We start from the raw sequence: 55,170 nt of genomic DNA, 5'->3' as shown, positions 1-55,170 counted from the left end.
CGACCGGAATGGTCTCGTCGAGAACGTCGCCATCCGTCTCCAGTGTCGCGTCGGTCGGAATGAGATAGTTGGCTCCATCGAGCTCGATGCCGTGGCCGGCGTAATAGATCACCGCCATGTCCGCATCGCGCGACCTGCCGGCAAACTCGCGCAGCATGCGCCGCATCTCGCTGGCACTGAGATCCAGCCTGACGTCGACGGAATCAAAGCCCGCCTTCTTGAACATGCCGCCGACCAGCGTGGCATCGTTCACGGGATTGCTGAGCTTGGGCGCGCTCTTGTAAGCGGAATTGCCGATCACGAGCGCGACCCGCCGGTCGGCATGCGCCGGTCCGCAGGCAAGGCCAATCGCGAATATCAACAAGACAAACAGCCGAAACGGAATCACTTGCGTCCCCCCGGATGCAATTCCCTGAGACTATTCGCTAGCGTCGCCGATTGCTAATTCTTCCTATGTGATTTCCGTCACACAAGCCGATCTAACGGGGGTAAGGATAATGCGGCGAAGCGTCACCCTGGTCTTTCCAGGTGACGCCGCCGCCTGTCGAGGCCGCTATATTTGCACCACCTCGTGGCGCATCACGAAGGGTGCAAGCAGCGCGTGTACCTCGCTCGCAACCGCCTCGCGCTGGTCCGACGGCAGGCCGGCAAGGGTCACGGTGGCGATCGATCCGTGACTGCCATGGGCACCGACTTTGACCCTGCAATCGATGCCGCGCTCGACCAGCGGCGTGAGCACCTTGGTGAACACGCGCTCAGCCGCGTCCCAGCGCAACTGCGGCTTGAACACCTTGCCGACACCCGTGACCGGCATCGGGTCGATCGGAATCACCTGCACCGGGACGGCGGCCCGCTCCGGCGTGCGCTCGCGAACCCAGGATTCCAGTTCGCCGGGCTCCACGGTCGCGCCGGGCTTCAGCTGCACGTATCCCACCGGTAGTTCGCCGGCATAGGCGTCGGGCTGGCCGACGACGGCTGCGAAGCCGACCGCGGGGTGCCGGAACATGATCTCCTCGACCGGCGCGGGATCGATGTTATGGCCGCCACGGATCACGAGATCCTTGGCGCGACCGGTGATCCAGAGATAGCCGTCGGCGTCGAGCCGGCCGAGATCGCCGGAATTGACCCAGACCTCGTCGACGAACGCGGCCTTGTTGTGCTCGTCATTGAGATAGCCGCCGAACACGCCGGGCCCTGCCATGATGACGACGCCGATCTCATCAGGCGCGCAGTCGCGGATCAGGCGGCCATCGGCATCGAGTTGCACTATGCGCACGCGCGCATAAGGCATGGGAAGGCCGACCGACCCGAGCCGGATCGGCCGTGATGGATAGGCCAGCGTGTGCACGCTCGAGGTCTCGGTCATGCCGTAGACCTCGACCACGGGCAGCTTCAGCTTGTCCTGGATCGCCGAGCCGACCGCGACGGGGATCGCCGAGCCGCCGCCGGCGGCATATTTGAGGCTGGAGATGTCGGCATGATCAGGCGGCACCGCGAGCGTTGCGGCGAGCACCGTCGGCACGCTCGACAGCGCTTCCGGCTTGAAGCGCTCGACCAGGCGCCAGATGTTCTTCACCGCACTCGGATTGCGCCAGCCGCTCGGCGACAGCACGACCAGCGAGCCGCCGCTCGACAGCATCGTCAGCACCTGTGTCAGCGATCCCCCAACGTGAAACAGCGGCATGCCGAACAGCAAATTGGCGCCGGGCTTCGCTCTCAGCAGCAGGTTGAGCGCCCATGCCTGATAGACTTGGTTGGTATGCGTGTGCCGCACCAGCTTGGGCGTGCCGGTGGTGCCGCCGGTGTGAAAATAGGCCGCGATGTCGGCACCCGAAATCTTGCGCCCGCTGACAAGCCGATCCGACGGCTGCTGCTTGATCAGGTCGCTGAAAGCAAAGATGCCATTCGCCGGATCGCCGCCGCCGAACACTTGCACGATCGCCTTGAGGTGCTTGAGTTGCGGGCGGATCTGCTCGACCTTCTGCCAGATGTCGGTGCCCGGCATCGGCCCGAGCGCCACCAGGATTTTGGTGTTCGCAGCTTCCAGGATCTCCGCAATCTGGTGCGGCTCCAAGAGCGGATTGACGGGATTGGCGATGCCGGCGGCCTCCGCGCCGAACAGCGTCACGAAGGCATCCGGCACCAGCGGCAGCATGAAGCTGATGACGTCGTCTTTCTCCGCGCCGAGCGCGTGAAACATGTTGGCAGCCTGCGTGACGCGCGCAATGAAATCGCGATAGGTGACCACTAGCGGCGTGTCGGCGGGATCAGCGTTTTGCAGAAACTGGATCGCCGCACCGTCGGGATTGCGCGCCGCGCCCAATTTGATGGCGTCAAACGTGCTCTCGGCAGCGATGCGGTCCGCATAGGGGACCCGCTCGAACGCCCGGACCTCCTCGTCGGTCAAAAGATCCGGATAGTCATTGCCAATGAGCCGATCGAGCGCGTGGATGCCCGCCATGGAATTCCGTCCTCCCTCAGATACATGTCCCCGCCCCCTGTCTTTTGACATTTTGGGTCGGCGCGGCCCCGACCGATGGCCGGCCCGGCGCGGACAGAATGATGGATGATTTGGCGTTCGTCCATGGCCGGCTGCAACAGGCTCACACGGCGAGACGCCGGCGTGGATCTATGGACGATCCGGCGACCAGCCCACCGCGTTGAAATCGGCTGGCGCAGGCATCACTTCGGGCTCGGCGGTTGCCTTACGCAGAATTGCGTCCGCACGATTTAGGTCCGACATTTCGGTCGGCACGCCCTCTTTGTCCACGGCGAGTATTCCCGTCATCTCGGGCGGTGCGGTCATCACGTAGCGGTCCGCAGCTTCGATCAGACGAAGGACCTCGTCGCGAATGAAAGCCGCTGACCATTCGGATGGCAGGCCTTTCACAGCGGCGAACTCCTCGGCCGGGATCGACAACGCGTGCCGGCGAATTTCGTCGGTGGTTCGACGCGGAGAGAAATTGGGCGGCTTGCCAGCCGCGGCAAGCACGAGCGGCCCGAGCGGGCAATAGTCGTGGCCGATGGCGACGAGATCGGCGATGTCGCGCGCCTTGGAGCGACCTGCGGCAGCGAGCACCTTGTTGACGGCAAGATCTGCCTGATGGAGCCGCGCCCCCCAGTGCTTGTCCTTTACGAGAGGAAAGAAGCGAAGTCGCGTCTCCGCGAACCACTGGATGACGGTCGTTTCGGAAGCGCGCGAGATGGTCGCATCCACGCAGCCATAGATGATGAAGTCGCGATGCGTCTTGAAGCCGGCAGTATCGAGGACGGCAAGATCGGCCCTTGCGCTCTCGGTCACCTCTTCATCCGTATCGTGGAAGATGTCGATGTCGTCGGATCGTCGGTCCCAGTCCTTGTTGAGCATCAGGCCGCCGGCAAGATAGCTGCTGTCCGAGCGATTCTTGGCGAGAAGCCGCAAAATGTCGCTCTGCAGTTTGCTGAGAGCCATCTCAGTTCTCCCTGGCGTTGACGCGGTCGAGTATCTTCCTGCCCATCGCAAAAGCGCGCGCATCGCCGCGCTCGATCATGGCACGCGCGGCGACGGCGGCGCGGGACCGCAGATCGGGAAGCCGATCGAGATCGACATTGTCGAGAATGCGCGGTCCGTAGAGACGGAGCGCATTGTCGAGCAGCGACTGCAGTTCTTTGGTCAGCCGATGCTCCGCCCGCATGCGCGAGGCGAGCGCCAGGACTTCATCGCGTGCCGCCGGCGGAATCAGGACTTCGACGCGCACGAGGTCGGCCGCACCACCCTGGCTGCGATATTTTCTGACGCGTTTATTCGCAGGGATCATCGGCCACTCGCTTTGCGAAACATCAAGCTACCATACGTATCCCGGTTACGCAAATTTGTATCCCGGTTACGAGCGCAACCAATTGGTATGTTTCGTTTTTATTTAACCTTACTCGAAAGGTGAACTTCCTCGCGCCGTAGGCGGACCAACAGGCAGTAGCGGCTTCGCCGGACGGCGCGCCGCGAGACGCGAGGACGCCATGACCACGCCCCTGCGAGATCGCATCACTCCGCTGCTCCTCGCGCTTGCCGTAACATCGGGGATCATCGCATCGACGATCGCGCTGCCCCGCGCGGCGCTCGCCGCGGACGGCCAGTTCGACAAGATGCGCGCCAAGATCGCGGCATTCATCACCGACAAGATGGAGAAGCTGGGCGGATCGCGCATCATCTACAAGGTGGACAGTGATGCCTTGCGGGAGGCGGTCACCACGGATCTGCGCGACGACGTCTACAAGACCCTGCGCGAGGGTCGGATCGCCTTCTCCGGCCTTGCGATTCGTGACGGCGGCGTCGATGTCAAGATCGCGGACGCCAAGGGCCGCGAACTGCTCACGCGCAAGCTCGCCTCGGCGGCAGAGGGATTGCCCACGCACGCGCTCGCCGTGACCGACGCCGGAGACGGGCTGACCAGGCTTGCGCCGACCGATGCCGCATCCGCCGCACGGCTGCGCGATCTCGTCGAGGATTCCATCGCCATGATCGAGCAGCGCCTCAAGGACGCCGGCGTCACACTTGCCAGCGTCCAGCCTGAGGGAACCGACCGCATCCGCATCTTCCTGCCAGGTACGATGGAGCCCGAGCGCATCACCGCGATCTTCGCCAGGAAGGTCAAGGTCAGCTTCCGCCTGATCGATGTCACAATGTCGGCGGAGCAGGCGCAATCCGGCACGCCTCCGGCGGGCACGGAAGTCATGTTCGGCTTCAAGGACAAGCGTCCCTATCTCGTCAAGGCCAGCGCGCTCGACGGTGACGACATCAGCTACGCGGGACCGGGATTCACGAGCGACACGAAGGAGCCGATCGCCTCGTTCCGCTTCAACGGCCGCGGTACGCGGCGCTTCGCTCACATCACCGCAGAGAATGTTGGAATGCCCTTCGCCATCGCGCTCGACGACAAGGTGATCTCCGCCCCCGTGATCCGCGAGCCCATCACCGGCGGCTCAGGCCAGATTTCCGGCAACTTCACTCTGGAAGAGGCGAACAGCGTCGCCATGCTGCTGCGCGCCGGCTCGCTGCCCGGACGTCTTGGCCTCGTCGAGCAGCAGGTCATCCAACCCGCCGCCAAGCCATAAGGCGAAGATCGTCAGACGCGCCCCACCCGGGGCATCCGGCCGTTCCGCGACGCCGAAGCCCGCCCCGAATCACGGCCGCGTTGCGGCCGGACGCACAACCAACGGGCAATTGCCGAAACGCCCGATCAGGCTAAAATTTGCCTCTTGCGGCGTGACGGCCAAAGGCTTCATTTCAGGCGGCCGTCATTCGATTTCGGCTATACGTGTCGAGCATACCGACCAGGACTGAAAGCCTTACGCGGGGTTAGTACCATGCCGTCCGGCAGCGCAGACATTTCCTCGATCCTCGACCGCATTCTTGAGGCGGCGACGGATAATCTCAGAATCGCGAAAATCCTGGTGCAGATGGGCCTCGATCCCAACGACGTCACCTACGACGCGATCTTTAACCGGCTGCTGGAGATCTTCGTCCACAGCATCACGTTCGCCAATCTGTTCGCCGTGGTCGGGGCCGGCTTCTTCGTCGCCACCCTCTTGATGCGAACGATGGTGCCGCTGCGCGTCGCCAACATGATCGGCTGCGTATTCTTCGCCGTCTTCGGCGCGCTCTCCGCCAACGTCGCGACGTTCCTGCTCTATCTGCTGATGCTTCCGATCAACGCCCTTCGGCTGCGGCAGATGCTCAAGCTGGTCAAGAAGGCGCGCCATGCCGCCGAAGGCGACATGTCGATCGAATGGCTCAAGCCATTCATGACCGAGCGCAAATATCGAAGCGGCGATACGCTGTTCAAACTGGGCGATCCCGCCAAGGAGATGCTCCTCACGGTCACCGGCAAGTTCCTGGTCAAGGAGATCAATGTCGAGATCGGGCCCGGAGCTCTCATGGGCGAGCTCGGCTTCCTGACGCCCGACAACCGGCGCACCGGAACGATCGAATGCATCGAGGACGGCCAGGTGCTGACGATCACCTACGACCGGCTGCTCGAGATCTACTTCCAGGACCCGCAGTTCGGCTATTACTTCCTGGTGCTGACCAGCCAGCGCCTGCTGCAGAACATCGATCGTTTGCAGAAGCAGCTCGCTACGGAGCGGGCGGCCACGACGAACAGGATCGCGTGATCGCCGCTGCTCAGCCTAGCAACAGCGCCATGCCGGGATCGCCCTTCTCCATCGCGCGCCGGTAGGCCGGGCGTGCACTGACGCGGCCGAGATATTTGACCACGTTCGGGCAGCGTTGGACATCGTAGGGCTGGAAGTAGCGCATCGTCGTCAGCGAAAAGCCCATCATGATGTCGGCGGCGGTGAAGGCGTTGCCCGCCAGATATTCGGCGTCGCGAAGGCGCGCGTCGAGGAGATCGTAGGAGCGATCGAGCCGTCCCTTCATGGCAAGGAGGGTCGGGTTGTCCTGTGCAAGTTCGAGCCGGTTCAGAATCATCATCCGCCCCATGCCGGGTTGCAAGGTGCCATTGGCGAAGTGAAGCCAGTACAGGAACTGCGGGAAGGCGGGATCATTGGGGCCGAGCACCAGACGGCCGTTGCCGTACTTTGCGACGATGTAGTCGACGATGGCGCCGGACTCCGCGAGCACGAGATCGCCGTCGGTCACGACCGGCGCGGCCCCTCTCGGGTGCAGCGCCTTGTACTCCGGCGGCGCCAGCATGGTGACGGGATCGCGGGCATAGCGCTTCAGCTCGTAGTGAAGCCCCAATTCCTCGCACAGCCAGACGATGCGCTCGGACTGAGACTTGCCGAGGTGATGGACGGTGAGCATGAGGCCTCCTGCAGCGGTAAGTTGGGCACGTCGTGACGACGCATATAGCAGCCATTGCCAGGGGTGGGATCTCGGTCTTGTGCCCAGGACGCAGCGCAGCGCCCTCGGCGACGGCGCGCTGCAGAGCCGGGCCCATCCAGCCGGGTTTTTCCTGTCCGCAGCGCGTCCAGCCTCCCCCAAACGGCACCGCCGCAAAATCGCCCTAAAAACCGAATGGTAACCATGGCGGGCTAGGGTAATGACGTGACCAATTCTCCGACGATCCTGGTGTTCGATTCCGGCCTTGGCGGGCTTACGGTGCTCCGCGAGGTCGTGGCCGCGCGTCCGGACGCCCATTTTGCCTACGTCGCCGACGACGCCTTCTTCCCCTACGGCCACCACAGCGAGGACGAGATCATCGCCCGCGTCGTGCCGCTGATGGGTGAACTGATCGGCACGCATGACCCTGATATCGTCGTCATCGCCTGCAACACGGCGTCCACCCTGGTCCTGTCCCACTTGCGCGCCGCTTATTCGGTGCCCTTCGTCGGCACGGTGCCGGCGATCAAGCCGGCCTGCGCGCAATCGAGGACCCGTCGCGTCTCGGTGCTCGGCACCAAGGGCACGGTGAAGCGCGAATACACCAAGGCCCTGATCCGCGATTTCGCGCAGGGCTGCGAGGTGACGCTGGTCGGCTCGCCCGAGCTTGCCTCGCTGGCTGAAGCTGAGCTCAGCGGCACTTCCGTCAGCGACGGCGACATCCTGGCCGAACTCGCTCCCTGCTTCGTCGGCGAAGACGCGACCTCGCGCACCGACACCGTCGTGCTCGCCTGCACACATTATCCGCTGCTGCTCGACCGGCTGAAGCGGCTGGCGCCCTGGCCGGTCGACTGGATCGATCCCGCGCCGGCGATCGCCCGCCGCGTCTCGGATCTGCTCGGCCCGCGCATCGGCGGCATCGCACAGGCCGGCGCCGAGATGATCTTCACCTCGAACCGCGTGCACGGCCTTTCGGCCACGCTGACGCCGTTCTTCGGCGGCCGCGCGCTGGCCTGACTTTGCGCATCGGCGCCGCGCTGCTAGGTTTTGCCGTCGTCACCTCACCGCAGGCCTTTCCATGTCGGTCCAGACCCCGCCGCTCAACCGCCTCCGCCAATTGTGGCGCGATGGCCGCCCCGCTTTCGGCGCGATAGCGACCATCCCGAGCGTGCAGATGGTGCAGATCATGGCGCGCTCGCTCGACTGGATCATCGTCGATCTCGAGCATGGTCCCATCGGGCTGACCGAAGCGCACGCAATGATCGCGGCAACGACCGGCACGCCGTGCACGCCCCTGGTTCGGATCGCGGCGAATGAGCCGTGGCTTGCGAAAGCCCCGATGGACATCGGCGCCTTCGGCATCAACTTTCCGATGATCACGAACCGCAGTGATGCCGAGAAGGCGGTCCGCAGCGTGCGCTACCCGCCGCGCGGCGACCGGCTCTGGGGCCCGTTCCACGCCCCGTTCCGCTGGGGCCAGTCGATGCCGGACTACATGGCAAGCGCCGACGACGAGATGATCTGCATGATCACCATCGAGCATGTCGATGCCGTCAACCGCATCGACGAGATCATGGCAACGCCGGGCATCGACGTCGCGGTGATCGGCCCTGGCGATCTCGCCACCTCCATCAACAAGCGCGGACAGATGGACGATCCGGAACTGCTGGAGCTGGTCGCGCGCGCCGAGGCCGGCATCCTCAGAAGCGGCGTGCCGATCGGCGGCGTGGCCCGCACCGCGGACCAGGCCAACGCCCTGGTCGACCGCGGCTACCGCGCCATCGCGCTCGGCTTCGACTGGTCGCTGCTCCAGCGCGGCATCCTGGCGGCGTTCGAGGGCATCAGGCGCTGAGCAGGCTGATTGCCACCTTGCCGGGAACTGCGGCCCTGCTAGGGTCGGCCGCATCGGGAGGAAAAACCATGCTTAAGAAGACTTTGCTCGCTCTGACCTTTACCGGCCTTGCCTTCGCGGCCTTCGCCCAGCAGCCCGGCATCAAGCGCACCCCGCTCCAGAAGGTCGAATTTCCGGACGGCTACAATACCATCACCGCCATCGCGGAAGTCCCGGCGGGAGGCTCGGCCGGACGCCATACCCATCCGGGAATCGAGACCGGCTACGTGCTCGAAGGCGAGTTGAACCTCCTGATCGACGGTCAGCCGGAGAAAACCCTGAAAGCCGGTGATTCCTACCAGATCCCGGCAGGCGTCGTGCACGACGCCAAGGCTCATGGCGATAAGGCCATGAAAGTGCTGGGAGTTTACGTCGTCGACAAGACCAAGCCGCTGGCTTCGCCGGCTCCCTGACTGGTCGAACCGTTCAACCCCTGGCGGGTTGGTTCGTGCTAAAGGAACGGCGAGCGGGAGCCCGCTCGCTGCACATTTTTTCATCTATGGGAACCGAAGACCGATGCGGGGGACGCCAAAGCCCATTTCGCTGCCGCGCCGCTTGATTTGCGACCTCATGCGCGCGTCGATGGACGTGCCGTTCGTTTCGCTTTCCCGTTCACTCAATATCCGCCCCTTGCTTGAGGCACGCGCCGCAGCTGCCGCGCCAGCGGGCTGGGCTGCGACCTTCGTCAAGGCGTTCGCCCTGGTCGCCAGGGACGAGCCGATCCTGCGCACTGTCTACGCCAAATGGCCGTGGCCGACGTTCTACGAATTGCCGAACAGCGTGGCGTCGGTGGCGATCGCCCGGGTCGAGGATGGCGAGGAATGCGTGATGCCGCAGCGAATCGCGGCCCCCGAGGCCATGGCGCTGGCGGCGGTCGATGCCGAGATCCGGCGCGGCAAGACGGCGCCGATCGACGACGTCCCGATGTTCCGGAAGATCATGCGGGCAACCCGGCTGCCGCTACCGCTGCGGCGCCTGTCCTGGGCGATCGGCCTCAATTTCGGCCGCCAGCGCGGCAACTGGTTCGGCAGCTTTGCGGTGAGCTCGGTGGCCGCCTATGGCGGCGGCGAGCTCCACCCGATCACACCGGGCCCCTTCATCGTCAGCTACGGCCTGGTTGAGCCCGACCAGACCATTCATGTCGTGATCCGCTGGGACCACCGGGTTACCGATGCGGCCCCGATCGCCCGGGTCCTGACCCGGCTGGAACAAGTCCTGAACACTGAAATCGCTGCCGAATTGCGGGCGGCCGGCGCGAAGCCGATAAGAGTGGTCGGGACATGATTCCGGGCCCATTCGCATTGACAGAACGGCCCAAACTCCCCTAAAAGCCGCCTGCTCGCGGGCCGATTTCGGCCCGCGAAGCGTTTCGCGACCCGTGGTCCTCTCCCTTGAAGCTTTGGGGATCGGACCTGTCAGTGCCGGGCTAACCCGTCACACAGGAGGGCGCGTTTCCTCAAACCATGTACCTGAAGAGGACGCGATGACTAAGCGCAGTGAGGCGAAGTACAAACTCGATCGCCGTATGGGCCAGAACATCTGGGGCCGCCCGAAGAGCCCCGTGAATCGCCGCGAATACGGCCCCGGCCAGCATGGCCAGCGCCGCAAGGGCAAGCTCTCGGACTTCGGCGTGCAGCTGCGCGCCAAGCAGAAGCTGAAGGGCTACTACGCCAACATCTCCGAGCGTCAGTTCCACGGCATCTATGTCGAGGCGAGCCGCCTCAAGGGTGACACCGGCGAGAACCTGATCGGCCTGCTGGAGCGTCGTCTCGACGCGGTCGTGTACCGTGCCAAGTTCGTCTCGACGATCTTCGCCGCGCGTCAGTTCATCAACCACGGCCACATCAAGGTGAACGGCCGCAAGGTCAACATCTCGAGCTATCAGCTCAAGGTCGGCGACGTGATCGAGGTCAAGGAAGCCTCCAAGCAGCTCGCCCATGTGCTCGAAGCCAGCCAGCTCCCCGAGCGCGACACTCCCGACTATCTCGAAGTCGACCACGGCAAGATGACCGCGAAGTACGTGCGCATCCCCGGCCTCTCCGACGTGCCGTTCCCGGTGCAGATGGAGCCGCATCTGGTCGTCGAATTCTATTCGCGCTAAGATCTGAATATCGAAGGCCCCGGTTCGCCGGGGCCTTTTTGCTTAAGAGCCACACTTCAGTGGCCGTCATGCCTGCAGGAGGCGTCGCATGCTCTACACCCCTCCCCCCATCGATCCCAAGGCGCCGCCGGTGCGCATCAATCTGCTCTCGGACACGCAGACGAAGCCGACGGCCGCGATGCGCGACGCCATGGCGCGGGCAGAGGTCGGCGACGAGCAGGTCGGTGACGATCCGACTGTGAATGCGCTGTGCGAGCGCGTCGCCGCGCTGATGGGCAAGGAAGCCGCGGTCTATATGCCCTCGGGCACGATGTGCAACGTGACCGCGACGCTGGTGCATTGCCGTCCCGGCGACGAGATTTTGGCGCATGAGACCGCGCACATCATCGCCCGCGAAGGCGGCGCACATGCCGCGATCGGCGGCTTCCAGGTCACCCAGTTGAAGGGCCCCGACGGCCAGTTCACGCCGGAGACGTTCCGGAAAGCCCTGCATCCCCGCACGCGCTACCAGCCGCCGCAGACCGTCGTCAGCGTCGAGCAGACCGCCAATATCGGCGGCGGCACGATCTGGAAGAAGGCCGTGCTCGACGAGATCGTCGCGATCGCCAAGCAGCACGGGCTCGTCACCCACATGGACGGCGCGCGCCTGCTCAACGCCACCGTCGCCAGCGGCATCTCTCCGCGCGACATGACCGCCGGCTGGGACTCGGCCTGGATCGACTTCTCCAAAGGTCTGGGTGCGCCGATCGGTGGGGTGCTCGCGGGCTCGCGCGCCTTCATCGATGCGGTCTGGCAATGGAAGCAGCGCCTCGGCGGATCGATGCGGCAGGCCGGCATCTGCGCCGCCGCCTGCATCTACGCGCTCGACCATCACGTCGACCGCCTCGCCGACGACCACGCCAATGCGCGCGCGCTCGCCCGCGGGCTGTCGCAGATCCCCGGCGTCGAGGTGCAGGAGCCCGAGACCAATCTCGTGTTTTTCAAGCCCGACGGCGCCGGCATTGCCGGCGACAAGATGGTTGCAGCGCTGCGCCAGCGCGGCGTGACGCTTGCGATGATGGACGGCCGCATCCGCGCCTGCACCCATCTCGACGTCAATGCGGCCCAGATCGAGGAGACGATCGGGTACGTCAGAGAGATCGTGCGCGGGGCGTGATCACCGCCCCATCGCCTGATAGATCAGCGTCTTCAACGCCAGCTGGATCCGGCCGCGTTGCGACGGGGTCTGCACCATGAAGATTCCGAACAGATCGTCTTCGGGATCGATGAAGAAGAAGGTGCCGCCGACGCCGTCCCAGCGATATTCGCCAAGCGGCCATGACGTCCCCGGCGGCACCGAAGTGCGCACCGCAAAGCCGAGGCCGAAGCCGGAGCTGCCGCCCGGATAATAGTTCTGATCGCGCGCGATCTTCATTTCCGGCCCGATGTGATCCGACGCCATCAGCGCGATGGTCTCGGGCTTGAGATAGCGCCGGCCTTCATAGCTGCCGCCATTCAGCAGCATCTGCGCGAAGCGGGCGTAGTCGCCGACTGTGCCGACCATCCCCCCGCCGCCCGATTCCCACTTCACCGGTCGCCTGATATCGCGAACCTGCGTCGTCGGATTGATGTTGCGATCCTCCGGCATCGGCTCGGCAATGCGCGGGAATTTAGCGGGATCGGCGACGAAGAATGCCGTCTCGGTCATGCCGAGCGGATCGAGCAGTCGTTCCCTCTCGAACTGGAGCAGCGTCTTTCCTGAGATCACCTCGACGACGCGGCCGAGCACGTCGGTGGAGAAGCCGTAGTCCCACACCGTGCCCGGCTGCTCGACCAGCGGCAGCGTGGCGATTTTCGCGGCGAAGTCGGCATTGCTGAGATTACTGTTGAAGAGATTGGCTTCGGCATAGAGCTCGCGCACTGCGCCGCCGTCATGATAGCCGTAAGGCAGCCCCGAGGTGTGGCGCAAGAGGTCCTTGATCGTGACGGGACGCTCCAGCGGCTCCAGCGCCAGAGCGACCTTGCTATCCTCGGCCTTCTTCTCCACGCCGACCTTCATGCCGGCGAAAGCAGGAATGTATTTCGAGACCGGATCGTCGAGCGCGAGCTTGCCCTCCTCGACCAGCATCATCGCCATGACTGATGTGATCGGCTTCGACATCGAATAGAGACGGAAGATCGTGTCCGCGCTCATCGAACTCTCGGTCGCGACATCGCGAACGCCGAAATTCTCGTAATAGACCGGCTTCCCATGCTGCTGGAGCAGCAGAATGGCGCCGGGAATCTTGCCGGTGGCGATCTCGTTCCGGATGTAGTCGGAAACCTTTGCCAGGCCCTCGGGCGAGAGGTTGCGCGCGGCGCGCTCGGAGCTCGCCTGCGCACTCACGACACCGAACAGAAAGGCGAGCGCCGCGATCAGCGCGCGGCGCCCGAACATGTCACTTCTCCATGGCTTCATAGACCAGCTGCTTCAATGTCCGCTGCACGCGCTGGCGCTCGGTCGGGGTCTGCTCCAGCAGCACGAAAAACATGTCCTGCTTGGGATCGATCACGAAATAGCAGCCGGAGGCGCCGTCCCATTTCAACTCGCCGAGATTGCCGGGCGGCGGCGGCTTGGCGTTGCCGGGATCGGTGCGCACCGCGAGCCCGAGGCCGAAGCCGAAACCGTCGCCGGGGAAATAGAAATAGTCGCGGTCGACGCCTGATTTGGGGCCGAGCTGATCGGTCGTCATCAGCTTGAACGTCTCGGGCTTGAGAATGGTCTTGCCGTCGAGGCTGCCGCCGTTGAGCAGCATCTGCGCGAAGCGCTCATAATCGGCCATGGTCGTCACCATGCCACCGCTGGCGAACTGCATCTTCTTGACCACGGTCGGATCGTTGATCCGGCCAACGCGGAAGTCGCTGTCGTTCGGCACCGGCTGCGCCAGAAGCTTCTGCTTCTCGGGAGCGGTGACGAAGAAGCCGGTGTCGACCATGCCGAGCGGATCGAGCAGCTTCTCCCGCATGATGTCGATCAGCGGCTTGCCGGCCGCGATCTCCATCACGCGTGCCAGCACGTCGGTGGAATGGCCGTATTGCCAGAGCGCGCCCGGCTGGTTGTGCAGTGGCAGCTTGGCAATACGCTCGGCGAACTCGGCGAGGTCGAAATCGCCCGCGTAGATGTTGGCATCGCGATAGGCCTTGCGGACCAGGCTGTCGCCATAGAAGCCGTAGGTGATGCCGGAGGTGTGCGTCATCAAATCGTGCACCGTCATCGGCCGGTTCGGCGGCACCAGCTCGAGCGACTTGGTGCCGTCCTCCGCCTTCTTCTCGACGCCGACCTTCACGTTGGCGAAGGACGGAATGTACTTCGAGACGGGATCATCCAACTTGATCTTGCCGTCCTCGACCAATTGCATCGCGACCACCGAAGTGATTGCCTTGGACATCGAGAACAGGCGGAAGATGGTCTTGTCCGTGATCGGCGCCTTGCTGACCACGTCCTGCACGCCGAAGGCTTCGTGATAGACCGGCTTGCCATGCTGCCGGATCAGCACGGTCGCGCCGGCGATCTTGCCGGTCGCAACCTCGTTCTTGAAGAATTCGCTGACCTTGCCGAGCTTGTCCTGATTGAAATGCGCACCGGCCGGAATCTCGTAGGTGCCCTCCGCTCGCGCCAGCGACATCGCACCGAGCGACACCAGCGCGCCGCAGACCAGCGCACGCAGTCCAGACTGTGAAATCATATCCCCTCCCCGGAACATGGTCCGGCGGAGTGTACCGACCGCGTCATCAGGCACAAGGGCCGGCGTGTCGCGCAAGTGCCTCGGCATGGAGCTTGGCGCTCGGCTCGGCGAAGCAGCAGAACACCACGCGGGCCACGGACGGCGCCACGGCGAGGCCTTCGATTGTGGTACGAACGGCGATATCGGCCGCCCGGCCGGCGGGGAAGCGGAAAATGCCGGTCGAAATCGCGGGGAATGCCACCGAGGTCAGCTTGTGCTTCCCGCACAGCTCCATCGAGCGGCGATAACAGGACGCGAGCAGATCGTCCTCTCCGAGCGTGCCGCCATTCCAGACCGGTCCGACGGTGTGGATCACATGGGCCGCCTTGAGCCGGTAGCCTTTGGTGATCTTGGCATCACCCGTCTTGCAGCCGTGGAGCATGCGGCATTCGGCGACCAGATCGGACCCTGCGGCCCGATGGATCGCACCATCCACGCCGCCCCCACCAAGGAGCGACGTGTTGGCCGCGTTGACGATGGCGTCAACGCTCAGTGTGGTGATGTCAGCGACAATGACCTCGAGCTCGGCGCCGCCGATCCGGCGCGTCAGCTGGGTCACCTATCAGGCCGCGACGACGACGCCCTTTTCGGTGAAAAGCTGCTGCAATTCACCGGCCTGGAACATCTCGCGGACGATGTCGCAGCCGCCGACGAACTCGCCCTTTACATAGAGCTGCGGGATGGTCGGCCAGTTGGAGAAGGTCTTGATGCCGTTGCGCAGTTCGGCGGATTCGAGAACGTTGAGGCCCTTATAGCCGACGCCGATATGGTCGAGGATCTGGACGACCTGGCCGGAGAAACCGCACTGCGGAAATTGCGGCGTGCCCTTCATGAACAGAACCACGTCGTTCGACTTCACTTCGTTGGCGATGAATTCCTCGATGCTCATTTCCGTTTCCTTCTGGGGCGGAGCCCTCACCAATCAATTCGGGCTGGCTCCGCCGATCTAACCCGATACCTGCCTATATATGTAGCCCAAACCGTTGTGCATCCAAAGTAAAATGGCGGCGACACGCCCCGCTGGCCGGTTTGCCCCCCAACCGGATCCATAGGCTGATGACATCAATATCATCGCCGGGGAGGACTTTCATACCGTAACGGAGCCCCTATCTAGGACGAACCCAGGTTTTGGAACCGGGCAACGCCAACAACGTTCTCTTGTCCTGTCTGGAGAAAAACGTGACGAAACAAGCCTCCGCTACGGCCGCCACCTCGCTTTCGTCACTGTCCTCCGCCGGTAACCTCGCCCAGCGGCTGGAAGATGCTTTTCTCGCCGTCCGCAACGAGACCGAACGCCGGGCTGCGCCGCTGTCGCCGGAGGACCAGCAGATCCAGTCCATGCCCGATGCGAGCCCGACGAAATGGCACCGGGCCCATACCACCTGGTTCTGGGAGCAATTTTTGCTCGGCGAGCACGCGGCCGGCTACCGGCCCTTCCACCCCGATTTCGCATTCCTGTTCAATTCCTATTACGTCAGCGCCGGCCCGCGTCATGCCCGCAATCATCGCGGTGATATCACCCGTCCCAGCGCAAACGAGGTCGGCGTCTATCGCAACTATGTCGATGCGGCCGTCGTCAAATTCTTCCGCGAGGCCGGGGAAGACAAGCTTCGCGCGATCGCAGCGCTGGTCGAGGTCGGGCTCAACCACGAGCAGCAACACCAGGAATTGATGTTCACCGACATCCTGCACGCCTTCGCGCAGAACCCGGTCTATCCGGCCTACGACCCGGACTGGCGCTTTCCGGCCGCGACGCGCGCCGGCGATGACTGGCTGACGCTGAACGAGGGCATCCACACCGTCGGCCATGTCGACGACAGCTTTCATTTCGACAATGAGAAGCCGGCGCATCGCGCCCTGGTCGGCCCGGTCCGGGTCGCGCGCAATCTCGTCACCAATGCCGAGTGGCTGGCCTTCATGCGGGACGGCGGATACCGGACCGCAACGCTGTGGCTGATGGACGGCTTTGCCGCGGCCAGCCAGGAAGACTGGCAGGCCCCGGGTCACTGGCGCGAGATCGATGGCCAGTGGCACGTGATGACGCTGGCCGGTGTGAAGCCGGTCGATCCCACCGCGTCGGTCTGTCATATCAGCTACTACGAGGCCGACGCCTTCGCGCGCTGGGCCGGCAAGCATCTGCCGACCGAGATGGAGTGGGAGGTCGCGGCCCGCGCCGGCCAGCTCAACGATGCCTTCGGCATCGTCTGGCAGTGGACCCGCAGCTCGTACGCACCCTACCCCGGCTACCGCGCCGTCGAAGGCGCGCTCGGCGAGTACAACGGCAAGTTCATGGTCAACCAACTGGTGCTGCGGGGCTCTTCGCTTGCAACTCCGGAAGGCCACAGCCGTATCACCTATCGCAACTTCTTTTATCCGCACCACCGCTGGCAGTTCACGGGACTGCGGCTCGCCGATTACGACTAGTTCTCATCCGACGACAAATGCGCGCCGGACAGCGCGTTCAGGAGAGTATCATGAATGTGCACGCCAGCGCTTTGGCCGAAGCCCATCTTCCCGACGAGCAGACCACCGCCTTCGCCCGCGAGGCCATCAAGGACCTCTCGCAGCAGCCCAAAACACTGTCGCCGAAATATTTCTACGACGCGACCGGATCGGAGCTGTTCGAGGCAATCACGCGCCTGCCGGAATACTATCCGACGCGGACCGAGCTCTCGATCCTGAAGGATCGTGGCAGCGAGATCGCAAAGATCATTCCCGAGCATGCCGCGCTGGTCGAGTTCGGCGCCGGCGCGACGACGAAGGTCCGCCTGCTGCTCAACCATTGCAGGTTTGCGGCCTATGTCCCCGTCGACATCTCCGGTGACTTCCTCAAGGCGCAGGCGAACGGCCTGAAGCGCGATTTCCCCTCGCTCGGCATCTATCCGGTGGCTGCCGACTTCACCACGCCGTTCGAGTTGCCTAGGGCGGTCGCGTCGATGCCCAAGGTCGGCTTCTTCCCCGGCTCGACCATCGGCAATTTCGAGCCGCATGAAGCCCAGGCTTTCCTGAAGAGCGCACGCCAGATCCTGGGCCGGGGCGCGCAGATGATCATCGGCGCCGACCTCGAAAAGGATGAGCGGGTGCTGCACGATGCCTATAACGATGCCGCCGGCATCACCGCGCGCTTCAACCTCAATGTTCTGGTGCGGATCAACCGCGAGCTTGGCGGCAATTTCGACCTCTCCGCCTTCACCCACCGCGCGATCTACAATCGCGAGCGGCACCGCATCGAGATGCATCTGATCAGCAGGAAGAGCCAGACCGTGCGCCTGCTCGGCACCAGCTTCTCGTTCCGCCCCGGCGAGAGCATCCACACCGAGAACAGCTACAAATACAGCATCGAGCGTTTTGCTGCGCTGGCACAGGGCGCCGGCTGGCGGGTGCGCGAGAGCTGGACGGATGCGGCGAAGATGTTCTCGGTGCATGCGCTGGAGGTGGCGGAGTAAACGCTCCGGCGGTTATCCGCGAGAGCGCTTTCCCCGCAGCGCATCCTTCGAGACGCCCGCTTAGGCGGGCTCCTCAGGATGAGGACGGAGTGCGTGGCAGGCAGTTTCAACGAGCGCCGACGCCAAATAGCCTCATCCTGAGGAGACCGCGCAGCGGTCGTCTCGAAGGACGAGGCGCTTGCTCAGGCCGCTCGCAGTTCAATGTTCCTTGGCCTCTTCTCTGTCCGCCCCCAGCGAAACCGATTCCCACACCGCGACGACGATCATGATCACCGTCGACGCGATCGACAGCCAGAGCGGCGGGAGGTCGGCTGCGAACCACCACAGCACCAGCAGCAGCATGATGCCGATGCCGTGCGAGAGCTGGAGGAAGCCGCGGATCGCGTGCTTGAACAGGATGGTGCCGATCAGAAACACCAGCGGCCCGCCGATCGTGCTCAGAACCGTCCTCATATCGGAATGGCCGGTCGGGTGCTTCAGCACCAGCTCGTCCGAGACCGCGGTCAGGATGATGCCGGCGATGATCGGCGTGTGCAGATAGGTATAGGCGAGCCGCGCCAGGCGGCCGGATTCGGCGGACTTCGAGATCCGCTCCGAGCCGGCCTCGGCGCCCTTGTGGAAATAGACCCACCACATTGCGATGGCGCCGACCAATGCGGAGACGAAGGCCATGATATTGTCCGCGGTCCACTCCAGTTCGGCAAAGGTCGCCCCGTTGACGACGACGGCTTCGCCGAGCGCGATGATGACGAAGAGAGAGCAACGCTCGGCCATGTGGCCGCCCTCGACGGCCCAGGCTTCGACCGACGAGAAGCCGAGTTTGGGAACCCAGAAGCGCGCCGCCGGCGAGACGTATTCCCACGTGACCGCCGCAATCCACAGCCATAGCCGCGTCTCGCCTTCGGACAGGCCGCCCGCGATCCACAGCACCGCGGAGATCGAGAGCCAGCTCAGAATGCGGATCGCGTTGTGGCGGACCGCGGTCCGATGCCGCGGCGTTGCGAACAGCCAGAAGGCGGTGCGCCCGAGCTGCATCGCCGCGTAGGCGATCGCAAACCACAGGCCCCGCCCCTCGAAAGCGGTCGGAATCGTCGTCGACAGCACCAGCCCGCCCAGCATCATCAGGAAGAGCATGACGCGGACCGGGGTCAGCTCCGGATTGAGCCAATTGGTGACCCAGGCGGTGTAGACCCACACCCACCACACCGCGAGAAACAGCACCGTGACGTGCACCGCGCCGAGCGGCGTGAAATGGTGCAGCAGCGTATGCGACACCTGCGTGACGGCGAAGACGAAGACGAGGTCGAAGAACAGCTCGACATTGGTGACGCGGCTGTGCTGGTTCGGCACGATGACGCGAAACATCGCGCCGCGAGAATTGTCCGCAGCCATCGTCGTCTCCCGTCGCGCGATCAGGTCAGGCGCCCGGCACGCCGGTTTGCAGCGCCAGCGCGTGCAGCACGCCGCCCATCTGGCCGCGCAGGGACTGATAGACGATCTGGTGCTGCTGGACGCGGGATTTGCCGCGGAAGGATTCCGAGATCACGGTCGCGGCATAGTGATCGCCGTCGCCGGCGAGGTCACGGATGGTCACCTCGGCATCGGGGATCGCCGCCTTGATCATCGCCTCGATATCGTGGGCGTCCATGGGCATTCGGGTCTCGCTCCTTCTGGTCTCGAATCGCTGCCGGGGTCCCCTCGCCGGCAGCGCCAAACTTAGCGTGAACGGACTTCTGCGTCACGCTTTCCGGCACTATATCCATGATCCCATCAGGATAAAGGCACGACAAAGTGCCGCGCGCGGCAGATTGATCGAAAAGGCGTGAAATCATGAAGCTTCCAGGGCCCGACCATCCCATCACCATCACCCAAAATCCCCGGCGCGTCCGTGTGACCGCCGGCGACATCGTGATCGCCGAGACCGGCAAGGCGCTGACGCTGAAGGAGGCCAAATATCCGGCGGTGCAATATGTGCCGCGGGAGGACACCAACATGGCCTTGCTGGCGCGTACCGACCGCGTCACCCACTGCCCCTACAAGGGGGATGCGAGCTATTACAGCGTAAAGGCCGACGGCAAGGTGCTCGATAATGCGATCTGGACCTACGAGACGCCCTTTCCCGCGATGAGCGAGATTTCCGGCCATCTCGCCTTCTATCCGGACAAGGTGAAGATCGAGGAAGTGGGGTAGGCTCGCGGCGCTGTGACGCCGGGGCGATCCTGGATCGCCTCCTTCCAGTCGACACAAGGCACGAGATGCCGCGCCGGGCCGCAAGACTGATTGGGGTCTCGTTGCTGGGATTGTCCGGCATCCTTGTTGTGCTCGCTGCTGCCGGGCTGGGTTTTCGTGCCTATCGACAGCACCTTGCTGCCCAAACTCTCGCGATCCGCTCTCCTGCCGGCGTGCAGGAGGGCGAGTTCATAGAGATCGGCGGCATCAAGCAATGGATTCAAATCCGCGGTGAGGATCGGGATAACCCGGTTCTCCTGTTCGTCCACGGCGGCCCCGGCGGATCCACCCTGCCGATCTCGTCGGGCTGGCGCCCCTGGGAAGAGCATTTCACCGTTGTCCAATGGGACCAGCGCGGCACCGGCCGCACCTTTGGCGCAGCTGGAGACGCGCTCGCCCCCACGATGACACTGGAGCGGATGACGCAAGACGGCATCGAACTGGCCGAGTACCTGCGCACGCATTTGCACAAGGACAAGATCGTCCTGGTCGGGCATTCCTGGGGCTCATTCCTGGGAATTCGAATGGCGAAGCAACGTCCGGATCTGTTCTCGGCCTATGTCGGCACAGGCCAGGTGGTCGGCAAGGCGACCTTCGAGAAGGCCTTCGAACTCACGATCGCGCGTTTGCAACGGCTTGCGGCAGCGGCCACCAACAGGGAGGCCCTGGCCGAATTGGCGCCGATCGCTTCACAACCGGTCCTCACCCCGGAAAATCGCCTGATTGCGGACAAATGGAGCAATGTGCTGGGTCTGCCGCTCGCCGACGGCTTCCAGCTCGCCGGTCCCATCCCACCGCTCTTCATGCCGGATGTCTCGCTGCTTGATCTGTACAATTGGCGGAGGGGCGCCGCCTTCTCAGCAAAGTACCTGACGGGACGGAACGGGCCGATGTTTCAGAGCGATATGGCCTCGCTCGGGTTCGAATTTTCGATCCCGATGTTCTTCATCGAGGGCGATGCGGATGGCGTCACGCCGAGCGAACCCGCCGAGCAATATTTCAAGGAGGTCACCGCCCCGCACAAGGAGTTTGCTCGGATTCGCGGCGGCGACCATTTCATTCCGTTCGATCGTCCTGATGAATTCTTGGCCGAGCTGATGGCCCGCGTCATGCCGTTCGCAGCCCACTGAGGACTGGTGCAGCCGCCCGGCTACGCCCTGAAGATCGTGAGCCCAAGTATCAGCAACACCAGGAAGATCACGACGAAGACATAAAACAGGAAGCGGGCGATATCGGCGGAGACGGCCGAAATGCCGCTGAAGCCGAGCACGCCGGCCACGATCGAGACAAGTAGGAAGATCAACGCCCATTTCAGGATCGTCATTGCCAGCTCCGAATTGTGCCGCTCCTCGCGGCCGTCAGCCCTTCCCTTCGGCGGACGCTAACTTCGCTGTTCGGAACTGGTTCCTACGGGTGTCAGGACCCAGGTTGGGGCTCAAGTGGGGCCTCAACTACGGCGCAAACGAGCCTTGCTGAATCGGGCTCGCGGCGGCACAGTCCGGCCCGGGGCAGGCGCGCGGGGGACCATGATGACGATGGCGGATTCAGCGACGATCGGCGCGGAGGCACACGCCGCGCCGAAAACCAAAGCGCGCAATTTGTCGCTCGATCGTGCCCGCACCTTCCTGACCCTCGTGGTGCTGCTGCATCATGCAGTGATCCCCTACACGCATTTCGGTCACACCGATCCGGCCTCCTTTGCCGGTTTCGACATGATCGTGCTCGCCACCGACAGCTTCTTCATGGCGATGTTCTTCTTCCTGTCGGGCCTGTTCACCTGGCCGGGCATCGCGCGCAAGGCGCCGTCGGTCTTTTTGCGTGACCGCCTGCTGCGGCTCGGGCTGCCGTTCGCGATCGCGGCCTTCACCATCATCCCGCTCGCCTATTACGCCATCGCGCTACGGGCCGAGCCCGAGCTGACCTTCGCAGCGTTCTGGTGGAAGACGGTGACGTCGGGCCCATGGCCGAGCGGCCCGATCTGGTTCGTATGGGTGCTGCTCGCCTTCGACCTGACCGCGAGCCTGCTCTACCGGGTCTCGGCGCATCTGGTCGATCCCGGCAACCGCGTCTCGTTGCTCGGATTTCAGCAGCCGGCCGTGTTCTGGCTGATGCTCGTCGCCGTAAGCGTCATCGTCTATCTGCCTGCGCTGCTCTATTTCGGTACCAACAAATGGTTCGAGTTCGGACCGTTCTCGGTGCAGGCGAGCCGGATCCTGCTCTACTTCAGCTACTTCTTCATCGGCGCCAGCGTCGGTTCGGCGAATTTCGATCGCGGCATCCTCAGCGCCGACGGTCAGTTGCCGAAGCAGCGCTGGCTATGGGTGATCGTCACGCTGATCCCCTACTGCCTGATGTGGTGCATGATCTACATCAAGCGCGAGATCCTCGGGAATCCCGATCACCTGCCGCACTGGTACCACGTGTTCTACGGCACGTTCTTCGTGCTGTTCTCGGCCTCGATCCTGCTCGCGATCCTCGCCTTCTTCCTGCATTCGAAGGCGCCGGGGCCGACCCTGCTCGACCGCATGCAGGCGGATGCCTATGGCATCTTCCTGGTGCACTACCCGATCGCGCTGTGGATCCAGTACGCGCTGTTCGACTATGCGTGGCCTGCGATCGTGAAGGCCACGATCGGCCTCGTGCTCACGGTGATCCTGAGCTGGGGCCTGACGGCGGCATTGCGGAAGATTCCGGGGGCGTCCCACGTGTTGTGAGGCACGAGGTCCCTCCACGCGTCACTGCGAGCGCAGCGAAGCGATCCAAAGTCCCCCGGCGGAGGTAGTCTGGATTGCTTCGTCGCTTCGCTCATCGCAATGACGGAGTGCGTGGCAGCAGCTCAGGCCGCCTTCCCGCCCATATATTCCGGCAGCCAGCGCTCGAACGATTTGCGCAAGCTGTCGATCGCCACGGGCGCTTCGCCCGCGATCGCGATCGCATCGCCGCCGGTGGTGCCGATTCGCACGCAGGGCACTTCGCAGCCGCGCATCTTGGCCAGCACGCGGCCGGCTTCGGTTTCCGGCACGGTGACGAGATAGCGCGCCTGGTCCTCGCCGAACCAATAGGCCTGCGAGACCAGTGAAGTCGGCGCCGCCAGCAGCTTGGCCCCGATGCCGCCCGCCATCGCCATCTCGGCCAGTGCGATCAGGAGGCCGCCGTCGGAGAGGTCGTGCACGGCGGTCGCGGTGCCGCCATGGATCATGCCGCGCACGCAATCGCCATTGCGCTTCTCGGCGGCGAGATCGACCGGCGGCGGCGCGCCCTCCTCGCGGCCGCAGATGTCGCGCAGGTAAACGGACTGGCCGAGCCAGCCATGGGTCTCGCCGACCAGGAGGATCGCTTCGCCCTCGGCCTTGAAGGCGAGCGAGGCGGATTTGGTGAAATCGTCGAGCAGGCCGACGCCGCCGATGGACGGTGTGGGGAGGATCGCGCGGCCGTTGGTCTCGTTGTAGAGCGAGACGTTGCCGGAGACGACCGGGAAGTCGAGCGTGCGGCAGGCTTCCGAGATGCCCTTCAGGCAGCCGACGAACTGGCCCATGATCTCGGGCCTTTCAGGATTGCCGAAGTTGAGGTTGTCGGTGATCGCGAGCGGCTTGCCGCCGACCGCGGTGATGTTGCGCCAGGCTTCGGCCACCGCCTGCTTGCCGCCTTCGAACGGGTCCGCCTCGCAATAGCGCGGCGTGACGTCAACGGTCAGCGCCAGCCCCTTCGGCCCGTCCTCGATGCGCACCACGGCGGCATCGCCGCCGGGACGCTGCATGGTGTTGCCGAGAATGACGTGGTCGTACTGCTCCCAGACCCAGCGCTTGCTGCACATGTCCGGCGTGCCGATCAGCTTCTCCAGCGCGCCACCTACGCCCATCGGCGCCGGCACATCACGCGCATGCACGACCGGCAACGCGGCGGAAGGGACATGCGGACGGTCGTAGAGCGGCGCCTCGTCGCCGAGCTCCTTGATCGGCAGGTCGGCCATGACGTCGCCGCCATGCTTGACCACGAAACGCTTGCTCGGCGTGGTGTAGCCGACCACGGCGAAGTCCAGGCCCCACTTCTTGAAGATCGCCTCGGCTTCCTTTTCCTTCTCGGGCTTGAGCACCATGAGCATGCGCTCCTGGCTCTCCGAGAGCATCATCTCGTAGGCGCTCATCCCGGTCTCGCGGGTCGGCACCGCATCGAGATCGAGATCGACGCCGAGGTCGCCCTTGGCGCCCATCTCGACCGCCGAGCAGGTCAGGCCCGCCGCGCCCATGTCCTGGATCGCGATGACGCAGCCCCTCTCCATGATCTCGAGGCAGGCTTCCAACAGCAGCTTCTCGGCGAAGGGATCGCCGACCTGCACGGTCGGGCGCTTCTCCTCGGACTTGTCGTCGAACTCGGCCGAGGCCATCGAGGCGCCGTGAATGCCGTCGCGCCCCGTCTTGGAGCCGAGATAGACGATCGGCATGTTCACGCCGGACGCCGCCGCATAGAAGATCTTGTCGGCATCGGCGAGGCCGACAGCCATCGCGTTGACGAGGATGTTGCCGTCATAGCGGGTGTGGAAGCGCACCTGGCCGCCCACCGTCGGCACGCCGAAGGAATTGCCGTACCCCCCGACGCCGGCGACGACGCCGGAGACCAGATGCCGTGTCCGGGCATGTTCGGGCGCGCCGAAGCTGAGCGCATTGAGGCAGGCGATGGGACGCGCGCCCATGGTGAAGACGTCGCGCAAAATGCCGCCGACTCCCGTGGTGGCGCCCTGGTAGGGCTCGATGTAGCTCGGGTGGTTGTGGCTTTCCATCTTGAAGACCACGGCCTGGCCGTCGCCGATGTCGATCACGCCGGCATTCTCGCCGGGGCCCTGGATCACCCAGGGCGCCTTGGTCGGCAGGCCCTTGAGATGGATGCGCGAGGATTTGTACGAGCAGTGCTCGTTCCACATCGCCGAGAAGATGCCGAGCTCGGTGAAGGTCGGCTCCCGCCCGATCAGCTTCAGGATGCGCTCATATTCGTCGGGCTTGAGCCCATGGGCGGCAACCAGTTCGGGGGTGATCTTGGGTTCGTTCTTCATGGATTCCAGGCTTTCGGCGGCGGTTTGGCCGTTCTTAGGAACATCCAGGGCTCGCGAAAAGCCCTTTATGGCGCATTTTCCCGCTGTCCCACGTTTTGCAGGCGGGGACGGCGGGAACAGGAATTGCACGGCGCGGACGGATCGGATTTAAGGGCTGAAGACCCGCAATTGAAGGCCCATTTCCTTGCACGAATTGACCAAAGCGCCCCTACCCCGCCGCCCTGACCTCCACGTCGCCACCGAGGGCGAATTTGTGGGCTGGCGGACCTGGATTCGCGACAGTTTTGAGTCCCATGTCGGCCCCTTCTGGCACCGGATCGAGGCGGATGGCAACGTCCGCAGCGCCTTCCGGGTCGAGAAAAAGCACCTCAACGGCTCCGGGAACGTCCACGGCGGCTGCTACATGGCCTTTGCCGACTACTCCCTGTTTGCGATCGCCACCCATGTCCTGGACAGCCGGGCGGTGACGACCAATTTTGCCTGTGAATTTCTCGACGCGGCACGCGAGGGCGAGCTGATCGAATGCACCGGCGAGGTCACCCGCGCCGGCGGCTCGCTGATCTTCCTGCGCGGCAAGATGACGTCCGGGACGCGGGTGCTGCTCACCTTTTCCGGCACGATCAAGCGGATGAAGCGGAAGGCGCTACCTCAGCCAAACGCATAGCTCGGCGCCTTCCCTTTTCGCGCCCCCTCGCCCAGACTTCCCGGCAAGCGCTGTCGCGCCGGGGAGCAGGAACAAGGTGCCGCAGAGCACATCGGAGGCGGGGCGCTCAGCGGCCTCCGTTTCATCGCCGTTGCCGGCCATGGCCGCCACCGGCGCGCGCAACTGGCGCGACTATGCGCTGCTGCTCGCGCTCGCCTGCTGCTGGAGCTCGACCTACCCGCTGGCCAAGCTGGCGCTTCCTACCGTCCCGCCCATCACCTTCATCTCGGCACGCTCGCTGATCGCGGCTGCCTTCCTGTTCGCGATCCTGTGGATGCGCGGCATCAGCGTCCCGACCGACGCGAAGGCGTGGAAGCTGTTCGCGACCCAGCAGCTGATCAACTCGACCTTTCCGTTCCTGATCATCACCTGGTCGCAGCTCTATGTGCCGGCGTCGAACACCGTGGTGCTGGCCTCGACCACGCCGATCTTCGCGTTCCTGATCACCTCGCTGATCACCCGGCATGAGCCGGCAACGCTGCTCAAGCTCGCCGGCGCGATCCTCGGCCTCGCCGGCACCATTCTCATCGTCGGCCTCGATGCACTGCGCGGCTTCGGGACCGAGATCGTGGCGGAGATCGCGATCCTGCTCGCCACCATCTCCTTTGCCTGCGCCACGATCTTCGGCCTTCGCCTCTCCGAATACGACCCGATGGTGGTGGCGGCCGGCTCGCTATTGTTCGGCGGTCTCATCCTGCTGCCGCCATCGCTGATCATCGACCAGCCCTGGACGCTGCAGCCGACGCCGACCGCGATCGTCGCCACCATCGTCATGGGCATCGTCTCGAGCGCGCTGGGCTTGATGCTGTTCTACGTCTGCCTCGGCCGCCTCGGTACGCTAACCACGAATGCGCAAGGGTATCTGCGCATTCCGATCGGCGTCGGCCTCTCCGTGCTGCTGCTCGGCGAGAGCGTGCCGTCGAACCTGGCGCTGGGGCTAGTGCTGGTGATGGCGGGCGTGGCGGCGATGACGGTGCCGGCAGAGAAGTTCAAGCTGCGCTAGGCCGATTGCGCGGGCTTTGAGCGCCAGCGCGGGCATAGCTCGATTGTCACACGCTGGACGAATATGAGGTAGTCGGGCGCAAGCCTGTCGTGACGCATCCCTCCCTCAGGGCCCAGCATGGAAAGTCGTTCACCGGACGCCATTGGCGATTCAAAGGCCGATCGCGCGCCCAGCCTCTGGTGGTTTGCGCTCGCGCTCTTCCCGCTCGTTGCATCCCAAGTGATGCGACTGCATCAGCATAGTGCCGCGGGCTGGCTCGTCTGGGACTATGCCGGCCGAGTCGCCGCTCTGGTCATCCTTGCGGCGATTCCGGCAGCACGCGCTATCGCCTATCGCAGGGAGAAACGCCGGATCTCTCTACTTGAAATCGGGGTCTGGATTGCTGGGTCAGTGCTGCTGGACCGGTTGGGTCAGTGGCCGCTACGTCTCATGAATGCGACATTTCCGGCGACCATCGTCGGCAAGTATCCGCACCCAATCGGCTGGCTCAACGTCTTCGATCTTGTCGTTGGCCTGATACTGGTCGCGGCCAGCGAAGAGATCATCTTCAGGCGATTGCTTCGGAACACCGCCCGACCTTACCTGGGTGACGGCGCCTTTGCCGTTCTCATCACTTCTCTCATGTTCGGTGCCCATCATTGGTGGTCCGGGGTCGGGAACATCCTTCTCGCCACAATATTCGGCATCCTTTTCATGGTGATGTATTGGCGGTCAGGCGCCCTTTGGCCGGTCGTGCTCGCGCATTACCTCGTTGACCTGGTCGCGTTTGCCGGAATTTGGCGCTGGTTCTAAAGCGCGAAGGCAACTAGCGCGACGCCGACAATTGCTTCTCGGCGATCGACAGCCATTCCGCCTGCGCGTTGCGCAGATATTTCGGTGCGCGGCGCATCTGGATCAGCAACTCGTTGAAGACCATTCGCGCCTCGGCGGTGCGGCCGACCACCTGCAGCAGCAGGCCGTAGCGCACCCGCGCTTCGGCGCCGGGGTAGTAGCCGGCGAGAGCGTGATATTCCTCCAGCGCCTCGTCGGTCCGGCCGACCTCGACGAGCGCGCGGGCGTAGAGCAGATGCGCATCCGCGGAATCGAAGTCGGGCCATTGCTTCTGGAGATCGTCGAGCGTCGTGAGCGCGTCGGCCGGACGCTTGGCGGAAAACTCGGCCTGCGCCTTGCGAAACGCATAGGCGGGATCGTGCCCCATCGGCAGCTTCAGGATGTGGTCATAATGCTGCTCGGCCTCAGCGAACCGGCCGATATTCGCGCACTCGTCCGCCAGCGCCGCGCGGTTGGCGATGGTGTCGGCGTCAGCCAGCCGGTCCGACAATTCGCGATAGCGCTTCTCCGGATCGAGCCGGTTGGCGACGCGCTGGCGCGCCTGCCGGGCACCGTGACTGGAAAACCATTCGGGAATGAGCTCGACCGCGATATAGGCGAGCGCGCCCATCATCGGCACCAGCAGGATGATGAAGGCCCAGGGCCGCAACCGCCCGGTTCGCGAGGCGTGATAGATCAGCGTGAGATCGAGCAGCAGAACGATCAGGGCAACGGGCATGTGACATCCACGGGCACAGCGACAGCGCACGCTCCGTGATATCGCAATTGCAGCGGCGGAACAACTTTGAGTTGCTCCCCTTGCAGAAAATCAGCGACCCCGGACGCACGCGCCGTGATGGCGACGAGGAGTCAGTCGCCTCAAGCGTGACGGAGGTTCACGAGCGAAATTTGCATCATGCGCGGCCATTCGAGTCGCGCAGCAATCCGCTCGCCAACTGTCGAAACGCGTCCACGGCCTTGTTCAGCACGACTTTCGGATCGTTGGCTGCGGCGACCCATAATGCGGCACTGAGCGCGGCGCCGTTCAGCAGTCGCCCGGCTGCTTCAACATCCAAAGGCTTCACCACCTTCTCGTCGATCAGTGACCGGATCGTTCGCATGGTGATATCCAGGCAGGCGTTCTCGCCGGGCCATTTGGATGGATCACCGAGTACGGCAGGTCCATCCAGAAGCATGATGCGCTGAATTTCAGGATCGAGCGCCATTTCGATATAGGCACTGCCCTCTGCAAGCAGGCCCTGCCACAAGGTTGGCGCTTGCTCCCGGATCGCGCGCAGCCGCTCCGCCATTTCGCCATCGATCTGCGCGACGACGGCCCAGAGCAGCCCCTTCTTGTCCTCGAAATTGTGATAGAGCGCGCCCCGTGTCAGCCCGACCGAGGCCGTCAGCTCATCCATCGACGCTTCTGCATAACCCTGCGTGGCGAAAGCCTTGCGCGCAGCGCGGATGAGCTTGGCCCGATTTTCCGCCATGGCTGCGGCACGTTTTCCCTCGATCATGCTCGACCCATTTTCTGTTGACATACGCCCCGTATGTGAGCAATAAGCTCACATACGAACCGTATATGAACAATGTCACGACCGGCGCCGCAAGGCAATTCGCGGTCCCTGCCCCTGATCTTTCGAAAGGCACAGCCACATGCTCCAGCGCGAGGCCATCTTCCCTGCTCACCGTCACGCACTTTATGAAGCTCATCGGTATTCGGCCGCGATCCGGTCCGGCGACTTGCTGTTCGTCTCGGGACAGGTCGGCAGCCGCGAGGACGGCTCACCCGAGCCCGTGTTCGAGGACCAGGTCCGGCGTGCGTTTGCCAATTTGCGCGCGGTGCTCGCAGCTGCCGGATGCACGCTGGACGATGTGGTGGATGTCACCACGTTTCACACCAATCCTGCCCAACAGATCGATACGGTGATGGCTGTCCGCAGCACCGAGATCGGCGACGCGCCCTATCCGAATTGGACGGCTGTTGGCGTGAATTGGCTTGCCGGGTTCGACTTCGAGATCAAGGTCGTCGCGCGGATTCCTTGAGTCGCGCAAAGCCGACTCCCGCCAATGCGGGAGCCGGCAGGAGCGGCCTACTACTTGGCGTCGTCCGCCAGCATTTTCCGATATTTTTCGACGTCCCGTGTCACGAGCTGCTGCAGCAGCTCCGGCGTATGCTCATTGGCATCGGGCGCAACGGTCGACAGGTCGGCAAAGCGCTTCTTGACCGCGTCGGTCTCGACGGCCGTGCGCGCCGCGGCGTTCAGCTTGGCAATCACGGCCGGCGGCGTGCCCTTGGGCGCGAACAGACCGTTCCAGCCTTGCGCCTCGAATTCGGGCAGACCCGCTTCCGTCGAGGTCGGCAGGTCCGGCAGCGTGGCGAGCCGCACGGTCGAGCCGACCACGAGCCCCTTCACCAGCTTCTCGTTGATCGATTGCGAGACCGAGGCCGCCGCATCGCAGACGCCGTCGATCTGGCTGCCGACGGCATCGGTCAGCGCGGGCGCGGCGCCGCGATAGCCGACCAGCGTCGCGTCGATGCTGGCGGCGGTGACGAAGCTCTTGCAGATCAGATAGTTCGAGGAGCCGACGCCGGCATGGCCGAGATTGATCTTGCCGGGATTGGCCTTGGCGTAGGCGATGAACTCCTTGAGGTCCTTCGCCGGAAAGTCCTTGCGCAGCGCGATGATGCCGAACGTCTTCGCCACCATGGCGATCGGCACGAAGGAATCAGGCGTGAACGGCAGCTTGGGATAGATCGTGTAGGTCGCGGCATTGGTGCCGGCATTGCCGATTGCGATGGTGTAGCCGTCGGGCTCGGCACGGGAGGCGCGCGCCAGCGCGGTCGAGCCGCCGGCCCCGGCGACGTTCTCGATCACGATGGTCTGGCCGAGCGCGATGCCCATCTGCTCGGCCACCGCGCGCGCGATCACGTCCGAGGTGCCGCCGGCCGCGAACGGCACGATCATGGTAACCGGACGTTTTGGATAATCCTGCGCGAACGCGGCCGTCGCGAATGCCAGCGCCGCGATCGCAGCGAGAGCCCGCTTCACCGCGAACGCAATCACGCGGCTTTTTCCAGATGCGCGGTCAGGCCCGCGAACAAGCCGCGGCCGTCGGTGCAGCCCATGATGTCTTCGACGTGGTTTTCCGGATGCGGCATCATGCCGAGCACGTTGCCCTTGTCGTTGACGATGCCGGCGATCGAATGCGCGGCGCCGTTGATGTTGTGAGCTTCGTCCACCACGCCCTCGGCGGAGCAATAGCGATAGAGCACCCGCCCCTCGCCTTCGAGCCGCTTGATGGTCTCTTCGTCCGCCTCGTAATTGCCTTCGCCATGGGCGACCGGCACGCGGATCACCTGTCCGGCATTGTAGCCGCGGGTGAACGGCGTGTCGGACCGCTCGACGCGCAGATGCACGTCATGGCAAATGAATTTCAGCCGCTCGTTGCGCATCAACACGCCCGGCAACAGGCCGGATTCGCAGAGGATCTGAAAACCGTTGCAGACGCCGAGCACGAGGCCGCCCTTGGCCGCATAGTCGCGCACCGCGTCCATCACCGGCGCGCGTGCCGCGATGGCGCCGCAGCGCAAATAGTCGCCGTAGGAGAAGCCGCCCGGCACCACCACGAGATCCGTGCCCGCGGGCAGCGACGGCTCGGCGTGCCAGACCATCGCCGGCTCGCTGCCCGAGATCATCCTCAGCGCCCGCGCCATGTCGCGTTCGCGGTTGATTCCGGGAAAGACGAGGATCGCGGCTTTCATGGCAAAAGTTCCGACGGTGATGGGAATCGGGCTGGCCAAAGGGCCAATTCGCGAAGAGACATAGCCATTTGACGGGGATTTTACCAGTGCTAGCCTTGCCGGACGGCCTTGTACACAGGCCATAGCCGAGGCACTTTTGCCCGACGATCTTGCCCGGGATTGAAGCCATGAACGTCCCGTCGCTGCCCACGTCCCCCTCCGAGCCCGTGTCCACCGAGGGCGTCGTCGCCGCCGGCGCCTATGTCGATGGCCGCCGTATCGCCAATATCGCCATCAGCGAGGCCTCGAGCTGGCGGGCCAAGCCCGGCCACGTGGTCTGGATCGGCCTGCACGAGCCCGACATGGCGCTGCTCGGCGCGGTGCAGAAGCAATTCGACCTGCACGAACTCGCGATCGAGGACGCCAACCACGCCCATCAGCGGCCCAAGATCGAGCAATATGGCGAAGCCCTGTTCATCGTGGCGCGGACGGCGCAGCTGGTCGAGGGCCGCATCGTCTTCGGCGAAACCCACATCTTCGTCGGCGAAGGTTATCTGGTCTCGGTGCGCCACGGCGCCTCGACGTCCTACAGGCCGGTGCGCGAACGCTGCGAAAGCTGCCCGCGGGCGCTCGCCCGCGGCGAGGATTACATCCTCTATGCGATCCTCGATTTCATCGTCGACAATTACTCGCCCGTGCTCGAGAGCATTCACGACGAAGTCGAGGGTATCGAGGACGACGTGCTGTCCAAGGCGATCAGCAAAGCCCAGATCGAGCGGCTCTACATGCTGCGCCGCGACCTGTTGCGGCTGCGCAACGCGATCGGGCCGCTGGTGGAGGTCTGCCGCCGGCTGGAGCATGACGAGCTGTCGATGGTGCGGCAGGCCATGCAGCCGCTATTTCGCGACGTCACCGACCACGTCCGCAACATCCAGGAGCGCATCGATTCCATGCGCGAGGTGCTGGCCTTCGCATTCGAGGCCAGCCTGCTGGTCGGCCAGGCGCAGGAGACGGCGGTGTCCAAGAAGCTCGCGTCCTGGCTCGCGATCATCGCGATCCCGACCGCGCTTGCCGGCATCTACGGCATGAACTTCAAGCACATGCCGGAGCTGGAATGGGACTACGGCTATTACATGCTGCTCGGCGTGATGCTGACGGCGTGCACCGCGCTGTACTGGCGTTTTCGTCGCGCCGGATGGCTATGAGGAAATCGCTTCGTAGCCCGGATGGATCGAAGCGCGATCCGGGCTACCATGGCGGACAGCCCTAGACGATTTCGACCCGATAGTTCTCGATCACGGTATTCGCCAACAGCTTGTCGGCGGCTTCCTTCAGCGCGGCTTCCGCCTTGGTCTTGTCGGCGCCGGCGAGCTCGATGTCGAACACCTTGCCCTGGCGGACGCTGGCGACGCCGTCGACGCCGAGCGACTTCAGCGCGCCTTCGATGGCCTTGCCTTGCGGATCGAGGATGCCCGTCTTCAAGGTAACGGTGACACGTGCCTTCACGTCGAAAATCCCCTCAGCTCTTCACCAGCACCGGGCCGGAGCCCTGCGGACGCTCGTTCTCCATGAGGATGCCGAGACGTTTTGCAACTTCAGTATAGGCCTCGAGCAGACCGCCGAGATCCCTGCGGAAACGGTCCTTGTCGAGCTTCTCGTTCGACTTGATGTCCCACAGACGGCAGCTATCCGGCGAGATCTCGTCGGCGACGATGATGCGCATCATCTCGTTCTCGAACAGACGTCCGCATTCCATCTTGAAGTCGACGAGGCGGATGCCGATTCCGAGGAAGAGGCCGGTGAGGAAGTCGTTGACGCGGATGGCGAGCGCCATGATGTCGTCGATCTCCTGGGGCGTCGCCCAGCCGAAGGCCGTGATGTGCTCTTCCGACACCATGGGGTCGTTGAGCTGGTCGTTCTTGTAGTAGAATTCGATGATTGAACGGGGCAGCTGGGTGCCTTCTTCGATGCCGAGGCGCTGCGACAGCGAGCCCGCGGCGACGTTCCGCACCACCACCTCGAGCGGCACGATCTCGACCTCGCGAATCAACTGCTCGCGCATGTTGAGACGGCGAATGAAGTGGGTCGGCACCCCGATGTCGTTGAGGTGCTGAAACAAGTACTCCGAGATCCGGTTGTTGAGGACGCCCTTGCCCTCGATTACCTGATGCTTTTTCGCATTGAACGCGGTCGCGTCGTCCTTGAAGTGCTGGATCAGGGTACCGGGCTCCGGGCCTTCATACAGAACCTTTGCCTTGCCTTCATAAATGCGACGCCGCCGGCTCATGGGGATGTACCGTGTTTTGTTGAAATCCATGTATTTGGTGTGCTCCGGTTACTAGGATTTACGACCCACAGCGGAGCTGCCGTGAACGACCCGGAACCCCGTCCATAACCCTTGGAAACAGAACGGGAACCAAGCCTTCAGGCAACCTATCCGATTGGCTGACCGAGCACAATCGATCCGGCCGTCCGGCGCCAACTTATACCATCTTGCCTGCGGCTTAACGGCCCGTTGTTTTGCCGATTCGTGCTATCTATGTAGGCATGCAGTCGGGTCGCCGCAACGGAAGGCTCCCGCTCCATTCAGCAGGGGATTTGGAACAAGGCATGAGCGAGTTCGACAAGCGCCAGGAAGGTTTCGAGAAGAAATACGCCCTCGACGAGGAGCAGAAATTCAAGGCGGAGGCCCGCCGCAACCGGCTACTCGGGCTGTGGGCGGCTGAAAAGCTCGGCATGTCAGGCGATGCCGCCACCGCCTATGCCAAGGAGGTGGTCGCGGCCGATTTCGAGGAGGCCGGCGATGCCGACGTCCTGCGCAAGATCACGGCCGATTTCACCGCCAAGAACGTCGCCGTCACCGAGCAGGCGATTCGCGCCAAGATGAGCGAGCTGCTCGCGGTGGCGGCTGCCGAGGTGAAGGCGGGGAAGTGACCCCGCCGTCTGGCTCTATTTCAGCGTGATCTGAAAACCCATCGATCCGCTAATATTGAATCCCTCCGCTTGTTGCGGTCCGAACTGCCGGTTGATGTTGGTGTTGACCGACTCCATCCGGCAATCGCGGGCGAGCACCTCGCGCAGGAGATCACATTCGCGCGCCGCCATCTCGTAGACTGTGCGGCGCGCGCGGTCGCGCAGTTTCTGGGCCTCCTCGCTGTCCCCGGTCGGACCGGCGACAAAGAAGTTGATCGAAGTCTGCACACGCACCGATCCTTCCTGCCGCAGACCACCGCCGCCTTGCTCGGCGATGACACGCTGGGACTGGGCCTTGGCGGGAGCTATCACGACCAGCAGACCAACGCCTGCCAAGACAAAACGCGAGCGAAATTTCATCACGGGTACCTGTGGTTGAAGCGAGGCCCGTTACCTAGCCTCCAGAGGTTGCCGTCAGGCAAACCATGGACCGCAAACACCGGGCCGCCGCTTCACCAGCGGTTAACTGCGTCGGTCACTCCTCCTTGAAGCCGTATTCCGGCACGTTGCCGCTGGCGCCGTAATATTTGTACGGCAGGAATTTGCCGCTCATGGTGATCTTGACGCGGTCGCCCTTCGGGTTGGCGACGCGCTCCATGGCCATGTCGAAGTCGATCGCCGACATGATGCCGTCGCCGAATTCTTCCTCGATCAGCGCCTTCCAGGCCGGGCCGTTCACCATCACCATTTCGTAGAAGCGATAGATCAGGGGATCGGTCGGCGGCATCGGCGTGCCGGTGCCGCGCATCGGCACCTCGTTGAGCATCGCAACTTCCGCCTTCGACAGGCCGAACAGCTCGCCGGCATTGGCAGCCTGCGGCTTCGTCAATTTCATCTGGCCGAGGATGGCGCCGACGATGAGGACCTCGGAATACCCCCCGATCTTGTCGCAGATGTGCTTCCAGCTCCAGCCCTTCTCGCGCTTGATGTCGAGCAGCTTCTCAGTGAGGTCTTCGCGTTTCATGTCAGGGTCTCCTTTTCAAGCAGTCAGTCCGGGACTGGTCCCGGGCGTCCAGGTCTGGCGTTGCTCGTCACCACTGGATGCGATCGTCAGTCCGGGCTTGCCGATATGCACCAGCGGCACATTACGCGGATCGTGGTCGGGTGTCTCGGCGGTAAACGTCTTGCTGCGCGTCACCAGGAAATCGATGATGTGGTTGCGCAGTGCGTAGTAGAGCGGGTGGCGGTGCAGATCAGTGCGGCCGCGGTCCCTCGGCAGCGGGTTCTCGACGACCTCGGCCAGCACCGCACCGGGTCCGTTGGTCATCAGGAAGATCTTGTCGGCGAGGTAGATCGCCTCGTCGACATCATGGCTGATCATGAACGCGGTCTGCCCGGTCTCGAGGCAAATGCGCCGCACCTCGTCCTGCAGCGTGCCGCGCGTCAGCGCGTCCAGCGCCGAGAACGGCTCGTCCATCAGCATGATCTTCGGCGTGATCGAGAGCGCACGTGCGATGCCGACGCGCTGCTTCATGCCGCCCGACAGCTCCGACGGCCGCTTGTGCTCGGAGCCGGTCAGGCCGACGAGATCGATGAAGGTCTGCGCGTGCACCTTCACCTTGGCGCGGTCCCAGCTCCGCCATTTCGAGCTGACGGCATAGGTGACGTTGCCGAGCACGGTGCGCCAGGGCAAGAGCGCGTGGCTCTGGAAGATCACGGCGCGGTCGAGGCTGGTGCCCGAAATCGCCTGCCCGTCGACGATGACGGCGCCCTCGCTCGGCGCATCGAGGCCGGCGAGAATGTTGAGCACCGTGGTCTTGCCGCAGCCGGAATGCCCGATCACGCAGGCAAACTCGCCGCGCGCCATCGACAGCCACAGGTTCTCGAACACGGTGGTCGTGGCGCCGCCGGCGCCGGGATAGCGCTTCGCGATGGCTTCGATCGAGATGAATTTGTCGGTCATCGCCCCTACTCCGGAAACGTGACCATGCGCGTGAAGCGCGCCAGGATCTGGTCGAGCAGCATGCCGACGATCCCGATCAGCAGGATCGCGATGATCACGTTGGTGATCGACAGATTATTCCACTCGTTCCAGACGAAATAGCCGATGCCGGTGCCGCCGACGAGCATTTCGGCGGCGACGATGACGAGCCAGGCGATGCCGATCGAGATGCGCATGCCGGTCAGGATCGTCGGCGCCGCCGCGGGGAGGATCACGGTGAAGGCCCGCCTGATGGTGCCGACCTCGAGCGTGCGCGCGACGTTGATCCATTCCTTGCGCACGCTGGCAACGCCGAACACGGTATTGAGCAGCATCGGCCAGATCGAGCAGATGAAGATGACGAAGATCGCCGAGATCGAGGAATCCTTGATGGTGTAGAGCGCGAGCGGCATCCAGGCCAACGGCGAGATCGGCTTCAGCACCTGGATGAAGGGATCGAGCGCCTTGCTCAGCAGCGGCGACATGCCGATCAGAAATCCGAGCGGGATCGCGACCAGCACCGCCAGCAGATAGCCGGTGCCGACCCGCGCGATCGAATAGGCAAGCTGGATGCCGAGCCCCTTGTCGTTCGGCCCGTTGTCGTAGAACGGCCGCCGCAAATGCTCCCACAACTTGGCGCCGACATCGAGCGGCCCGGGCATCGCCGATTTGCCCTGCGTCTGGGTCAGCCCCATCAGCTTGGCGTATTCGGGGCTCATCGTGGCGACGGGGCCTGTCGAGCGCGTGGCGAGATGCCAGATGCCGAGGAATGCAGCGAGCAGCGCGATGGAGACGAGACCGGCGCGGAGGCGGAGAGAAGAAGTCATCGCGCGAGACCTCTCCGCCCGTCGTCCCGGCGAACGCCGGGACCCATAACCCCAGGGAGAAGTTTGGCGAAGACTCGTCGTTCGGTACTCCCATCGATAGCAATCGATGGATTCCGCGGTATGGGTCTCGGCGTTCGCCGGGACGACGATGCTGAGAGAGATCTCATCACGACGACTTCCTGATCTTGAAGCTCGCGACATAGTCCTCCGGCTTGGCCGGATCGAAAGTCTTGCCCATCACCGCAAACGACTTGTACGCGCTCGCAGGCGGTGTGAGCCCCATCTCGGCCATCAGCTTCTTGGTGTCGGTCGCCAGATACACCTGCTCGGCCACCGCCTTGTAGTCGACGTCGCCCTTGATCTGGCCCCAGCGCTTCATCTGCGTCAGCATCCACACCGCAAAGGACTGCCAGGGGAATGGATCGAAATCGACGCGCTTCGCATCGGTCTTCACGCCGCCGAGGCCGTCGGCATAGGTGCCGGTCAAGACCTGCTCCAGCACCGTCACCGGCGCGTTGATGTAATTGGCCGGCGCGATGGCTTCCGCGATCTGCTTGCGGTTCTCCGCCTTCGAGGCATAGGCGGTCGCATCGACGATGGCGCGGGTCAGCGCCGCAAAGCTGTTTGGCGCTGACGTGATGAACTCGCGGCTGGCGGCGAAGCTGCAACAGGGATGACCGTCCCAGATCTCCTTCGACAACAGATGCATGAAGCCGACGCCGTCATAGATCGCGCGCTGGCAGATGTTGTCGGGGGCGAGGAAGCCGTCGATATTGTCGGCACGCAAATTGGCGACCATCTCCGGCGGCGGCACCGAGCGCAGCTGCACGTCGGTATCGGGATCGAGCCCGTGCTCGGCGAGATAATAGCGCAGCAGGTAATTGTGCATGGAATAGTCGAAGGGGATCGCGAATTTCAGGCCCTTCCAGTCCTTCGGGTCGCGCTTGTCCTTGTGCTTGGCCGCCAGCACGATGCCCTGCCCGTTGATGTTCTCGATCGCCGGCACGGCAAAGGGAATGGCGTTCGCACCGAGGCCCAGCGAGATCGCGATCGGCATCGGTGCCAGCATGTGCGCGGCGTCGTATTCCTTGTTGATGGTCTTGTCGCGGATCACGGCCCAGCCGGCGGTCTTGACCACCTCGACGTTGAGACCGTGCTTGGCATAGAAGCCCATCGGCGCCGCCATGATGATGGGCGTGGCGCAAGTAATCGGGATGAAGCCGACCTTGAGGTCCTTCTTCTCGGGCACACCGGCTTGCGCGAATACTTCGGTTGCGGTCTGCAGCGGAAAGAACTGCGACAGCGCGGCCAGTGCGGTGGACGCCCCGACCGACTTCAGAAACGCCCGCCGTGCCACATCCTGCGGGAACATCGCGCGCATCACGGCCGACGCAATCACGCCCTCGTAGCGTTTCTCCTCGCTCTCGACCGGCTCGCAGCGCAGCGCCGCCTGCTCGTGCTCCCTCGCCGAACGGTGCTGGCCGCAAACGCAGCCCGCCCCGAGATTGCGGTCGGCATCGAACGGATCGTCGAACATGGACATGCTGCTGCGCCCCTTTGTCACACTGCGCGGCGGACGCCGTTGTCCGCCGCGTCAGGTCAGAATTCCATCGTGGCCCGGCTACCGCTTGCGCAGCCGGGCCATTGGAAACATGCAGGTTCTATGCCGCCTTGCCCGTTACCTGGGCAGCAATGGGCAACCCCTGCTCGATCGGCAGCGAGGGGTCACGCGACCATTCGTTCCAGGAGCCGAAATACATCCGCACGTCCTTCACGCCGGCGTTCTTCAGCGCCAGGAAGGTGTTCGAAGCGCGCGCACCCTTGAAGCAGTAGAGATAGACCGGCGTCGTCGGCGTGATGCCGACGGTAGCGCATTCGGCCAAAATCTCGTCCTTGGACTTGAAGCGGGGTCCTTCCGCGGTCGGCTTCATCATGCGGTACCATTCCAGCCACACCGCGCCGGGGATGCGGCCCTTGCGCGGGCAGAAATCCTTGCCATAGGGCGAAGAGCTGTCGCCGATCCATTCGTCGACATCGCGCACGTCGAGAATGGCGATGCCGGGCTTGCCGACCGCGGCAAGCATGGTCTTCGCGTCGATCAGGATCTCGCCGGCTTCCGGCACGATCGCGAACGAGGCCTTCGCCGGCGCCGGGACATCCTTGGTCACCGGAAGACCCGCGGCCGACCACGCATCGAAGCCGCCATGCAGCACCTTGACCTTGGGATAGCCAAGCATGGTGAGCAGATAGTAGCCGCGGCAGGACTGGCCGAAGCCGGAATTCATCGACTGCTCGTAGATCACCGCGGTCTCCTTGCCGGAGAGACCGGCAGCGCCGAAGGCGTCGGCGAATTTGGTCTTCAGCTCGCTCATGCCTTCCGGCGTCGAGGTCGCGAGAAACGTGAAGATCTCGTGCACGTTCACCGCGCCCGGCAGATGCCCGGCGCCATAGGCATCGGGATTGCGGGTGTCGATGACGACACAGGGTTCGAGCTTCAAGAGATCGGCAAGTTCGCTGGCAGAGATCAGAACGTCCGTCATTGGCAGCCTCTCCGTTGAGGTTAAGTGGTGGTCTGGGGTGGACTCGTGAAGCTCAGGACTCGGCGAGCATCTTGCGCAGCTGCTTGGTGGCCGGCGTGACGATCGCGACGAAATAGGCCTCGCGCAGCCGTCGCTGCGCGCGGTGGCTCCTGAGGTAGCCGCGCGCGCCACAATGCAGCATCGCCGCATGCGCCGCCGCGACACTGGCCTCGCCTGCGCGCAGGCGCAGCGCGATGACCTTGCGCCAGTAGGTCTCGTCCTCGTTGTAGGGATCGCGCGCCAGCGCCATGGTCTCGGCCTCGAGCTCGGCGGCGAGATCGCGGAAGTGCACCGGCTGCTGCGGCAGATAGCGGTTGATATGGCCGAGCGGACTATCGACCTCGCCCATGATGTTGATGCAGTCCTTGATGAGGCCGAGCGCCATGCCGGCCTGCAGCAGAATGAAGCCGGCGCGGATCTTCTTGACGAAGGGGCCGGCGGGATCGGCGAGGATCAGCTCATCCGGCACGAAGACGTCGCGGAACTGCACGCCATAGGTTCCGGTGCCGTCCATCGCCATGAACGGCTTGCACGGCGTCAGCGTGATCGCGGGATCGGAGCAATCGGCCAGGAACATGACCGTGCCGGGCTCGCCGCTTGCGATACCCTGATTGTCCTCACGCTCGAAGATGGTGCCGAAATAATGGTCGGGACCGAGATTGGAGACCCAGGGCAGCGCGCCGCGCACGATGTAGCCGCCCTCGACCTTGCGTCCCCTCAGCTTCAGCTTCTCGATCCCGAAAAAGCTCTTCATCGGGTTGGAGAGCCCGGTGCCGCCGAGCACGCGGCCGGTCGAGAAGGCATCGCCGAAACGCTTTGCGAGCTTCAGATTGGTCGAGTTGGCGGCGTACCAGACCAGCGTGTTCTGGCACCAGGCCATGAAAGCCGTGGCGCCGCAGACCTCGCCGATAGCGGCCATCGCCTGGATCGCGCAGCGCAAATCGGCGGGACCTTCGTGCGGCACGTGACTGCCCCAGGCGCCGACCGCACCGAACTTGCGCAACACCTCGGCCGGATAGACCGAGCCGTCGTCGATGCCGGCGGCGAGCGGCGCGAGATCTTCGCGCGCGATCCGCGCCACCTCCCCTGCAATGGACGGTGCGGGCTGATCCAAACTTTCGGCCCGCGATAAAGCCAGTGAACCCATGATCGTCTCCCGCACCTTGTCCTGGTTGCGATCAGCTAGACGCCGACCTCGAGATTGACCGGGCGCGTGAAGGTGTTGGCGACCGGCGACCATTTCTTCACATGGGCGACCAGCGCGTTGATCTCGTCCTGCGAGACGCCCTCGCACGCCATGTCGACCTTGACCCGCACGTCGGTGAAGCCGACCGGCTTGTCCGAGGTATCGCCGGTGCCCCAGACCGCGGTGATGTTGAGGTCGCCTTCGAGCTCGAGCTCGAGCTTGTTGACGATCCAGCCGCGATGCACGGCGTTGGCGTGCAGGCCGACGGCGAGGCACGAGCCGAGCGCGGCAAGCGAGGCTTCCGACGGATTGGGCGCGGTGTCGTCACCCAAAAGGCCCGGCGGCTCGTCGACGATATAGGGCGGCAGATTGCGGATGTAGTTGGCGTGACGGAATTTGCCTTCCGCGACCGTCTTGCACTTCAAGGTCTTGACGACCTTCGGATTGGCCTTGCCGCTCGCGATCAGTTGCTCGAGGCCATTCTTGTCGATGGGCGCAAGGCACCCCGTCAGCACTGTCTTTTGAACGACGGCAGTCATCATCTTCTCCCTGGCAGCCGTGGAAAACGGCAGGATACCGAACGGTCTGTTTCCTTGCATGGAGCGTGCCAGAAGAGGCCGAAAACGAAATGCGAGGCATTGGAGCCGCTTAGCGATGGCTGCCTGCGGATTGATCAGCCGCGCTCTGCTCAAAGGCGATGCAGCTGAGATGGCCGATGCGAATCTTTTTAGCGCGAAGCAGATGCGGCTTGATGATACCGCGCGGCTGCGATTAAGTTGCAATCCATGGCCAAACCTTCACTGAAAAAGCCCTCACTGAACAAGATGTCGTCGAAGAAGAACGCGCCGCATTCAGGCGCGGGCGATGACGAATCCGCGCGCGGGCGCCTGCTCAGCGCCGCCTCGCATTTGTTCTGCAAGAACGGAATCAACGCCACCGGCATCGATGCGATCATCGAAGAGGCCGGGACCGCGAAGACCACGCTTTACAAATTGTTCGGCTCCAAGACCAACCTCGTCAACGCGGTGCTGGAGAGCGAAGGCAAGCAATGGCGCGAATGGTTCATCGGCGCCATGGAAGACGGCGGCGGCGATGCGCAGGCCAAGCTGGCGCGCATCTTCCCGGCCCTGAAGAGCTGGTTTGCCGAAGAGCGCTTCTACGGCTGCCCCTTCATCAACGCGGTCGGCGAGCACGACAAGGACGCCAAGCAGTTCCGCAACATCGCACTGAAGCACAAGAAGATCGTGCTCGGCCACATCGAGAAGCTCGCCGGTGAGCTCGGCTCGAGCGAGCCCGCGGTGCTCGCCCATCAGCTCGGCCTCCTGATCGACGGCGCGATCGTCGCCGCGATGATCTCGCGTGATCCCGGCGTGGCAGATACGGCGGCGCTGACGGCCGGCCCCCTGCTCGGCCAATCCAAGTCGAAGAAGAAGCGCGCGGCGGATCAGCTGGAGGCGGTGTGATCGCCTCCCACCCCGTGTCGTAGATCTCGTAAGGTGGACAAGGGCGCAAAGCGCCGTGCCCACCAAACTCGTTCAGCTTCGTCGATCGAGATGGTGGGCACGCTTTGCTTTGCCCACCCTTCGAAGCCTGCATTCGACGCAGCCTTAGGTCCCACGCTCCACCGCCACACCTGCACCAAACCGCATCTTCCTGCAGCGAGGTCGCATTGTCCTATGAGCTCAGCGGCGAAATGCACGCCTGCATCGGCGCCAGCGTCGGCATCGCGCTGTCACCGGATCATGGCGCCGACGTCGCCGAATTGCGGCGGTCGCCGATGCCGCGCTCTACCAGGCGAAGTCGGGCGGCAAATCGCGTTGCTGCCTGGCGTCGGTCGAGTCCAACCTCGCGGCGTTGCGCCAGCTCCAGCAGAGCCCGAAAACCCCTCTCCCAAGCGCGGCCTGAGGCGGAGCTCGTAGGGTGGATTAGCAAAGCGTAATCCACCAAATCGAAACAGCGAGCAATGGAAGTGGTGGGTTACGCCCTCCGAAGCGGCAGCGCATCCGTGAATCGCTTGATGGCAGCCAGCACCGGCTGCTGATCACCCGCGAAGAACCAATGATCGTCGCCGTCGAGCTCGACGAACTCCGCACCGCTGATCCGGCTCGCGATATCGCGGCCGGCCGCGATCCGCACCGCCTGGTCGCCGCGCCGGTGCAGCACCAGGGTCGGCACCGCGATCTGCGCCAGGAGATGCCGCACGTCGGCGTCGCGAAAGGCCTCGAGCACGGCCGAGATGCCGCCGGGACTGGACGCCGCGCGCAATAGCCCGGCCCACCAGGCGCATGCCTGGGGATCACCGGCCAGACTCGGCGCAAAGGTCTCGATCCCGACCGGGCCGCCCCATTGTGCGACGAGCTGCCTGCTCCAGGCGTCATACTGGCTGGCGCGCAACGCGTACGGATAGTCCTCCGCCCAACATCCCTTGGCCAGTGCGCCGAACAGGATGAGCCCGGCCACGCGGCGCGGCTCATCGATCGCAAATTTGACGCAGGCCGGCCCGCATTCGGAGGCGCCGAACAGCACGACGCGGCGGGAATCCACCGCCCGCAGCACGGTGCCGATATCCTCCGCGGTGACGTCGATCCCCGGGGCCGATCCGACCCGGTCGGACAGCCCGATCCCGCGACGGTCGAACACGATCAGCCGTCCAAGCTTCATCAACGACGCCAGGAACGTCCGGCTTGCAGGGCTCTCCCAGGCCCGCTCCACATGCGACACGAAGCCGGGCATCACCAGGATATCGAGCGGACCGCTGCCATAGGTTTGATACGCCAGATGCACGCCGGCACCCTTCACATAGCGCGTGGTTGGAACAGTGTGCAGCGCCGTTGCGGGACTCATCAGCGCCTCGGTCTCGGCTTCCGGCGCAACCCCGAGTTCGTCCCGCAGCCGCTGTGTCAGGGCAGCATGCTGACGCTCGGCCGCGCTGCGGTCGCCGGCCAGCAACAGGCTGCGGATCAGATGCCGGCCATAGACCTCGCTGAGCGGATCGAGTTCAGCCAGGCGTCCCGCATGCGCGGCCGCGGCAAAATGGTCGCCGGCGGCATTCTTGTCCTGCACGAGACGCTCGAGCGCATGCATGAGCCGTCCCCTCAGCGCCTCCCGGCGAAAGAACGCCCAATCGTCGAATTCAGGGCAATCGTCGAGAGCGAAGCCCGCAAGGAAGTCGCCGCGATAGATCCGGCAGGCCGCTTCAAAGTCGCCGCGGTCGCAGGCGCTCTCGAATGAATGCGCATCGGCCTTCAGCACGGTCGCCGGAGACCACCGCACGCTGGTGCGGTCGGTCTCGAATACCGGCTGACCGAGCGCGAGCTCGACGCGATGAAGCAGCCGCCGCAGCCGCGCAAGGCCCGTCTCGCGATCGGTCTCAGGCCAGAGCAGCGTGGCAACGACGTCGCGCGCGACCGCCGCCTTGGCCTCCGCCAAATAGACGAGCAGCGCAAGACCCTTGCGCAGGTTCAACTTGATCGGACGGCCGTCAGCATGGACCTCCGGGAACCCGAATGTCTCCAGCGAGAAAGCCGTCATGGAAATCCTCTCTCCCCCTCGGGACGTCCCCAGGGGACGCACAGGGGACGGCGCCGCGGTAGCCATTTCGAGCCGGCTCGCCAGCGACCGCCTCGAGCTCTGCATGCGGCACCGCTGGATCAGGCACAATAGGAAAAAACCATGTTCTCACGCCTCGCAATCCTGCTCTACGCAATCGTGAGCTATGCCGTATTCACGGTGTCCTTCCTCTATGCACTCGGTTTCGTCGGCAATTATGTCGTACCGAAGTCGATCGATCAGGGGACCGACGTCGGCAGCCTGACCGAGGCCATCCTCGTCAACCTGCTGCTGATGAGCCTGTTTGCGATCCAGCACAGCGTCATGGCGCGCCCGGCTTTCAAACGCTGGTGGACCAAAGTTCTTCCCGTGGCCTGCGAGCGCAGCACCTACGTGCTGCTCTCCAGCCTCATCCTCCTCCTGCTGTTCTGGCAGTGGCGTCCGATCCCGATACCGGTTTGGCAGACCAGCGGAATCGTGGCGTGGCTACTGACCGGCGTCCATTGGCTCGGCTGGCTGATCGCATTCGCCTCGACCCACATGATCGATCATTTCGACCTGTTCGGCCTGCGCCAGGCCTTCTCGGCGCTGCGCGGGACCGAGCCGGAGGATCACTCCTTCAAGGCGCCGCTGCTCTACAAGATCGTGCGGCATCCGATCATGCTCGGCTTCCTCCTCGCATTCTGGGCCACGCCCGAGATGACCGCCGGCCATCTGCTGTTCGCGCTCGCGAACACCGCCTATATCCTGGCCGCGCTGCAGTTCGAAGAGCGCGATCTGATCGCGGAGTTCGGGGAAACCTACCGGCAATATCGCCGCCGCGTTCCGATGCTGGTGCCGCGCCTTTTCGCGCGGACCCGGACGAAAGACCATGACGTGGCCCGGAGCATCGGAGTGCCCCGATGAAAGCCATTCTGTGCCATTCGTTCACTGGTCCCGGCGATTTGCGCCTCGGCGAGATCGATGCGCCCAAGCCTGCCGGCGATGAGATCCTCATCGACGTCCACGCGGCCTCCGTCAGCTTCATGGACCAGTTGCTGGTCTCGGGCCTCTACCAGATGCGGCCGCAGACGCCCTTCGTGCCCGGCACGGAAGCATCCGGAACCGTCGTCGCGGTCGGCGGCAAGGTGACAAGGTTCGCGCCCGGCGATCGCGTGGCATGCAGCAGCTGGACTGGCGGCTACGCCGAACGAATGATTGCCAAGGAATCGAAGAGCGTTCGCTTGCCGGACGGCGTCGCGTTCGAAGCGGCGGCAACCATCCTGCACAATTACGGCACGGCCTATTATGCGCTGGTCGAACGGGCACGAGCCGAGCGCGGCGAAACGCTGTTCGTCACCGGCGCTGCCGGCGGGGTTGGACTGGCCGCCGTCGACCTCGGCCGGCATTTCGGCCTGCGCATCGTCGCCGGCGTCGGCTCTGACGACAAGGCGGCGCTGGTCCACAGCTACGGCGCCAGCGAGGTCATCAACTATCGCAGCGAGGATCTGCGCGACCGGATCAAGTCGATCACGTCAGGAGACGGCATCGATGTCGGCTTCGACAATGTCGGCGGTGGGATTTTCGAGCAGATGGCCCGGCTGATGAAATGGGGCGGACGGCTGATGCCGATCGGCTTCACCGGCGGCGAGATTCCCTCCATCCCGATGAACCTGCCGCTGCTGAAGAACTATTCCATCATCGGCGTCTTTGCCGGCGCCTGGGCGGAGAAATTCTCCAACGAGGCAGCGCGCATGAACGCCACGCTGATGCGATTGCTGGCCGAAGGACAAATCCGCCCGCATATCGACCGCGTCCTCCCTTTGGAGGAGGCCGGCGACGCCATGCGCGCCGTGGCCAACCGGACAGTTCAGGGACGAATTGTGCTCAAAATCAGATAGAGTGCGCCATGGCTTCGATCATCATCGACAAGCGCTATTGCGGTCCTCCGAACTCCGGCAACGGCGGCTATGTCTGCGGCCGGCTCGCCCGTCACATTCCCGGGGCTGCAGAGGTGACGCTGCGCGCGCCGCCCCCGCTGGACTCGCCGCTCGATGCCATCGCGACGGACGACGGCACATGGGAGCTTCGCGATGGCGGCAAAGCCGTCGCCACCGCCCGCGCCGTGAGCGTCGAGCTTGCGCAGATCGAGACAGCTGACTTGCTGGAAGCACGTGCGGCCGAATTGCATGCGCTGTCCAGGCCGCACGAACATCCGCTGCCACACTGTTTCGTCTGCGGTCCCGCAAGGGCGAAGGGCGACGGCCTGCGCATCTTCGCCGGCCCGCTCCGCCGTCAAGCACAAACTCCCGTTCTCGCCGCGAGCTGGGCACCCGATCCGAATCTCACGGCCGGGGATGGCCTCATCGCGCCCGAATTCCTCTGGTCCGCGCTCGACTGCCCCACCGGCTTTGCCTGCAATTACGATCAGCAGAGCGGCAGCTTCGAGAAGACCCCGCTCCTGCTCGGACGGATGTCAGCCCGCATCGAAGCGCGCCCCCGCCCCGGCGAGCTCTGCATCGTCACGGCCTGGCCCACCGGCCGCGACGGCCGCAAGCGCACGGCCGACGCCGCGCTTCATGATGAAGCCGGCAGATTGCTGGCGTTGGCGCGGACGACATGGATTGCGGTGGAGCGCGACGTACAGCTCGGGCGCGGGTAATTCGCCGCCGACGGACATGCGCAGGCGGCGGTCGGGGTATCCGGAAACAGCATCTCGCCTCCCGCGCCATCGTTCACCGGCTGAGCAGGATATCTCCCTAGCTGCTCGTCACTTGCCGGACGGGAGGCGGCTTCCAGGTCCCGTTGACGATCGAGGGTGACTTCTCGTTCGGCCAGTACATCCGCAACATCAGGACGAACTTGCCCGCCGGCGCGGGAAGCCAATTGCTCTCCTTGTCGGGGCCGGGACTGTCCTTCTGGATGTAGAGATCGACCGAACCGTCCGGATTGGCTTTGAGATTCTGGCGGGCGCTGATCGACTGGCGGTTGATCGGATTGGCGACGAAGAAGTAGTTCTCGTCATACATCGTGATCGACCAGAAGCCCCCGACCGGAGGAAGCTGCCCCTTCGGGAAACGCATCACGTATTTGTTGCTGCCGACGTACTCTTTCCCGTCGGCGTCCTTCTGGGATGTCGGATAGCACGCATCCTGGATCCGGTTGGCGCCAAGGCCGATGGCCGTGACAAGCGCACGGTTGAGATAATTGGTGCCGTAGATACCGGCTTCGCTGTCGAAGGCCCAGCCGTTGATGTTCTTGATCGCCTTGTTGACCTTGAACTGGAGCATGATGCGGTCGAATGCCACCTGCGGGACGCGCTTGGCGAAGGCAGCATCGAATTTGCTCGCGTCAAAATCCTTGCCGGGGACAAGACCGATCTTCGCGAATTTGGCGACCTCAGCTGCGTCGGCGGCGGCCGGCGGATTGCGCTTCATCAATTGCGCGAGAAGGGTGAAATAGGCCGCGGCGTCCAGGCGGTTGACCTGCTCGCGCACCGCCGTCTTCATGTCGATCGACGCATCGACCTTGCCTGCCGGGGGCGTAAAGGACTTGTCGTATGCGCTGAGCGGCACGAGCTTGAACTGGTCCTGCGCGGCGTGCACGGCCGCGTAGTCCTCCGGCGTACCGGTGCAGTAGATGCGGCCCAAGATCCACACCATGCACGTGGGGGATTTGTATTCCTTGACGCCGGCGGGAAGCGTTCCCTTCCAGCCCGGGCCGGTGATCGCATAGGTCTGCGCCTTGGTGCCGGTGGTGCGCTTGCCAGGCACCTGGAAGACATTGGTCCAGCCGTCCAGCATCGGAAACAGGAAGTAGCGGTCCTTCATGTCCGGCATGCTCAGGACCCAGGGCTCGTCTCCCACGTCGATCCAGGCCGTCGTGTAGAGCGTATCGGCATTGGGTGCCGTGACATCCTTGAAGGTGGCATCAGGGTACTTACGGAGCTTGACGAATTGCCCCATCGGCCCGCGCGTGCCTTCCACCGCCGCAACGTTCGTCATGACCCGGCGGGTCATCTCCATCGTCACGAGAGGATATCCGTAGATATAGGCATCCTGGGCGAGCCAGAAATCTTCGCCGCCCTCCAGGGCCCTGACAACAGGACCGTCAAACTCGGCACGTGCGGTGCGGGAAATCGCGAGCGCCGATACAGCGGCGCTGAAGGCGGCAAGTGCTTGGCGACGGCTGATTGACATATCGAACCCTCCCTGTTGCCTCAAAACCGTAACGGGCGGGGTTCGATGTTCCTTGACATGCATCAATGGGGCTGGATGGTCTTGGGCGCAGCGCCGTTCGCTCGCCTGGGCGTGGCCGCCACGCCTGCGTCAACTGGCGGTAGAAGTGGAGGTTACGCCAACGCTAGCCTTCCCTAGACGACGTGTGCTCTTGGCACTCCCAACTCGTAGGGCGGGCAAAGGCGCGTAGCGCCGTGCCCACCACCTCTGTCTGAGCTTCGTCGATCGACATAGGTGGGCAAGCTTCCGCCTTCGCTCTTCGAGCTACGGCGGACAAGCCGCTTTGCCCACCCTACGAGACCGGCGCTCGACGGCAGCTACGTGCTCTGCTCCATCATCCCCTGCAGCCGCACCAGCTCCGCCTCAAGATCGCGCTCTACATCCGCCGCCCGGATCTCCAGCACGCGATAATCCCGCGCCTCCAGCCACGTCCGCCGCGACGCGCGGTCCGCCGCGATGGTCTCGCCCTCGCCCGGATTGACCAGCTCGATCGCGATCCGGTGCGGGAACGAGACGAAGTCCGGGATGTGGCGGCCGACCGGGGTCTGGCGTTTGAACTGACCTGCGAAGCGACGATCACGTGTCAGCGCCTGCCAGAGCAGGCGTTCGGCGTCGGTCGGATTGCGGCGAAGCAGGCGGGCGAGGCCGCGCACAGTGGAGCCGCTGTCGGGCACGCCGCCGCCCTGCCCGTGCTCGGCCAAAAGCGCGCGCAGGCGCGTGGCCTGCTCGCCATCGAGCACGCCTCCCTTGGCCGGGCCCTTGCGTCCCTCGGCGATCGCCATGATCACGCCGTGCAGGGTGTGCATGTCCTGCTTGGTCGGCTCCATCCGACTGAAGATGTTGCGCAGGTTGACCAGCATGGTGTCGCGCTTCTCGGCGGGGCGCAAAAATTCCACCTTGTCGAGTTCGCGGATGAGGTTGTCGAAGAACGCCTGCATCTGGTGCTGCGAGGCGCGCTCGGAGCGCTCCGGCATGGCGTGCGGCAGTTCGCCGGACGTTGCTCGCTTGAACCATTCATAGCCGACCAGCAGCACGGCCTGGGCGAGGTTGAGCGAGGCGAAGCCCGGATTGACCGGGAAGGTGATGATGCGGTTGGAGAGCCCGACCTCCTCGTTGGTCAGGCCCCAGCGCTCGCGGCCGAACAGGATACCGCACCTGCCGCCGGTCGCGACGTGACCCGCGATCTCGCTGGCCGCCGCCTCCGGCCCGACCACCGGCTTGGCCTGGTCGTGGGGACGTGCGGTAGTAGCGAACAGCAGGTCGAGGTCGGCGACCGCCTGCTCCACCGTCTCGAACAATTCGACCTTTTCCAGAATGTGGTCGGCGCCGGCCGCGGCGCGCTGTGCCGCGATGTTGGGCCAACCGTCCCTGGGGTTGACGATGCGCAAGGCGCCAAGGGCAAAATTTCCCATGGCGCGTGCGGCCATGCCGATGTTTTCGCCGAGCTGCGGCTCGACCAGGATCACGATGGGACCGTCGAGGGACAAACCCGCCTTGCTCTTGTCAGTCCCCGACATCTCGTTTCGCTTTCACTCTTCGTCTCAAGGCCTTGCCAGGGCACTCTCAGGAATTGATTCAAGCCGGCCTTTCCCAAGTCGTCCTTGGGCCGGCCGGCGCTGTCCGCCTCGTTTGCCTGTCCTGACGAAATTCTCAAGGGAAATAACGGGTTGGAATCGACTTTTGAATCTCCTCCGGATCCTCGGATCCGGCCCTGCGGCAGGGCGGCCCTGCCCCCACGTCTGGGGAAGCTGGATGAGCTAAAAGTGCATAATCCCTTGGCTTTCGCCCGCCGCGTCCGGGTGCTAAGAGGCGGCGGATATTCCCGTGGCGCGCCAAAAGCGCCGTTCCCAAGAGGCTTCCCCGATCATGGCAAAAATCAAGGTATCCAATCCCGTCGTCGAACTCGATGGCGACGAGATGACCCGGATCATCTGGCAGTACATCAAGGACAAGCTGATCACCCCGTTCCTGGATGTCGAGCTGATGTATTTCGACCTGGGCATGGAGTACCGCGACCACACCAACGATCAGGTCACCATCGACGCCGCCGAGGCGATCAAGAAGGTCGGCGTCGGCGTCAAGTGCGCAACCATCACCCCGGACGAGGCCCGGGTGAAGGAGTTCAACCTCAAGCAGATGTGGAAGTCGCCGAACGGCACCATCCGCAACATCCTCGGCGGCGTGATCTTCCGCGAGCCGATCATCTGCAAGAACGTGCCGCGCCTGGTTCCCGGCTGGACCAAGCCGATCATCATCGGCCGCCACGCCTATGGCGACCAGTACCGCGCCACCGATTTCAAGTTCCCGGGCAAGGGCACGCTGTCGATGAAGTTCGTCGGCGAGGACGGCACCGTGATCGAGAAGGAAGTGTTCAAGGCGCCCGACGCCGGCGTCGCGATGGGAATGTACAACCTCGACGACTCCATCATCGACTTCGCCCGCGCCTCGCTGAACTACGGCCTGCTGCGCAACTACCCGGTCTACCTCTCGACCAAGAACACGATTCTGAAGGTCTATGACGGCCGCTTCAAGGACATCTTCCAGGACATCTACGACCGCGAATTCAAGAAGGAATTCGAGGCCAAGGGCCTGACCTACGAGCACCGCCTGATCGACGACATGGTGGCCTCGGCGCTGAAATGGTCCGGCGGCTATGTCTGGGCCTGCAAGAACTACGACGGCGACGTGCAGTCCGACACGGTCGCGCAGGGCTACGGCTCGCTCGGCCTGATGACCTCGGTGCTGCTCACCCCCGACGGCAAGACCGTGGAAGCGGAAGCCGCCCACGGCACCGTGACCCGCCACTACCGCGAGCACCAGAAGGGCAAGGAGACCTCGACCAACTCGATCGCCTCGATCTTCGCCTGGACGCGTGGCCTGTCGCACCGCGCCAAGCTCGACAACAATGCCGAGCTCGCCAAGTTCGCCAACACGCTGGAGAAGGTCTGCGTCGACACCGTCGAGGCCGGCTACATGACCAAGGACCTCGCGCTCCTGGTCGGCGCCGACCAGCGCTGGCTCTCGACCACCGGCTTCCTCGACAAGGTCGCCGAGAACCTGACCAAGGAGCTGGCGGCCTGAGCCGACCGCAATTTCGCCCGACTGGGCCAGACATCATCGCGGGCCGCGCTCAAAGCGCGGCCCGTTTCTTTTTGAGACCTTGCGCGGAGATGCCACCATGTTCATCAAGCTTGCCGGCCCCACACTGCTGCTCGCGGCCCTGATCGGACCGGCCGGAGCTGCCGAGCCGCTTCCCGACGCCATCGCCGCACCTGGCGAGAGCGTGGTGGTGAGCCTCCACGCCGAGGGCGCGCAAGTCTATGAGTGCAAGGCCGCCACCGACGGCAAGCTCGCCTGGGCCTTCCGCGAGCCGATCGCGACGCTGCTGTCCGAGGGCAAGACGATCGGCCGGCACTATGCCGGCCCCAACTGGGAGCACGCCGACGGCAGCGCCGTGACCGCCAAGGCCGCCGGCAACGCGCCCGGCACAACAGTGGCCGACATCCCCTGGCTGAAGCTGGAAGTGACCGCCCGCCGCGGCAGCGGCGTGCTGACGCCGGTCACGACCGTCCAGCGCATCAACACCCATGGCGGCAAGCTCGACGGTGCGTGCGACAAGGCCGGCGAGTTCAGAAGCGCGCCCTACTCCGCCGAATATGTCTTCCTGAAGAAAGGCTGACCGCTCAGCGGTCGGTGTCGTCCTTCTCGGCCTGCGCCAGCTCTGCCGCCGCGAGATCGCCGCTGTCGGCGAGCCGCGCCTTGGCGGTGGTGTGGACGTGGTCGGCGAGCGTCGGCATGCGCGCGATCAAGGCATGAAAATCCTGGGCGTCGAGCACCAGGAGGCGCGTCTTGCGCGTCGCCGTCACCGTGCCGCTGCGTTTTGTCTTATGCAGCAGCGCGATCTCGCCGAAGAAGGTGCCGTCCGTGAGGTGCACATGCTGGCTCGGCAGCGCAATCTCGACCTCGCCGGCGGTGATGAAATACATCGACGAGGCCGCATCGCCGCGGCGGACCAATATCTCGCCCTGCTCGATGGTGCGCGCCCGCAACAGCCGCATGATGTCGGCGATCTCCGCGGCCGACAGATGCGAGAACAGCGGCACCCGCGCCAGCATGCCCCAGGTGACGACGAAATCGCGCCGCTTCACCTCTTCGGCAAAGGCGGTGGAGATGATCGCGACCGGCAGCGCGATCATGGCGAAGCCGCTGATGATGGCGAAGGTGGAGACCAGCTTGCCGAGCGGCGTCACCGGCACGACGTCGCCATAGCCGACGGTGCCGAGCGTCACGATCGCCCACCACATCGCCTGCGGGATAGTGCCGAGCTTGTCCGGCTGCACGTCGCGCTCGATGGCGTAGAGCAGCGAGGCGAACGTCAGGACCGCGCCGATCAGGATGACGATGCAGCCGATCAGCGCGCGACGCTCGGCCTGCACGGCGGCGAGCAGCGAGCGCATCGCCGGCGAATAGCGGATCAGCTTGAAGAACGGCAGCACGCCGAGCGCCGCCAGCGTCGCGTGCCGGCCGGTGGCGAGCACGATGGAAGCGGGCAGGAACGCCATGAGGTCGATGATGCCGAGCGCGGAGAAGGCATAGCCGAGCCGGTCGGACAGCGCGGAGCCCTTGCGCTGGGTGTGGCCCGCCACCGTCCACAGCCGCGCGGCATATTCCAGCGCGAACACGAACACCGACAGAATGGTGATCGCGGAGAACACGACGCCGAACTGCGCGTCCAGCTCCGGCACCGAGGCGAGGATCATCGCGGCCACATTGAGCACGATGACGCCGATGATGACCTGGATGAAGCGCGACCCGGCTGAATAGGCCAGCGGATCGTGCTCCAGCAATTCGTACAGGCGATCCCTCAAATTCGGATCGGCTGAGCCACGTCCTCGCGGAACGGGGCGCACGGCCTCACGCGCCCGCCATCGCTTTTTCGATCGCGCTCAGCGCCTCGGACGCCTTGGCTCCGTCAGGTCCGCCGGCCTGGGCCATGTCGGGCCGGCCACCGCCGCCCTTGCCGCCGAGCGCCTCGGAGGCGACACGCACGAGGTTCACCGCGTTGAAGCGCGCGGTGAGGTCCGCGGTGACGCCGACCACGATGCCGGCCTTGCCGTCCTCGGTGACGCCGACGATGGCGACCACGCCGGAGCCGATCTGCTTCTTGCCGTCGTCGGCGAGGCTCTTGAGATCCTTCATCTCGATGCCCTCGACCGCGCGCGCCATCAGCTTGACGTTGCCGACCTCGCGCACGCCGCTGGCTGCGCCATTGCTGCCGGCCGAAGCGCCGCCGCCCATCGCCAGCTTCTTGCGGGCGTCGGAAAGCTCGCGCTCGAGCTTCTTGCGCTCCTCCATCAGCGCGGTGATGCGCGCCGGGACGTCGTCGAGCGAGGTGCGCAGCTCGTTCGCCGCGGTCTTGGCCAGCGCCATGGTCTCGTTGGCGTGCCTGCGCGCATAATTGCCGGTCAGCGCCTCGATGCGGCGCACGCCGGAGGCGACCGCGCTCTCGCCGGTGAGCGTGATCAGGCCGATATCGCCGGTGCGTCGCACATGCGTGCCGCCGCAGAGCTCGACCGACCAGCCGAGCGCGTTGGCGCCGCGCTCGCGCGCGGTCCGGCCCATCGAGACGACGCGGACTTCATCGCCGTATTTCTCGCCGAACAGGGCGCGTGCGCCGGCTTCGCGGGCCTCATCCACGCCCATTACACGCGTGGTGACCTCGTCGTTCTCCAGCACCACGTCATTGGCGATGTCCTCGACCCGGGCCAGCTCCTCCGCCGAGATCGGCTTCGGATGCACGAAGTCGAAGCGCAGGCGATCTGGCGCAACCATCGAGCCGCGCTGGGCGATGTGGTCGCCCAGCACCTGGCGCAGCGCCTCGTGGATGAGATGCGTCGCCGAATGATGCGCCCGGATCGACGAGCGCCTGGAATGATCGACCTCGAGCTGCAGCGCGGTGCCGAGCTTGAGCTCCCCGCTCTCCACCGTGCCGACATGCACGAAGAAATCGCCGAGCTTCTTCTGCGTGTCGGTGACGCGGAACTTGATGCCGCCCTCGCCCGTGAGCACGCCGGTGTCGCCGACCTGGCCGCCGGACTCCGCGTAGAACGGCGTCTGGTTCAGCACGATCGCACCGGTGTCGCCGGCCTTCAGGCTGGCGACCTCTGCACCGTCCTTCACCAGCGCAGAGACCACGCCTTCAGCGCTCTCGGTCTCGTAGCCCAGGAATTCGGTAGCGCCGAGCTTTTCGCGCAGCGGGAACCAGATCGCTTCGGAAGCCGCCTCGCCGGAACCCTTCCAGGACTCGCGCGCCTTGGCCTTCTGGCGCTCCATCGCATCGGAGAAGGAAGCCTGGTCGACGCCGATGCCGCGCGACT

At 64.3% G+C, this 55,170-nt stretch carries 57 protein-coding genes (2 of these 57 running past the window's edge); 25 read left to right on the top strand and 32 right to left on the bottom strand.

Going from position 1 to position 55,170, the window contains the following annotated elements; translation table 11 throughout:
- The 4 genes from XH81_RS08650 to XH81_RS08635 form a co-directional block, all read right to left on the bottom strand.
- A protein-coding gene (locus tag XH81_RS08650) for a caspase family protein (RefSeq protein ID WP_028142872.1) crosses the window boundary here: on the bottom strand, positions 1-388 show its beginning. It extends 1,454 nt beyond the left edge of the window; only the first 388 of its 1,842 coding nucleotides appear in the window; it begins with the start codon at positions 386-388; the stop codon falls past the left edge of the window.
- Positions 389-553: 165 nt separating this feature from the next.
- Entirely contained in the window at positions 554-2,461 is a 1,908-nt protein-coding gene (locus tag XH81_RS08645; protein ID WP_028142871.1) for an acyl-CoA synthetase, read from the bottom strand.
- 168 nt (positions 2,462-2,629) lie between these two features.
- Entirely contained in the window at positions 2,630-3,367 is a 738-nt protein-coding gene (locus tag XH81_RS08640; protein ID WP_245448839.1) for a hypothetical protein, read from the bottom strand.
- Positions 3,368-3,452: 85 nt separating this feature from the next.
- Positions 3,453-3,797, bottom strand: coding sequence for a hypothetical protein (locus XH81_RS08635; RefSeq protein WP_244439158.1), 345 nt, complete (start codon positions 3,795-3,797; stop codon positions 3,453-3,455).
- Positions 3,798-3,996: 199 nt separating this feature from the next.
- Between XH81_RS08635 and XH81_RS08630 the strand changes: the two genes are divergently transcribed.
- Complete coding sequence (locus XH81_RS08630) at positions 3,997-5,091, top strand: SecDF P1 head subdomain-containing protein (protein WP_028142868.1); 1,095 nt, start codon at positions 3,997-3,999, stop codon at positions 5,089-5,091.
- 252 nt (positions 5,092-5,343) lie between these two features.
- Positions 5,344-6,150, top strand: coding sequence for a Crp/Fnr family transcriptional regulator (locus XH81_RS08625; protein ID WP_028142867.1), 807 nt, complete (start codon positions 5,344-5,346; stop codon positions 6,148-6,150).
- Positions 6,151-6,160: 10 nt separating this feature from the next.
- Here the strand turns inward: XH81_RS08625 and XH81_RS08620 are convergent, their stop codons facing one another.
- Positions 6,161-6,802 carry a glutathione S-transferase family protein gene (locus tag XH81_RS08620; protein WP_028142866.1) on the bottom strand — a complete coding sequence of 214 codons (642 nt, stop codon included), beginning with the start codon at positions 6,800-6,802 and terminating at the stop codon, positions 6,161-6,163.
- A 243-nt stretch (positions 6,803-7,045) separates the two neighbouring features.
- Here XH81_RS08620 and murI point away from each other — a divergent pair, with 243 nt between their 5' ends.
- From murI to XH81_RS08590, 6 genes are all read left to right on the top strand, one after another.
- Positions 7,046-7,837: a glutamate racemase gene (gene murI / locus XH81_RS08615; protein WP_028142865.1), complete on the top strand. Its 792-nt coding sequence runs from the start codon at positions 7,046-7,048 to the stop codon at positions 7,835-7,837.
- A gap of 61 nt (positions 7,838-7,898) precedes the next feature.
- On the top strand, positions 7,899-8,672 hold the full coding sequence (locus XH81_RS08610) for an HpcH/HpaI aldolase family protein (RefSeq protein ID WP_028142864.1): 774 nt from the start codon (positions 7,899-7,901) through the stop codon (positions 8,670-8,672).
- A gap of 68 nt (positions 8,673-8,740) precedes the next feature.
- Positions 8,741-9,124 (top strand): cupin domain-containing protein, encoded by a 384-nt coding sequence (locus tag XH81_RS08605; RefSeq protein WP_028142863.1) that lies wholly within the window; start codon positions 8,741-8,743, stop codon positions 9,122-9,124.
- A 103-nt stretch (positions 9,125-9,227) separates the two neighbouring features.
- Positions 9,228-9,995, top strand: a complete 768-nt coding sequence (locus XH81_RS08600) for an acyltransferase (protein WP_028142862.1) — start codon at positions 9,228-9,230, stop codon at positions 9,993-9,995.
- Positions 9,996-10,194: 199 nt separating this feature from the next.
- On the top strand, positions 10,195-10,812 hold the full coding sequence (gene rpsD / locus XH81_RS08595; protein WP_018316575.1) for a 30S ribosomal protein S4: 618 nt from the start codon (positions 10,195-10,197) through the stop codon (positions 10,810-10,812).
- Between the two features lie 88 nt (positions 10,813-10,900).
- Positions 10,901-11,968, top strand: a complete 1,068-nt coding sequence (locus XH81_RS08590) for a threonine aldolase family protein (RefSeq protein WP_028142861.1) — start codon at positions 10,901-10,903, stop codon at positions 11,966-11,968.
- Here XH81_RS08590 and XH81_RS08585 read toward each other — a convergent pair whose 3' ends face one another.
- Genes XH81_RS08585 through grxD form a run of 4 tightly spaced genes read right to left on the bottom strand, consistent with a single transcriptional unit; the run spans position 11,969 to position 15,444 of the window.
- On the bottom strand, positions 11,969-13,228 hold the full coding sequence (locus XH81_RS08585; protein WP_028142860.1) for a serine hydrolase domain-containing protein: 1,260 nt from the start codon (positions 13,226-13,228) through the stop codon (positions 11,969-11,971).
- Between the two features lies 1 nt (position 13,229).
- Positions 13,230-14,516 (bottom strand): serine hydrolase domain-containing protein, encoded by a 1,287-nt coding sequence (locus XH81_RS08580; protein WP_028142859.1) that lies wholly within the window; start codon positions 14,514-14,516, stop codon positions 13,230-13,232.
- Positions 14,517-14,562: 46 nt separating this feature from the next.
- Positions 14,563-15,114, bottom strand: a complete 552-nt coding sequence (locus XH81_RS08575; protein ID WP_028142858.1) for an O-acetyl-ADP-ribose deacetylase — start codon at positions 15,112-15,114, stop codon at positions 14,563-14,565.
- A 3-nt stretch (positions 15,115-15,117) separates the two neighbouring features.
- Positions 15,118-15,444, bottom strand: a complete 327-nt coding sequence (grxD, locus tag XH81_RS08570) for a Grx4 family monothiol glutaredoxin (protein ID WP_018316580.1) — start codon at positions 15,442-15,444, stop codon at positions 15,118-15,120.
- Between the two features lie 239 nt (positions 15,445-15,683).
- Between grxD and egtB the strand changes: the two genes are divergently transcribed.
- Together egtB and egtD are read left to right on the top strand one after the other, a co-directional pair.
- Positions 15,684-16,979, top strand: coding sequence for an ergothioneine biosynthesis protein EgtB (gene egtB, locus XH81_RS08565; RefSeq protein ID WP_028142857.1), 1,296 nt, complete (start codon positions 15,684-15,686; stop codon positions 16,977-16,979).
- A 50-nt stretch (positions 16,980-17,029) separates the two neighbouring features.
- Entirely contained in the window at positions 17,030-18,001 is a 972-nt protein-coding gene (gene egtD / locus XH81_RS08560; RefSeq protein ID WP_028142856.1) for an L-histidine N(alpha)-methyltransferase, read from the top strand.
- 198 nt (positions 18,002-18,199) lie between these two features.
- Here the strand turns inward: egtD and XH81_RS08555 are convergent, their stop codons facing one another.
- Entirely contained in the window at positions 18,200-19,393 is a 1,194-nt protein-coding gene (locus tag XH81_RS08555) for a low temperature requirement protein A (RefSeq protein WP_028142855.1), read from the bottom strand.
- 25 nt (positions 19,394-19,418) lie between these two features.
- Positions 19,419-19,655 (bottom strand): BolA family protein, encoded by a 237-nt coding sequence (locus tag XH81_RS08550; protein ID WP_018316584.1) that lies wholly within the window; start codon positions 19,653-19,655, stop codon positions 19,419-19,421.
- A gap of 176 nt (positions 19,656-19,831) precedes the next feature.
- Here XH81_RS08550 and XH81_RS08545 point away from each other — a divergent pair, with 176 nt between their 5' ends.
- Together XH81_RS08545 and XH81_RS08540 are read left to right on the top strand one after the other, a co-directional pair.
- Positions 19,832-20,191: a DUF427 domain-containing protein gene (locus XH81_RS08545; protein ID WP_028142854.1), complete on the top strand. Its 360-nt coding sequence runs from the start codon at positions 19,832-19,834 to the stop codon at positions 20,189-20,191.
- A gap of 65 nt (positions 20,192-20,256) precedes the next feature.
- Positions 20,257-21,360, top strand: a complete 1,104-nt coding sequence (locus XH81_RS08540) for an alpha/beta fold hydrolase (RefSeq protein WP_028142853.1) — start codon at positions 20,257-20,259, stop codon at positions 21,358-21,360.
- A 20-nt stretch (positions 21,361-21,380) separates the two neighbouring features.
- Here the strand turns inward: XH81_RS08540 and XH81_RS08535 are convergent, their stop codons facing one another.
- Positions 21,381-21,554 (bottom strand): DUF1328 domain-containing protein, encoded by a 174-nt coding sequence (locus XH81_RS08535; RefSeq protein ID WP_028142852.1) that lies wholly within the window; start codon positions 21,552-21,554, stop codon positions 21,381-21,383.
- Positions 21,555-21,756: 202 nt separating this feature from the next.
- On the opposite strand from XH81_RS08535, the gene XH81_RS08530 reads away from it, so the two are divergent.
- Positions 21,757-22,944, top strand: a complete 1,188-nt coding sequence (locus XH81_RS08530; protein ID WP_028142851.1) for an acyltransferase family protein — start codon at positions 21,757-21,759, stop codon at positions 22,942-22,944.
- Between the two features lie 122 nt (positions 22,945-23,066).
- Here XH81_RS08530 and purL read toward each other — a convergent pair whose 3' ends face one another.
- On the bottom strand, positions 23,067-25,277 hold the full coding sequence (gene purL, locus XH81_RS08525) for a phosphoribosylformylglycinamidine synthase subunit PurL (RefSeq protein WP_028142850.1): 2,211 nt from the start codon (positions 25,275-25,277) through the stop codon (positions 23,067-23,069).
- A 184-nt stretch (positions 25,278-25,461) separates the two neighbouring features.
- On the opposite strand from purL, the gene XH81_RS08520 reads away from it, so the two are divergent.
- The 3 genes from XH81_RS08520 (at position 25,462) to XH81_RS08510 (ending at position 27,775) form a co-directional block, all read left to right on the top strand.
- Positions 25,462-25,941, top strand: coding sequence for a PaaI family thioesterase (locus XH81_RS08520; RefSeq protein WP_028142849.1), 480 nt, complete (start codon positions 25,462-25,464; stop codon positions 25,939-25,941).
- 76 nt (positions 25,942-26,017) lie between these two features.
- A complete protein-coding gene (locus XH81_RS08515) occupies positions 26,018-26,983 on the top strand; it encodes a DMT family transporter (protein ID WP_028142848.1) in 966 nt (321 codons plus the stop codon).
- Between the two features lie 117 nt (positions 26,984-27,100).
- A complete protein-coding gene (locus XH81_RS08510; protein ID WP_028142847.1) occupies positions 27,101-27,775 on the top strand; it encodes a CPBP family intramembrane glutamic endopeptidase in 675 nt (224 codons plus the stop codon).
- A 13-nt stretch (positions 27,776-27,788) separates the two neighbouring features.
- Here the strand turns inward: XH81_RS08510 and XH81_RS08505 are convergent, their stop codons facing one another.
- Both XH81_RS08505 and XH81_RS08500 read right to left on the bottom strand, forming a co-directional pair.
- On the bottom strand, positions 27,789-28,532 hold the full coding sequence (locus XH81_RS08505; protein ID WP_028142846.1) for a tetratricopeptide repeat protein: 744 nt from the start codon (positions 28,530-28,532) through the stop codon (positions 27,789-27,791).
- 175 nt (positions 28,533-28,707) lie between these two features.
- Positions 28,708-29,313 (bottom strand): TetR/AcrR family transcriptional regulator, encoded by a 606-nt coding sequence (locus tag XH81_RS08500; protein WP_028142845.1) that lies wholly within the window; start codon positions 29,311-29,313, stop codon positions 28,708-28,710.
- 139 nt (positions 29,314-29,452) lie between these two features.
- Here XH81_RS08500 and XH81_RS08495 point away from each other — a divergent pair, with 139 nt between their 5' ends.
- Entirely contained in the window at positions 29,453-29,842 is a 390-nt protein-coding gene (locus XH81_RS08495; RefSeq protein WP_028142844.1) for a RidA family protein, read from the top strand.
- A gap of 50 nt (positions 29,843-29,892) precedes the next feature.
- Here XH81_RS08495 and XH81_RS08490 read toward each other — a convergent pair whose 3' ends face one another.
- Entirely contained in the window at positions 29,893-30,864 is a 972-nt protein-coding gene (locus tag XH81_RS08490; protein WP_028142843.1) for a tripartite tricarboxylate transporter substrate binding protein BugD, read from the bottom strand.
- Entirely contained in the window at positions 30,861-31,562 is a 702-nt protein-coding gene (gene purQ, locus XH81_RS08485; RefSeq protein WP_028142842.1) for a phosphoribosylformylglycinamidine synthase subunit PurQ, read from the bottom strand. The genes XH81_RS08490 and purQ overlap by 4 nt, the downstream gene beginning before the upstream one ends.
- Before the next feature lie 167 nt (positions 31,563-31,729).
- Between purQ and XH81_RS08480 the strand changes: the two genes are divergently transcribed.
- Positions 31,730-32,746 (top strand): magnesium and cobalt transport protein CorA, encoded by a 1,017-nt coding sequence (locus XH81_RS08480; RefSeq protein ID WP_028142841.1) that lies wholly within the window; start codon positions 31,730-31,732, stop codon positions 32,744-32,746.
- Positions 32,747-32,807: 61 nt separating this feature from the next.
- Here XH81_RS08480 and purS read toward each other — a convergent pair whose 3' ends face one another.
- Both purS and purC read right to left on the bottom strand, forming a co-directional pair.
- A complete protein-coding gene (gene purS / locus XH81_RS08475) occupies positions 32,808-33,047 on the bottom strand; it encodes a phosphoribosylformylglycinamidine synthase subunit PurS (RefSeq protein WP_028142840.1) in 240 nt (79 codons plus the stop codon).
- Positions 33,048-33,060: 13 nt separating this feature from the next.
- Complete coding sequence (gene purC / locus XH81_RS08470; RefSeq protein ID WP_173015815.1) at positions 33,061-33,828, bottom strand: phosphoribosylaminoimidazolesuccinocarboxamide synthase; 768 nt, start codon at positions 33,826-33,828, stop codon at positions 33,061-33,063.
- A 323-nt stretch (positions 33,829-34,151) separates the two neighbouring features.
- Between purC and XH81_RS08465 the strand changes: the two genes are divergently transcribed.
- Complete coding sequence (locus tag XH81_RS08465; RefSeq protein ID WP_028142839.1) at positions 34,152-34,475, top strand: DUF1476 domain-containing protein; 324 nt, start codon at positions 34,152-34,154, stop codon at positions 34,473-34,475.
- A 15-nt stretch (positions 34,476-34,490) separates the two neighbouring features.
- Here the strand turns inward: XH81_RS08465 and XH81_RS08460 are convergent, their stop codons facing one another.
- The 8 genes from XH81_RS08460 to XH81_RS08425 all read right to left on the bottom strand — a co-directional run bounded on the left by XH81_RS08460 (position 34,491) and on the right by XH81_RS08425 (position 41,566).
- Positions 34,491-34,874, bottom strand: a complete 384-nt coding sequence (locus tag XH81_RS08460) for a hypothetical protein (RefSeq protein WP_028142838.1) — start codon at positions 34,872-34,874, stop codon at positions 34,491-34,493.
- 115 nt (positions 34,875-34,989) lie between these two features.
- Positions 34,990-35,478 carry a cyanase gene (gene cynS, locus XH81_RS08455; RefSeq protein WP_049801764.1) on the bottom strand — a complete coding sequence of 163 codons (489 nt, stop codon included), beginning with the start codon at positions 35,476-35,478 and terminating at the stop codon, positions 34,990-34,992.
- 15 nt (positions 35,479-35,493) lie between these two features.
- On the bottom strand, positions 35,494-36,417 hold the full coding sequence (locus XH81_RS08450; protein ID WP_028142837.1) for an ABC transporter ATP-binding protein: 924 nt from the start codon (positions 36,415-36,417) through the stop codon (positions 35,494-35,496).
- A 5-nt stretch (positions 36,418-36,422) separates the two neighbouring features.
- Positions 36,423-37,262: a nitrate ABC transporter permease gene (ntrB, locus tag XH81_RS08445; protein ID WP_028142836.1), complete on the bottom strand. Its 840-nt coding sequence runs from the start codon at positions 37,260-37,262 to the stop codon at positions 36,423-36,425.
- A gap of 166 nt (positions 37,263-37,428) precedes the next feature.
- Positions 37,429-38,805, bottom strand: a complete 1,377-nt coding sequence (locus tag XH81_RS08440; RefSeq protein ID WP_028142835.1) for a CmpA/NrtA family ABC transporter substrate-binding protein — start codon at positions 38,803-38,805, stop codon at positions 37,429-37,431.
- 118 nt (positions 38,806-38,923) lie between these two features.
- Entirely contained in the window at positions 38,924-39,802 is an 879-nt protein-coding gene (locus tag XH81_RS08435) for a sulfurtransferase (protein ID WP_028142834.1), read from the bottom strand.
- Positions 39,803-39,854: 52 nt separating this feature from the next.
- Entirely contained in the window at positions 39,855-40,988 is a 1,134-nt protein-coding gene (locus XH81_RS08430) for an acyl-CoA dehydrogenase family protein (RefSeq protein ID WP_028142833.1), read from the bottom strand.
- A 35-nt stretch (positions 40,989-41,023) separates the two neighbouring features.
- A complete protein-coding gene (locus XH81_RS08425; RefSeq protein WP_028142832.1) occupies positions 41,024-41,566 on the bottom strand; it encodes an OsmC family protein in 543 nt (180 codons plus the stop codon).
- Between the two features lie 246 nt (positions 41,567-41,812).
- Here XH81_RS08425 and XH81_RS08420 point away from each other — a divergent pair, with 246 nt between their 5' ends.
- The gene (locus XH81_RS08420; protein ID WP_038948066.1) at positions 41,813-42,490 is read left to right on the top strand and encodes a TetR/AcrR family transcriptional regulator; all 678 of its coding nucleotides are present in this window, start codon (positions 41,813-41,815) and stop codon (positions 42,488-42,490) included.
- A gap of 514 nt (positions 42,491-43,004) precedes the next feature.
- Here XH81_RS08420 and XH81_RS08415 read toward each other — a convergent pair.
- Entirely contained in the window at positions 43,005-44,558 is a 1,554-nt protein-coding gene (locus XH81_RS08415; RefSeq protein WP_028142830.1) for an alpha/beta fold hydrolase, read from the bottom strand.
- A gap of 141 nt (positions 44,559-44,699) precedes the next feature.
- Between XH81_RS08415 and mddA the strand changes: the two genes are divergently transcribed.
- Genes mddA through XH81_RS08400 form a run of 3 tightly spaced genes read left to right on the top strand, consistent with a single transcriptional unit; the run spans position 44,700 to position 47,217 of the window.
- The gene (mddA, locus tag XH81_RS08410; RefSeq protein ID WP_028142829.1) at positions 44,700-45,482 is read left to right on the top strand and encodes a methanethiol S-methyltransferase; all 783 of its coding nucleotides are present in this window, start codon (positions 44,700-44,702) and stop codon (positions 45,480-45,482) included.
- Entirely contained in the window at positions 45,479-46,456 is a 978-nt protein-coding gene (locus tag XH81_RS08405) for an NADPH:quinone oxidoreductase family protein (protein ID WP_028142828.1), read from the top strand. Before mddA ends, XH81_RS08405 begins: the two co-directional genes overlap by 4 nt.
- Before the next feature lie 8 nt (positions 46,457-46,464).
- The gene (locus tag XH81_RS08400; protein ID WP_028142827.1) at positions 46,465-47,217 is read left to right on the top strand and encodes a hypothetical protein; all 753 of its coding nucleotides are present in this window, start codon (positions 46,465-46,467) and stop codon (positions 47,215-47,217) included.
- A 97-nt stretch (positions 47,218-47,314) separates the two neighbouring features.
- On the opposite strand, the gene XH81_RS08395 is transcribed toward XH81_RS08400, so the two are convergent.
- A complete protein-coding gene (locus tag XH81_RS08395) occupies positions 47,315-48,754 on the bottom strand; it encodes a DUF1254 domain-containing protein (RefSeq protein WP_028142826.1) in 1,440 nt (479 codons plus the stop codon).
- A gap of 356 nt (positions 48,755-49,110) precedes the next feature.
- Positions 49,111-50,310 carry a TrmJ/YjtD family RNA methyltransferase gene (locus XH81_RS08390; protein WP_028142825.1) on the bottom strand — a complete coding sequence of 400 codons (1,200 nt, stop codon included), beginning with the start codon at positions 50,308-50,310 and terminating at the stop codon, positions 49,111-49,113.
- 349 nt (positions 50,311-50,659) lie between these two features.
- Between XH81_RS08390 and XH81_RS08385 the strand changes: the two genes are divergently transcribed.
- Positions 50,660-51,874, top strand: a complete 1,215-nt coding sequence (locus XH81_RS08385; protein WP_028142824.1) for an NADP-dependent isocitrate dehydrogenase — start codon at positions 50,660-50,662, stop codon at positions 51,872-51,874.
- A 97-nt stretch (positions 51,875-51,971) separates the two neighbouring features.
- The gene (locus XH81_RS08380; RefSeq protein WP_028142823.1) at positions 51,972-52,472 is read left to right on the top strand and encodes a DUF3455 domain-containing protein; all 501 of its coding nucleotides are present in this window, start codon (positions 51,972-51,974) and stop codon (positions 52,470-52,472) included.
- Between the two features lie 4 nt (positions 52,473-52,476).
- Here XH81_RS08380 and XH81_RS08375 read toward each other — a convergent pair whose 3' ends face one another.
- Together XH81_RS08375 and alaS are read right to left on the bottom strand one after the other, a co-directional pair.
- Positions 52,477-53,703 carry a cyclic nucleotide-gated ion channel gene (locus XH81_RS08375; RefSeq protein ID WP_028142822.1) on the bottom strand — a complete coding sequence of 409 codons (1,227 nt, stop codon included), beginning with the start codon at positions 53,701-53,703 and terminating at the stop codon, positions 52,477-52,479.
- A gap of 4 nt (positions 53,704-53,707) precedes the next feature.
- On the bottom strand, positions 53,708-55,170 hold the 3' portion of the coding sequence (alaS, locus tag XH81_RS08370) for an alanine--tRNA ligase (RefSeq protein ID WP_028142821.1). It continues 1,219 nt past the right edge of the window; 1,463 of the gene's 2,682 nt are visible here — the last part of the coding sequence; the start codon falls outside the window, past its right edge; its stop codon occupies positions 53,708-53,710.

The organism is Bradyrhizobium sp. CCBAU 25360, from assembly GCF_028128695.1.
GTDB lineage: Bacteria > Pseudomonadota > Alphaproteobacteria > Rhizobiales > Xanthobacteraceae > Bradyrhizobium > Bradyrhizobium ottawaense.
This window is presented reverse-complemented; position numbering and strand designations above follow the sequence as displayed.

What these genes read in the sequence shown, in the direction of transcription:
- XH81_RS08645 (WP_028142871.1), bottom strand. Translation starts at nt 2,461, where the DNA reads ATGGCGGGCATCCACGCGCTCGATCGGCTCATTGGCAATGACTATCCG.
- XH81_RS08640 (WP_245448839.1), bottom strand. Translation starts at nt 3,367, where the DNA reads ATGCTCAACAAGGACTGGGACCGACGATCCGACGACATCGACATCTTC.
- XH81_RS08635 (WP_244439158.1), bottom strand. Translation starts at nt 3,797, where the DNA reads ATGATCCCTGCGAATAAACGCGTCAGAAAATATCGCAGCCAGGGTGGT.
- XH81_RS08630 (WP_028142868.1), top strand. Translation starts at nt 3,997, where the DNA reads ATGACCACGCCCCTGCGAGATCGCATCACTCCGCTGCTCCTCGCGCTT.
- XH81_RS08625 (WP_028142867.1), top strand. Translation starts at nt 5,344, where the DNA reads ATGCCGTCCGGCAGCGCAGACATTTCCTCGATCCTCGACCGCATTCTT.
- XH81_RS08620 (WP_028142866.1), bottom strand. Translation starts at nt 6,802, where the DNA reads ATGCTCACCGTCCATCACCTCGGCAAGTCTCAGTCCGAGCGCATCGTC.
- XH81_RS08610 (WP_028142864.1), top strand. Translation starts at nt 7,899, where the DNA reads ATGTCGGTCCAGACCCCGCCGCTCAACCGCCTCCGCCAATTGTGGCGC.
- XH81_RS08605 (WP_028142863.1), top strand. Translation starts at nt 8,741, where the DNA reads ATGCTTAAGAAGACTTTGCTCGCTCTGACCTTTACCGGCCTTGCCTTC.
- XH81_RS08600 (WP_028142862.1), top strand. Translation starts at nt 9,228, where the DNA reads ATGCGGGGGACGCCAAAGCCCATTTCGCTGCCGCGCCGCTTGATTTGC.
- rpsD (WP_018316575.1), top strand. Translation starts at nt 10,195, where the DNA reads ATGACTAAGCGCAGTGAGGCGAAGTACAAACTCGATCGCCGTATGGGC.
- XH81_RS08590 (WP_028142861.1), top strand. Translation starts at nt 10,901, where the DNA reads ATGCTCTACACCCCTCCCCCCATCGATCCCAAGGCGCCGCCGGTGCGC.
- XH81_RS08585 (WP_028142860.1), bottom strand. Translation starts at nt 13,228, where the DNA reads ATGTTCGGGCGCCGCGCGCTGATCGCGGCGCTCGCCTTTCTGTTCGGT.
- XH81_RS08580 (WP_028142859.1), bottom strand. Translation starts at nt 14,516, where the DNA reads ATGATTTCACAGTCTGGACTGCGTGCGCTGGTCTGCGGCGCGCTGGTG.
- grxD (WP_018316580.1), bottom strand. Translation starts at nt 15,444, where the DNA reads ATGAGCATCGAGGAATTCATCGCCAACGAAGTGAAGTCGAACGACGTG.
- egtD (WP_028142856.1), top strand. Translation starts at nt 17,030, where the DNA reads ATGAATGTGCACGCCAGCGCTTTGGCCGAAGCCCATCTTCCCGACGAG.
- XH81_RS08555 (WP_028142855.1), bottom strand. Translation starts at nt 19,393, where the DNA reads ATGGCTGCGGACAATTCTCGCGGCGCGATGTTTCGCGTCATCGTGCCG.
- XH81_RS08550 (WP_018316584.1), bottom strand. Translation starts at nt 19,655, where the DNA reads ATGCCCATGGACGCCCACGATATCGAGGCGATGATCAAGGCGGCGATC.
- XH81_RS08545 (WP_028142854.1), top strand. Translation starts at nt 19,832, where the DNA reads ATGAAGCTTCCAGGGCCCGACCATCCCATCACCATCACCCAAAATCCC.
- XH81_RS08540 (WP_028142853.1), top strand. Translation starts at nt 20,257, where the DNA reads ATGCCGCGCCGGGCCGCAAGACTGATTGGGGTCTCGTTGCTGGGATTG.
- XH81_RS08535 (WP_028142852.1), bottom strand. Translation starts at nt 21,554, where the DNA reads ATGACGATCCTGAAATGGGCGTTGATCTTCCTACTTGTCTCGATCGTG.
- XH81_RS08530 (WP_028142851.1), top strand. Translation starts at nt 21,757, where the DNA reads ATGATGACGATGGCGGATTCAGCGACGATCGGCGCGGAGGCACACGCC.
- purL (WP_028142850.1), bottom strand. Translation starts at nt 25,277, where the DNA reads ATGAAGAACGAACCCAAGATCACCCCCGAACTGGTTGCCGCCCATGGG.
- XH81_RS08510 (WP_028142847.1), top strand. Translation starts at nt 27,101, where the DNA reads ATGGAAAGTCGTTCACCGGACGCCATTGGCGATTCAAAGGCCGATCGC.
- XH81_RS08505 (WP_028142846.1), bottom strand. Translation starts at nt 28,532, where the DNA reads ATGCCCGTTGCCCTGATCGTTCTGCTGCTCGATCTCACGCTGATCTAT.
- XH81_RS08500 (WP_028142845.1), bottom strand. Translation starts at nt 29,313, where the DNA reads ATGATCGAGGGAAAACGTGCCGCAGCCATGGCGGAAAATCGGGCCAAG.
- XH81_RS08495 (WP_028142844.1), top strand. Translation starts at nt 29,453, where the DNA reads ATGCTCCAGCGCGAGGCCATCTTCCCTGCTCACCGTCACGCACTTTAT.
- purQ (WP_028142842.1), bottom strand. Translation starts at nt 31,562, where the DNA reads ATGAAAGCCGCGATCCTCGTCTTTCCCGGAATCAACCGCGAACGCGAC.
- XH81_RS08480 (WP_028142841.1), top strand. Translation starts at nt 31,730, where the DNA reads ATGAACGTCCCGTCGCTGCCCACGTCCCCCTCCGAGCCCGTGTCCACC.
- purC (WP_173015815.1), bottom strand. Translation starts at nt 33,828, where the DNA reads ATGAGCCGGCGGCGTCGCATTTATGAAGGCAAGGCAAAGGTTCTGTAT.
- XH81_RS08465 (WP_028142839.1), top strand. Translation starts at nt 34,152, where the DNA reads ATGAGCGAGTTCGACAAGCGCCAGGAAGGTTTCGAGAAGAAATACGCC.
- XH81_RS08460 (WP_028142838.1), bottom strand. Translation starts at nt 34,874, where the DNA reads ATGAAATTTCGCTCGCGTTTTGTCTTGGCAGGCGTTGGTCTGCTGGTC.
- cynS (WP_049801764.1), bottom strand. Translation starts at nt 35,478, where the DNA reads ATGAAACGCGAAGACCTCACTGAGAAGCTGCTCGACATCAAGCGCGAG.
- XH81_RS08450 (WP_028142837.1), bottom strand. Translation starts at nt 36,417, where the DNA reads ATGACCGACAAATTCATCTCGATCGAAGCCATCGCGAAGCGCTATCCC.
- ntrB (WP_028142836.1), bottom strand. Translation starts at nt 37,262, where the DNA reads ATGACTTCTTCTCTCCGCCTCCGCGCCGGTCTCGTCTCCATCGCGCTG.
- XH81_RS08440 (WP_028142835.1), bottom strand. Translation starts at nt 38,805, where the DNA reads ATGTCCATGTTCGACGATCCGTTCGATGCCGACCGCAATCTCGGGGCG.
- XH81_RS08435 (WP_028142834.1), bottom strand. Translation starts at nt 39,802, where the DNA reads ATGACGGACGTTCTGATCTCTGCCAGCGAACTTGCCGATCTCTTGAAG.
- XH81_RS08430 (WP_028142833.1), bottom strand. Translation starts at nt 40,988, where the DNA reads ATGGGTTCACTGGCTTTATCGCGGGCCGAAAGTTTGGATCAGCCCGCA.
- XH81_RS08425 (WP_028142832.1), bottom strand. Translation starts at nt 41,566, where the DNA reads ATGACTGCCGTCGTTCAAAAGACAGTGCTGACGGGGTGCCTTGCGCCC.
- XH81_RS08420 (WP_038948066.1), top strand. Translation starts at nt 41,813, where the DNA reads ATGGCCAAACCTTCACTGAAAAAGCCCTCACTGAACAAGATGTCGTCG.
- XH81_RS08415 (WP_028142830.1), bottom strand. Translation starts at nt 44,558, where the DNA reads ATGACGGCTTTCTCGCTGGAGACATTCGGGTTCCCGGAGGTCCATGCT.
- mddA (WP_028142829.1), top strand. Translation starts at nt 44,700, where the DNA reads ATGTTCTCACGCCTCGCAATCCTGCTCTACGCAATCGTGAGCTATGCC.
- XH81_RS08405 (WP_028142828.1), top strand. Translation starts at nt 45,479, where the DNA reads ATGAAAGCCATTCTGTGCCATTCGTTCACTGGTCCCGGCGATTTGCGC.
- XH81_RS08400 (WP_028142827.1), top strand. Translation starts at nt 46,465, where the DNA reads ATGGCTTCGATCATCATCGACAAGCGCTATTGCGGTCCTCCGAACTCC.
- XH81_RS08395 (WP_028142826.1), bottom strand. Translation starts at nt 48,754, where the DNA reads ATGTCAATCAGCCGTCGCCAAGCACTTGCCGCCTTCAGCGCCGCTGTA.
- XH81_RS08390 (WP_028142825.1), bottom strand. Translation starts at nt 50,310, where the DNA reads ATGTCGGGGACTGACAAGAGCAAGGCGGGTTTGTCCCTCGACGGTCCC.
- XH81_RS08385 (WP_028142824.1), top strand. Translation starts at nt 50,660, where the DNA reads ATGGCAAAAATCAAGGTATCCAATCCCGTCGTCGAACTCGATGGCGAC.
- XH81_RS08380 (WP_028142823.1), top strand. Translation starts at nt 51,972, where the DNA reads ATGTTCATCAAGCTTGCCGGCCCCACACTGCTGCTCGCGGCCCTGATC.